Origin of the sequence: Bartonella sp. TS25HLJMH, from assembly GCF_042193505.1 — a bacterium.
Classification (GTDB): domain Bacteria; phylum Pseudomonadota; class Alphaproteobacteria; order Rhizobiales; family Rhizobiaceae; genus Bartonella; species Bartonella grahamii.
Genome location: NZ_JBHILV010000012.1, coordinates 1 through 56,973 on the forward strand (window position 1 = coordinate 1; position 56,973 = coordinate 56,973).

Consider the following 56,973-nt stretch of genomic DNA (forward strand, 5'->3'; position numbering starts at 1 on the left):
CCAAAATAAAACCATCGGTTAAGTTGATCTTAATGAGTTTATCGAGGAGTCTATTCGCCGTCAACTCACTCTGCATGTTTGAAAATTTGAGAAAATACTCTGCATGATCAGAAAGGAATAAATGCATTGCGTATTTATTTTTGTATTCGTTCCATTGTTTTTCCATGATAATGCTTTAAGCCTTTAAAGTCTGGACAATTCTGATGCTTGTGGAAGAGCTTTTGGGGGCAAAGTTATGAGAACGTCAATGTTATGATGATTATGGCTGTTTATTCTTGCTATGGATGGCGCTGATGATCTTTTTTCGTAAAAGATATATTATGATAAGCAAAAAGAAAGAGAGAGTCTTGCTTCATATAAGTGGAGAGGGGGGGGTGGGCTTGTCCGAAATTGTCATCTCGATATCGTTGAGTGATGTGCAATCAATCATGGCATGATGGGGGGTGAAGAGGATAATATGCTTTTTCATCAACTTACCTTTTTGCTGAATTTTTGAGTGTGAGGAGAGAGAGGAGGGCGGTACTCAGAGAGGCAATACTCAAGATCTGCCAAACCGATAATCCAAAAAATTCTTGGTTGTAGAAGAGGGAGCCAAGATAACTTCCTGCCATGCCTCCGAAAGCACTGGACAAGCTCATGATTCCAAATGTGCTAGCGATTAAGCGTTCATCTATATTTGTGGCCTCATAATCGAGGCGTATGTAGATCACGATTTCAGCAAAGGAAAAGAGGATGATCGCGAAGAAGAGGTAAAAATAAGAATGCTCAAGAGCGTGGAGGAGGAGGAATGAGATTCCAAACAAAACAAAGGATAATACTTTGGGCGTTTTGGAGTTTTCTTTACATGCCCATTTGGAAACAGACATTTGGAAAAAGATCACGATGAGAGCATTCAAGACAAAAATAAAAGAAGTAGCACTTCCTCCAAAAACCTGATCACTGAACACAGGTATGGTGCTTTCGAGTTGGATATAAAAAAAGGTAAACAAGAATATAAAAAGCGAAACGCCAAGCATGGTCTTGTTGGTGAGCAACGTTCTAAAATCAGAAAAATTTATTTTGTCCAATTTGTTAGTATTAGAGCTTTCTTTTAAGGTGCAGTTCAGAAGAAATAATAAAAAAAAGATCAATCCAACGAAACTAAATAATAAGGAGGGGAGCATTTTAAAAATCAACATTCCAAACAAGGGGCCGATAGAAACCCCTATATTAACAAAGACTGATCTTGTTGCTAAGGCATCCACTTTTTCAGTTCTCGAAACATTTCTTACTAAAAAAGATTTCGCAGCAGGAGTGTATAGATTGCTTCCTAAACCAATGAAGGCGCAAGAGAGGAGGAGGATATAAAAATTATGCGTAAAACCAATGATGAGATAGCCAGGGATTCGTGTTGCTAGACCTAAAAGCATTGTTTTTTTACATGGACATAATCGGAGAGCACCCCTCCTAAGAGAGAGCCTGCCTTTTTGCACAAAAAAGCTACTCCGATGATGATTCCAACTTCTGTTGTACTGAGAGAGTTAAGTTTATTTAAGTAAATCGCCAAAAAAGGGACAACCATAAATATCCCAATATTGCTGAGTAAAGTTGTTATGAGGATGAGTTTTATGCTTGCCTTGAAAGTGAAGAATTTACGCACCATTTTATTTTGCCACCACAAGATTTACTTTTTTTGCTTAAGAAAGTGCATTTAACAGAGCCGTTTCTGAACTTGTTCCTGTGGTCAATAAAATGTCAGCGCATGCAGATTGGTCTCTCAAATTCAGAGTTTTTCCCTGTAAGGTGCATGAGTAGAGAATAGTTTGCTTGCTCCTTGCATGTTGCAAGCGCATTTGCTGAAATTTACCTGTTGTTTTGCATAGACAAGTACTTGACCGATAAAGGTTTGGAGATCAGTTCTTATTTGAAATAATTCAGGTTTTCTTCCTAGTGCACATTCTAAAAATCCTTTGTAGATATTGATGTTAAAAGTTTGGCAGAGTGCTTCACTAATTTGCACGCTTCTTAAGCGTGGATTTATTCAACAACTTTAAAGAAGTTCCCTTCAGTGATGATAAATTCCGTATGTGCAAAGCCCCCATGATAGGAAACAGCTGCTAGGATATTTTTAATCCCCTCTTCTATTCCCTGTAATTGTGCAATGTTCTTGTCTAAGGGAAAGCTGTTACAAGTTTCTTAAAGTCAGGCATGTCTGACATGACCATGCTTGAGAGGGCGAGAAGCTTTTTTTTCCCTCGATAGCTAATGGTTTTAGCACTGTAGAGTGTGTCTGTAAAGAAGGTTTCAATGAGATTTTTTTTGAGGGAAGTATGGTTTTTTATAAATTCCATGATTGCGGTAAATTCCGTTTTATTTTCTGCAAACTATACGTTTTTTGAGTCTGTTCTCTGTGGGGCTTTTAGAATGACAGGATAGGAGAGCTCGTGTGTGGCTTGGAAAGCCTCACGTTCAATAACAGTTACTTGTCCTTTTGTGAGACCTTTTTCACAGAGGATTTTTCTTAAACAAGCTTTGTCTCTACAGATATTTATCGCATAGGCATTTTGGGTTTTATATCCCAACTGGGCGGAGATTTCGTTGACACTTGTCGCTCACGTGTCTGTAAGATTGAGAATGCCACTACAGTTTTTTAAATTTTTGTAATAGGTTATCATTTCCGCATGATGAAATGTATCGCGTTCAATAACACTGAGATGCACGCTTTTAATATAATCCAGTTCATAAAAATCGAGATCTTTATTGTGGGTGAGGAGGTGTAAGTGAAGTGCGAGCGTTTCTGCTGCCTCTATAAGTCTAGCCAAGTCAAAGGTTGAGGCTTCCACCAGTACAAAATGCATCTCTATCTTCTCTTCATGGGAATTATTTGGGGAAAAAAACCGCAAAAATCGTTTGTTTATTCCCTTCAAAATGCGATTATGACAAGGACAACTGTTGTTGATGGACGTTGAAAAAAATGAAAAAGCGCGTATGGGGGCAATAACAATCAAGCGCAAGAGCGCTTGTGGGAAGTTGCAATCTTAGCTTATTTAATTTCCACTAAATCACTATCAGGTACTATAGGATATTGCGAAGTTTGAAAAAAGGATTTTATTTGGGGGGGTATTTTTTCAGAGCTTGAGGAGCGAATAAATTGAGATTTCCGCATAAAGCAAATATGGAAAAATTGCGCTTTATTGATACTCTCTTTTATCAAATAAGAGGATGAGAGCGATGATAAAAGAGCGCTTCTTTTAAGGGTGTGCAGGTGAATTAATGAACAATAAAACTCTATCCACCCGTGTTCAAATTTTTTCACGATAATGCGTTGCATGGTCTTTCGCCGAAAGAGTACAACCTTGAAGATTCAAGACATTTGTTAAATCGTGAATAGAAGTTAAAGCGCCCATAATATTATAAAAGGTTGGTGTTCTTCCTTTCAGGTGTAAGGTATGTTCGTGGTGTTCCACAGTTATATGATTGATCCTATGCAATATGAACACTCTCACCTGTGATGTGCTCAAGTAATGAAGCATCATCAGGATAAAAAAGGATACTCTTCATTCATTGTTTTTAGGCATCATTTTCAGGATGTGTTTTCGCTTGAATGTGTCCTATAAGATGTAAACATTACTGTTTATCTAAAAAACATTGGCAATCTTGGAACACTGGAATCCTATTGGACCAGTTTCTTTTGTGGTAAAGCTAAGAGGTTTAATATCTAATTCAGGGATTATGTCTTTTATTTTCGACACAGATTCAGCTTGAAAGGCTTCCCCAAGATAGAATAGGTTTTTTAGAGTTTTTAATTTTTGCTTCCGAGATATTGTAATAAGTTTATCCGCAAAACTTGGCAGGCATATGATGGTATCGATAGAAAATTCTTCGATAGCTGAACTCAAAGTCTCAAGATCAACCATAGAGGCAAATGGATAATATGTTACTTTGAGCAGTCTACAAATTTCATGTGCAAATAAAAATCCCCCCCATAATCCTCCAGCTGTGAGACAATTTGCAACGGCGTTTACAGAGCAATCTTTAAAGACAGTTTCGAGCTTCTTTGCCGCAGAGTGTGTTACAAACTCATAATTGAGCCATTTATGGCGAAGTGTTTTGGGCACCCTTGTTGTGCCCCCAGTAGCAAAAATTATATGTGACATTGAAGTTCCTTATTTTTTTTAGTTTGCATGAGGCAAAGGCAAGAAGCAAAGGCGGAGATACCAACAATCATGCAAAAGGTGAAAGCGATGTGATTGTTGAAATGGCTGATGATCCATCCACTTGTCCATGAGCCGGCAGCTTGGCCAATATTTGAAATAACAAGAATATAACTAAAAAGAACACTGGCAGAGAGGGATGTAGTTGTTTTCCCTGCTTGATAGTATATTTCTGGAACCATGACAGATTCATAGACACTGTAGGCAATTAATGCAGTCACAGCGGTAAAGACGCCACCCATGAGGAAAAATGCAGCGAAACTTCCCATAAGCCATAATAGGTAGAAAGTTGATTTATCAGAAAGGCTGAGATGTTTATTGATTATTCCTTGCCAGATACAAATACTGATGCCAACAATTGAAAAGAAAATTCCACTATAAGGGGCGAGATTTCTGTCAAATTTATTGAGAAGTGTTGTGGTGGTGATGAAAATTCCCATGAGGAATGCACAAAGCAAAGCCGTGACCAGCAAATAAGCAATAGAACGATTATGTATTATTGTTTTTAAAGAAGAAAGAAAAGGATTCTTTATTTTTTTATTCTTTTCAAGAGATAATGTTTTATGGGGGTAGTGATAAACAATTTGAATGGATAGAACACAAAGATACAAACCAATGAGTGCAAAAAAAACCATTAAGAAGGTCGATGCGTTGTATTTTATGGCACTTGTTGCAACAAGAGGGGCGATAACGACAGCAGCATTTTGAAAAAAAGAATAGAGAGTTAATGCGCGCTTAAGAGCACTTCTCTTGAGATGTTCTGATAAAATTTCTCTCAAAAATGGCTTTGAAATTGCTTTCGAAAAAGCCATTAAGGTAAAAAAGATCAACCATGCAGAAGGTGTGAGCGATAGGATAATGCACACAAAAGCGCTACTCCTTAAAATAAAGGCGGTAGCCATTAAGAGTTTACGCGAAAATCTTTCTAATAAACCCGTTGTGGTTACCATGAGAATGCTTTCAAGGATTACTGATCCAGCGAGATAAAAAGCGACATTGGCAGCAGTTATGAGAGAAGAGTTTCCAAGTAAAGGGAGTACAAAGAAAAAGGAAAATTCAGAAAGAAAAACTGCGCTATAGATGAAAAAAGTTATTTTATTTTTGTCCATGGAATTTCCATAGAAGTGCTGTTAAATGATCAAATACATTTTGTTGTATCTCTTGAGGAAGTTTTGTCAGCCCTGTTTCTGCTGTGCACATTTCGTTGAAATAGTATCCTTCTTGATTCACCAGCCAGTCCACTGCAAGAATATTGTTTTTTGTTTTTTCTACGATGTTTTTAGAAATACCGAGCATGATTTGGATTGAGCAACAGCACTGTGCTCTGATGTTCGCACAACAATCGTAAGATCATTGAGACCTTGATCCTATACCTTCTCCTGATGATTTTGACTATTCCCAATCCTTTTGGATAACCAATTGACATCCCGCATCCTTGCTTTTCCATTGTATCCTTTATGAAGAGGATGTACGAACTCCTCCATAGATTGTCAACATATGAATGGGATGAATGATTTTGTAACCTTTTAATGAAATTATATTTTTTTAGTGGAAGGTTATTCATTCTCTTGAAATAGAGAAGAAAAACGATAGCGTTCGCTAATCATTTTTCAATTCTCTTTTAGCGCATGCGTTGATATTTTCCTCCATGGCGTTGTAAAAAACCTCTCTCAACAAGAGTGCGTCGTAATCGGGCAAAGTCTACTGTAAAGAGGTTGCATATCTTTGAGACTTCAGTTTCGCTATAGATTTTTTCCTTCTGAAAGGCTTCACCAATTTTTGATAGCATCTCTTCTGTTTCTAAATGGCGGTCGCTTAAATTTTCCCTATTCCGCCCATGTTTATTTTCTAGCATTTTCCACACTGTTTCTTCGGCTTGAAATCCTTCTGTTGTGTTGTGAATAAGTCCGAGGTTCAAAAGGCGATTGATGGATTTGTGAATGTTTTTCGCATCTGAATCGACATGTTTGAGGACTTCGGAAAGATTTTTCGCACCAAGGATAATGGCGGCATAAACAGCGCGCAGTGTCGGTGAGGTCATGGCAGAGATCAGTGAATTGCGGGTATCGCGTTTGTGAAGTGCTTCTTTTCCCATGGGCAAAAGATCATTTCGAATGGGCAATTCATTGATTTCTCTTAATTCTGCTTGTAGCGATTGTGCGCGTACAATTTGTTCGGCAGGGGTGCGTTTACGGATGATACCAAGACCACTCTGGCGATATTTGTGGTTTTCAGGGAGTGATAAAGCTTCATAGGAGCCATCAAGCCGATAGAGGATTTCTTCCCATATGGGAGTTCTAACGCGTCGAACCCGTTGTTCGCCGTTGAGAGCAATTGTTGTTGTCATTGTTGGTTCATGCAAACAAAGATAACCACCAGGAGTGATTTGTTCCCAAAGGGTTATAACAAATCGTACATCATCTGCGGGAGTACCAGCATCAATCCAAGCAAAATCTATAGGCGCCCAAGATTTAAGTGTGCTTTCATCAAGAGAGAAAAAATTCTCATTGATAAATGTTACAGTGTCTTTTTTAACGCTATCTTTAAGAAGTTCTTGCCATACTTCTTCTGCTGATTGACCTTCGGCTGTAAAATCATCAATTGTAATCAGTCGCGGTTCGTAATTCTCAGGAATTCCTGAAGGGTCAAGCAAAGCTGTGCGCTCTTCCCAGGTGGAGGATTCTAAAAGTTTTTTATCTTGTTGCCATGATAATTTCGCTTTTTGAAGTGCTTTTGCGATAAAGCGCGTACTATCACCAGCACCGATTTCAATGATTGTGCGCGGTCTTGCCATTTGAATAAGCGCATGGATAAGTTGAGCACTCTTTTCTGTTCCCATACCAGGTCTTATCAGCTGCATCTTTTTATCCTTATAATTTTATCAATCGCAGCATTCCTGCTTTTACAAAAAACTTTATTGAATCCTCTAGCGGATATTGAATACGTATTGGTGTGGTGGCTTGCTTCAAGAGATGTTTTGTTTTTTCATGAAGCCGGATTGTACGCCCATTGAGTTGATTAATGGCAAGAGTGTCAAGAGAAGAATTTATGATAATACATGTTGGCTCTCGTAAAAGAGCGGTTGCATCATTTTCTGAAAATGCTTTTTGATCTGTTTTGATGAGACCGTGTCGTAAAAGTGATATCAAAAGACTTCCAGAGGCAAGAAGAGTACCATTGAATTGTATTTCCCTCAGTGATTGGACAAGGCAGCCTTCACGAAGTGCTTCAAATGTGGGAAAGTCGAATCCGCCAAATGCCGCTCCTTTTGTAGAAACAGCCGTGATCGATTGAATTTGGCGTTTTCCAATTAAAGCTGGTTTATTTCTTGTTATCTGTACGTCCTTTGCCCATTGAACGCGTGATAAAGGATTGAGTTCACGTGGGTAGACAGCGAAAGAATTGATGGCTATCGGTGGTGTTGGTTTTTGTAATTCAAGTGTGTGGGAGCTCTCATAATAATTATGTAACATATAGTCTGCCAGTTGCCACACATAGCCGCCTGTTCCATTATAAAAGTTTAAGCCTATAGGGTCTTGTTGCATGATGTTATTGTTTTTTTTGCTTTAAAATATCAAGTTTTGGGGAGGGTTGTTAGTTGCTCTACATTAAAGAGTGGTTTATCAAAGTCCTATTGGGTTGGTATGGGGTTGCATGGGAGATACAACGATTTGATCGGGTGGTGATTGTCATGCCATTTTTGGGGCATTGTTTGCTTGCTGGACAAACAGCCGAGTCCACTAACCATTCTCAAATTCTCTCTGTTCCTTTTTTTGCACGGCACTGTTCAAGATAAAACCTAATATGCCTGCGATCATTGTGGTGATGCCAATGATAAACAGTGTGCTTTGGGTATGATGAACATGGACAAAACCGGCTCCTATAAAGCCAAGGCATACGGATGTTTGTATGATGAAGAGATAAGCGGGCATTTGACTGTTTCGCTTTTCTTTTTGAATGGCTTTCATCATAAAACTTGCCATTAGAGCATTTTGTACGCCGTTTGCACTCCCAAGGATGAAAAATGACAGCATCATCAGCCATATGAGCTGTGTGAGGGAAAAGCAGAAAATTGCAAATCCAATGATTGCCGCAGCCAGTGATGCACCAGCGGCATTGCCAAAGCGATGAAAAAGGCTGGAGAAACAGAGTGGACCAACCACGAGGCCAAGACTTACCATGCTTGTGATTATCCCATAGGTTTCAGCGCTTAAGTTGAGATCGGTACGAATGCGGACAATCGATAAGACGTTGAGAGCAGAGGTGAGGATGATGGTAATAATGAGGGGAGAAAGAGCATAGACAACATTTTTTTTACGCAAGAGACCCGTTAAATCTAGCCCTTTTTTGCTTTTTTTCGTTGTGTTTGTCGTTTGTGTATGAATTTTTAAACTTTTAAAACAGAAGAGAGTGATAAAGGTGGCAAAAAGAACCATGATTGACAGCGCAAACAATCCTCTTTGCCCGTTCGATAGACCATACAACACCCCCCCTAGCAGTGGTCCGGCAATATAGCCAAGATTACGAACTGTTTGGATAATACGGTTTATACGGTCTAGTTGCTGATCATTGTTTGCAAATTCTGGGACGGAAACGAGGATTGCGGACCAAAAGATTGAACCAGCACAACCTAGTGCGAAAGAAAGTGCAATATAAATCCAAAATTGGTTGGCGATTGCAGCTGTGGCTATAAAGAGTGCTTCAAACAATAAAACAATGGGTACTGTTCGCGCTGGTTGGAAGCGATGCAAGAGGCGTGGTGCAATTGGTCCGGCACAAATTGCCCCGATAAGCCCTGCAAACAGCAGCATTGAAATAGATGCTGTGCTTTCTGCTAAGTGGAGAGCAAATGTAACTTGTGCTGTTTCATCGGCAAAGCTGCTAAAGCCCAAAACAAGGAAAAGTCCCATTTGGGCGAAAATCATGGATTTCTTCTTTGTCACAACGCCCCCCAAGACGCTAAAGCTTTTACGGTTTTTAAAATGTCCTTTTGCGCTGCATCATATGGTTTATCATTTAATTTCGCGATGTCAATTTTCTTTCCCGATGAAAGTTGAGACAGGAAATACTCTAGATGAGAGTTATACTCAAAACTGGTGCAATGCCCATTTGCGGCGATGAGCAGTTCTTTTGTTTCTAGTAAGGGCACCCATTGCAGGGTAGCGGATGAGCGAAGAGTGATTTCATTTTCAATTTCAGAAATATCAATAAGGGGGCGACCGACGCATAAACGTGAACTTGTATCGCAAATTAATTGAGAAACCAGCATATGGCGTTTTAAGGTACCATTTGCGATGGCGGAGTTTAGTGCGGAGTGTTGAAAAGCGTTATCAGGGGTTAAATTGGCTCTTCCTGATGCGCGGATATCATGTCGTGTTCGATTATTGAGATGGAGTAAATGCGTGACATAATCCCTATGGTGTTGTGCATCGTGTGCTGTTTCCCAAAAAGCGATATTGATATTTACAGCAACCTTTTCTCCCGTTTCGGCAACATGGAAAGCGTCATGGGGAAAGTAGGCAACACGATCAGTAAGATTTTGCAGCGCAATTGCTGTTGATTTATGCTCCTCGTATTCAGGATATTTGAGCCCTTGAAGGTCTTTTCGTGTGTTGGGCCACGCAAACATTGTTTTACCATCCTGTAGAGTAAAACCAAAATTATGAGCGTGATCTACATGAACTCCAACATGAGTAGAAGAATATCGGCCAATGAAGCAGTCAATATCCACACGTCCACCGGGTCTAAAACCTAAAGAATGTGCTAATTGATCTGCAAATTGTTTTGCCGCATCCCACAGAACAGGGGTTGCAGCGTATAACCCATAATACATGACCGCCCATTCTTGCCCTTTGGCATATTGATCAACGCGGGCAGTATATTCTTCTATAGTCCTATCCGTGTCTAAAACAAGAAAGTTTGGAAGAGGATGTGGACTCCGCACTCCATTAACCACTGTTACTACTTCGGATTTAGGATTAAGAGCCAAGAGTTTATGAGGATGTAGAGCGTATTGTCTTAAAGTATCCAAAACATCCCTTTCATCGAAAGGGATGTGTGAAATTGACAATTCAGCTGCTTGCTTAGCCCAAATTTTTTGAGAAAAGCCCTCTGAAAATAACTGAAACATGCTATTAAACAAGCTTAATTTTTAGAGTTGGATGTATAAGCAGATTTGCATCAACAATACATTACTAAACTTCCAGCGAATCATTCATATCAAGCTCACTTTGATAAACTTGAACATCGCTGCGCTGAGCATATTTAACACCCCCCCTTGTTGGCTGAATTTCCTCAGCAGCCAATTCATTAACATCTTTTACTTCATTAAGTGAAACATTCATATATTTCCCCCCTTATAGTTGATAAAAAAATCACTGATAACCAAAATAAAAAGATTACCATTCATTTCACCTTAGCATGGATTTTATTTTTGTCAAATACAATGTTGATTGCAAAGGGCATTTTAAATAAAAGAGCTGAATTTTAGAGTGATCAAGAAGAATTTACAATAAAAAGCTGCACGGATTGTACAGCTTTTTATTGGCTTTATACTTTATCAAGAACAAGTTTTTAAAACTTGAAAGAGTCTCTACGGCTTCTGTAACCATAATAGCCAAACACACTGGAAATAATGGCACCAATCAGGCTTCCTAAAAAACCCCACCATCCCATATGTGATGCTTTTGTAACAGCTTTATTCGCAGTATGACGGGCATCTTTTATCGATTTATCAAGCTTTTTAGAGAGTTCTTCAGCCTGTTCTTCGAGAGATTTGATGGCGTGTTCGGTTTGTTCCTCTGCTATTTGATAAATATGAAGCGCATTGTTAGCAGTTGTTTGTGCGTCCGCACGGGACATACCATTGTTCATAAGGGCATTGATGATATCACTTCGATCAAATTTTGTCGTGATGGCTTCTATACGATCAGAAAGGCGGTCACTGAGATCTTTCAGATATGTGCGATAGTGAGAAGGGTCCTTCTTAAAAGCTGTTATCGCAGAACCAATATCATTGAGAGCTGCCTGATAGGACTGCTTTAAGCGCTCAGGATTAAGAGCAGGAATGTTACTTTTGTGGAGAAGTGTGTGCAATTCACCGCGTAGTTTATCAAAATCAACAGCATTATCTGTTTTTGTTGTTAAAAACTTTTCAAAGTCTTCGCTGTTTAATTTTGCAAGTATGGGGGAAATATTGGTTTTGAGGCTATCTACGGTTTGTTGGACCATGGAGCTGTTTTCTAGAGCAGTTTTAGCTCCTATCTTTGCTGTACTAGAAACCACGTGGATGGCTTGGAGGGTCATCAGCAATGTTATGAGAGCCCAAGTGAGAAAGCCATGAAGCGTTCCTGACGATTCAGCAAAACGTCCAGCTACAAAACCTCCCAAGGCTAGGCTAATCAGTGTGACGATAACAGAACCCACGCCAAAAGAGAGGAAAGAGCCTTCAAATGGGGTTGAAGAGGTGAAATCCATTTGGCTTAAGCCTAAAGCCGCTACCAGAAAAGAGAGGCAGATTGAGGTGGCAAGAGCTGTCACCAATCCCGCAAAGATTGCGGACCATGAAATGGGTGTGTGAAAAAAGGGATACTTTTCTTCTAATGAGGTTTCTCCTAGAAAATGTGTATCGAATGATGTGTCTCCTGGAATGCGAGTTTCCATGTGTTTATCTCCTTGAATATGCTGGAGATACAATGTCTTTTTGCCAATTATGTTCCAAAAGGGATAAATAGTCGCTAAAAAGGGATAGGAGAGAGATCTAAAGTTAAGATCGAGATCATCATGGTGGGGCATTTTCTTTAAAAACTTATGTTTAAAGCACGTTCATCGAGAGTTTTTGTTGATTATAAAAAAGGGGTGTGAAAACGACAAGGCACGCTATTGGGCTTTATGAGGTCATTCGACAAAATAATATGAACGCTTTTTTTATTTATATTCTTTCATAAATAAAAGCACACTTTGTATAGAGAGCTCTTTCTTTGTGTTTTCAGTATTGTATTCTTTTGACAAATGCTTTTCTTTTTGATTGTATCAAAAAGTTTAAAGACAGCCGTGTTAGGATATAAAATGTTTCGTTCAACTTTTTTTAAAAATCGTGAAATCTATGGACCACTTTGTATTGGCTTTGATCCTAGTCATAAAGTTTTACAATCGTGGAAGCTAAGCTTTGATTATAAAGGTCTAAAAGATTTTTGTGATATTCTCTTAACGGCAGTTATTGGCAAAGTGGGTATCATAAAGCCGCAAGTCGCATTTTTTGAATTATATGGTGTGGAAGGTCTTCAAGCGCTTAAGGAACTCATTGAAAATGCACACGAACAAAGCTTATTGGTTCTGGCAGATGCAAAAAGAGGGGATATTGGCTCTACTGCTGAAGCTTATGGTAAAGCTTGGCTGGGTCCAAGCAGTGCGTTTAAAGCTGATGCCATAACAGTTAATCCTTTTTTGGGGTTTGAAGCTCTTATTCCTCTGATAAAAGTTGCAGAAGAAACAGGAGCAGGGGTTTTTGTGGTTGTTCAGTCTTCGAATCCAGAGGGAAGGCACATTCGCAATGCGCGCATTGGTGATCAAACGGTTTCTGTTCATTTGGCGCAGCGTATTTTTGAATATAATAGCCAATCTTCAAGTCAATATCATCATGTTGGTCCTATTGGGGCAGTGATTGGAGCAACAGTGGGAAATGAAGCAAAAGATACAATCGAACAGTTAGAAAATAACTTATTTCTCGTTCCTGGTATTGGGGCTCAAGGAGGAACAATAACACAATTAACTCAGCAGTTTCCTCAAAGGCTATGGCAGAATCTTATTCCTTCCATTTCAAGATCGATTACAGAGGTTGGTCGAAATAGTGTTGATTTAAAAAATGTTATTCATGATTTTGCCGAGCAATCTAAAAATACGCTTCTATCTTAAAGTTTTTTGCTAAGTTATCAAAGAAAAAAAGCTCTTATAAAAGAAGGGAGCTTATCAAATTTTAAGTCAGATACGAATTTCAAGGAGTGATTTGCTTTATCTAAAGTCAAGAGTTGTTTTTGATCTTTTCAAAAAGTGTTCATATATTTCTTATTTTCTGTTGGGATTGGGAGGATCACATACGGAAAGCAAATGTTTGAAAAAAATGCAGAAATCTTGGGAATATATGAAAAATTGCTTCAAGGAAGACGAGATAAAGGAAGAAAATGCAAGGAATACCTGAACAGTGCTAAAAGATGAGGCATAAGAGAGTTGGAGAGTGTATTCGTTTTTGGAACATTTTAGTTTAAGGGCTATGACTCATCTTACAGGATAAACTCTTTTAGAATATCGCTTTACAAGGATATTGCTTTTGTAAAATAAAAGACTCTAACATGTTATTAAAAGTTTTTAGATTGATAAAGTCATTGCAGCGTTGGTTTCTATGGGATAATGGTTATCTGTAAATACATATTGTTGTTAGAGAAAAACATGTCATCAAAACAAGAAAAAACCAAAGCCCGTTTACCCCGTGGTTTTGTGGATCGTACAAGTGCACAGTTGTATGCAACTGAAACAATGATTGCGCAAATTCGTGAAGTTTATGAACTTTACGGTTTTGAAGCACTGGAAACACCAATTTTTGAATATACAGATGTGCTGGGTAAGTTTTTACCCGATGAAGATCGTCCAAATGCGGGCGTTTTTTCGCTACAAGATGATGATGAGCAATGGATGTCTTTGCGCTATGATCTTACTGCGCCTCTTGCTCGTTATTTTGCAGAGAATTTTGAAGTTTTGCCAAAACCTTATCGTAGTTATCGTCTTGGCTTTGTGTTCCGCAATGAAAAACCCGGACCAGGGCGGTTTCGGCAATTTATGCAGTTTGATGCGGATATTGTTGGAACACCAACGGTAGCAGCAGATGCCGAAATTTGTATGATGGCAGCAGACAGTTTGGAAAAACTAGGGTTTCAGCATCATGAATATGCTATTCGCTTGAATAACCGAAAAATTTTGGATTGCGTTTTAGAGAAAATTGGTTTGGGGGGAAATGAGCAGGCTGAAAAGCGCTTAACTGTCTTAAGAGCAATTGATAAATTAGATAAATTTGGTCCTGAAGGTGTGCGCTTGCTGTTAGGGCGGGGGCGTTTGGATGAAAGTGGTGACTTTACAAAAGGGGCGGAGCTTAAGGATAAAGAGATTGATTGTATTCTTGCCTTAACTGCTGCTGGAGCTGAAACAGCAGAAGAAACGCTTGAGGCTCTTAAAGGAGTGGTTGGTGATCATGTTCAAGGGTGTGCGGGGATTCGTGAGCTTGAGGAAATGCAAGCAATCTTTGTCGCTAATGGTTATCACAATCGCATTAAAATTGACCCTTCGGTGGTTCGTGGATTGGAATATTATACGGGACCTGTTTTTGAGGCGGCATTGCTTTTTGATGTTCTCAATGATGATGGGCAAAAGGTTGTCTTTGGCTCTGTAGGTGGTGGTGGGCGCTATGATGGATTGGTGGCCCGCTTTCGTGGTGAAAATATTCCGGCAACAGGTTTTTCAATTGGGGTCTCACGCTTGATCGCTGCTTTGCAAAATCTTGGAAAGCTGCCTATGAAGGAGACAACAGGGCCGGTTGTGGTGTTGATGATGGATAAAGAACCAGAAGCTGTTGCTGGTTATCAAAAGATGGTGATGCAGTTGCGTGGTGCGGGAATTCGTGCTGAACTCTATTTGGGGGCATCGGGAATTAAAGCGCAGATGAAATATGCAGATCGACGTCAAGCGCCTTGTGTGGTGATCCAAGGGTCACAAGAACGTGAGAGCGGAAAAATTCAGATTAAAGATTTGATTGAAGGGGCGCGTTTGTCCCGCGAAATTAAGGACAATCAAACATGGCGTGAAAGCCGTCCTGCGCAAGTGATGATTGATGAAGAGCAATTGGTTCAAACAGTACAAGATATTTTGGCAGCCCAAAAACGGTAATGATAAAAGTTTTGTGAAAGCGATTGTTGGGAAAAGCTCGAACATTTCCTCTTCAATTTTCAGAATTTGTATTTTACTTGTTTAGATATTCTTAAAATCGCGTTATTTTTTTAAAGTTCCTGCGGCATACAAGCAATTTTTAAAGATAAAAGTGCTTTGTCTTCATTATGAAATGAATGCTTTTGAGCGCGCGAGGTAAGTACCTTCGTGAAGCAAGATACTGGACACTGAAGCATTTGAGGTTCTTGACGCAACTCTGTTTAGAAAAATTGATGATCAATAACAGAAACCCAATAGTTTATAGAAATATTGATCATTCATATGGATTTAATTTTTGAATTCTTATTTGCTGATATCATATTTCTACTGTTTTATTGTCGGCAGTCTACAATCTCACATCTATGAGAGATGAAAGAAATCTCAAGAGTTTTATTTTAGAAGATTTTTTTAGTTTCAAAAGCAACGAATAACTTAAATCAGACAATTTTTTACGGAGAAATGAAAATGGCCCAATATGATTTTACAGTGTTATATGAAAGAAATCCCTTTATTTTGAAAAAACCTGAAGATATTGGAAAATCATTTAAACTTCCTCCTTCAAATTTCGGATTTGAAGATCTTCCGCAAATTACGTTTTCAGGAGCGTCCGATAGCCGGCGTATGATTTTTGGGCTATCATTTAGTGGTATGAAAGCATTTTTTGTGATGTTGTGGCAAGTAGGGAAAATGTCAGATGAAGATGATGTGGATTTATGGTTTGATCAGGTAAGATTAGATGAGGATACTCTCAATGAATTTTTGATTTGTGATCTTTCAATTCAAGAACCAGAATATCTTAATTTTGAAAGTTTTAAAGAAGGTATCAAAGAATTAGAAAAGAATAAAATTCTAGCGAAGGGGACAAAACGATATTGTTATTTTATTAATCCAGATATTTTTGGTCTTCCTGAATGTGATGAAGATTTTGAGCTCGATGAAGAGGAAGAGATAGAAGAGGAAGAAATGAAAACACACTTTATGGTAGAATATCCAAATAAACGCCTTCTTTAACCGTTTCTCTCTTAGAGAAAAATAAAAGCTTAGAATAAATGGCTATGAGAACAGCAATGAGTCTGTTTATGGTATGTGAATTGGAATGTTTACGGGATCTGTTTTTATTTAATATTCTTCATGAACAGTTATTTATGCAGAGCCGTTTTTATGCCATATTTTCTTTCTTGATGCTTTTGTGAACCTTGCAGTAATGATGTTCATAGCTCTAGTATTTTAGAGCGTTTACGAGACGCATTTTTACTCTTTTAATCATTTATTCATATGCCAACCTCACGTGCTAATAAGCAAGAAAATAGTTTTAAGTTCAATATAAGAAGGGATAAAATAACACAATCTTATGATATTCAGGGCCTCTCATTCGACATGAAAAATTATAAATTATCCTTATAAATCAAATTATTGTTTGACACAAAGTTTTTCTCAATAGGAGAAATTTACATTGATCTTGCATATTTCATCGATACGTTAGTCCTTGATGTTTCTGAGAGAGTTTTGTATGAATTTGCGCATTTCGCAATTGCATCCCCATTTTTTGATAGCGTGCAACATTTTTTAGTTTTTTATTCTTTTAGCACTATAATTAGTTTAGATTTTTTACTGGAAATTTTTCAAGTTTTTTCAAAGCAGTTAAAACGTGAAATACCTATTAAAAAATTATTGCTGGAATATTTTCTCACCAAAAACGCACAACCAACTTATAGTGTCTGCTTTGACAAATAGATGTTTCAAAAAATATAAACGACACAAATTTTCTTTACTAAGGAAATTTGTGTCGTTAAATTTTGTTTAAATGGATGATTTGGGGGGCGGAATTAGTTTTTCAAAGCTTTTAAAACATTTTGTGGTGAAGAAACTTCATAAGGATCTGTTGCACAATTATCTGAAAAACCTGCTTCTTCAAACCATTGCTCAACCACACCATCATTAATAACGGCAGCATAGCGCCATGATCGCATGCCGAAACCAACATTGTCTTTTGCAACCAGCATACCCATTTTGCGTGTGAATTCACCAGAACCATCAGGAATTAATTTCACGTTTTTGATATTTTGTGTTTTTCCCCAAGCATTCATGACAAAAGCATCATTGACGGAAAGGCAATAAATTTCATCAATACCCGCTTGTTTAAATTCATCATAGAGTTTTTCAAAGTCAGGCAGCTGAAAAGTTGAGCAAGTAGGGGTAAAAGCTCCAGGAAGAGAAAAAAGAATAACACGCTTTCCTTTAAAGTAAGCATCGCTGTTAACTTCTTGCCACCGATAAGAATTATTTTCACCCACTTCATCTCGGACACGTGTATGGAATGTTACATTGGGAACAGTTTTTTTCATCATAAGGATGCTCCTATATTTTTTACAAAAATTTCGTTTTAAAACAGCCTTTGTTTTTAAAAGCATATCGGAAAGAACGGTTTAAATAAAAGGGATTCTTTAAGAATTCTTATTTCTAACGAGTGTGCAAATATTTCACACTTCCGTCAAGTAGAATTAATGGTCGACTTTGGATACTCTTCACCTTAAAATTAAAGGAAAGAATATGAAGGTATTTACATGATCATAAAAACAGTTTTGACTAAGGCTTTTGAGGGGCAAAAACTGGGAACGTCTGGTTTGCGAAAAAAAGTATCTGTTTTTCAACAACCTCATTATGTAGAAAACTTTATACAGTCTCTTTTTGATAACATTGGGCCTCTTGAAGGAAAAATGTTGATTCTTGGGGGGGATGGGCGCACTTTTAATCGTACTCTCCTTCAGATTGTGTTGAAGATGGCAGCGGCGCATGGTGTTTCTTGTGTTAAAATGGGAAGGGGCGGTATTCTTTCTACACCTGCTGTTTCGCATCTTATTCGTAAAACTCATGCCCATGGTGGACTTATTCTTTCTGCAAGCCATAATCCTGGTGGTCCAGAGGGAGATTGTGGTATCAAATACAATGTTTCTAATGGTGGACCTGCTCCTAATTCTTTATGTGATGCTATTTTTGCAACATCGCAACGTCTTTCCTTTTATAAAATTCTTGAAGCACCAGATATTGATTTAGATAGGCAAGGTACGATCTTTATGGGAGCCATGCGGATTGATATTATTGATCCTGTCGCTGATTATGTTGCTTTGATGCAGGAGCTTTTTGATTTTGACTGTATTGCCAAGGCCGTTGCTCGAGGTCTTACTTTACGATTTGATGCCATGCATGCGGTAACAGGGCCTTATGCCCATGAAATTTTTGAAAAATGCTTAGGATTTTCTGAAGGAACGGTGGTTAATGGTATTCCTTTGCCAGATTTTGGAGGCGGTCATCCGGATCCCAATTTGGTTTATGCTAAGGCTCTTTATGATTTATTGATGTCAGAGCAAGGACCAGATCTTGGCGCAGCCTCTGATGGTGACGGAGATCGTAACCTCATTATTGGTCGTCAACAATTTGTCTCGCCTTCAGATTCTTTGGCTATTATGGCTGAACATGCACACCTCATTAAAGGATATCGAAAAGGTGTTGTGGGGATAGCACGTTCTATGCCGACGGGGCGTGCTGCTGATCTGGTTGCTGCTAAAAAAGGATTAAACTTTTTTGAAACGCCAACGGGATGGAAGTTTTTTGGAAACCTTTTGGATGCGGGGAAAGTAACCTTTTGTGGTGAAGAAAGCTTTGGAACTGGCTCTCATCACATCCGCGAAAAAGATGGTTTATGGGCTGTCTTATTTTGGTTAAATCTTTTAGCGGTAACAGAAAAAACTGTTGCACAAATTGTTCAACAGCATTGGTACACCTATGGGCGTTTTTACACGTTACGGCATGATTATGAAGAAGTCGAAGCAGATAAAGCTTTGGAACTTATAGAACATTTGCGTACGCACTTACCACATGCAGGAACTGAAATTGTAGGATTTTTCGTCAAAAAAGCAGATGATTTTACATATCATGATCCTGTTGATCAGAGCGTTAGCACGCGGCAAGGTATACGTATCTTTTTCGAGAATGGAGCACGGTTGGTGGTCCGGTTGTCGGGAACAGGGACGCTAGGTGCTACTTTACGACTTTATTTTGAACAGTATGAAAGTGATCCGCGCAAACACAATTTTAATCCGCAAGAAGTTCTCCAACCTTTGCAACAGGTGGCGCTAAAACTGTTAAATATACAACAAGCATTGGGGCGAGATCGCCCTGATCTTATCACCTAAGATCAGTGGAATGTTTTTTGTAAAGGTATGATGATTGATCACATGAGGTATGATTTTAGGGGCGTGATTTTATTGGTCATAAGGCAGATCCTCCATTTTTAAGCTCGCTTTGTTTTTTCCTCCTTTACATATCAATCGGATTCCTAAAACTGCGGGCTTCTTAAAACCAAATGCTGTAGGTAATTATAATCAGGTATAATCGGGGAATTTATGTCCAATGGTTTCTGATGGTTTGATGGAAATGTTTGTTTAATAGGGGAGATGTTCCTCATGAAAAACAAAATACTATCATTGTTGCACATTTCATATGTTTGTCTTAAAGAAGCGTCTCTCTCAAAACACTAAAAACGCATCTTATGCGTGTCACTTTTGAAAGGGATAACCGGCCATCCATTGAGCAGCACCGTTTTTATGCTTATGAGAGAGTAAGACCAGCATCATCATTCACTTTGCTCGTTTTCAATGTTGGCTCTTATATTTGAAAATATTTAGTATTTTGAATAATCGTTTTACATGGCTCTTCCTACTTGTAACCTGCAAGCAAAAGACTTTGGTTGATTCAATGTAAAAGGGGGTGAGAGAATCTCAGCTTATTTATTGGCTCTCATTCAATATACAAAACCATTAACTATGATCATAAATCAGTCAGTTCTCTAACATTATGACTGTTATCTTTACTTAAATAAAAGGTCAAGTTGAGGACATCATTTTCTTGTTTCTTAGTTTTTAGCTCTTTGAGAGCGTTTTATGCAGAGAGGTTCCTTTTCTAATTGTTTTTTATCCATTCGTTAATTGCATTGGTGATGTATAAGAAAATGATTTTGATTAATTTATTAGAGAGAATGAAGTGAGTAAATTTTATGATATGCAGGCGGCTCATTTAAGTTATATAATGATCAATCATTTTTATAAACTCATGTATGGTATGTGATAATAGCATTCATGAACACGGTTGGCAGATGAGGTTGAAACAAAGGGAAATGTTTTTCTAAAATAATGGACAATAAGCACTTCTTGCTTTATGACCAGTCATAATGAATGATTTTTCTTTTAAAAGGGGAATTTATGACCCAATATCCAAAATGTCCTCGTTGTGATTGTCTTTATACTTATGAAGATGGTGAAAATTTTGTGTGTCCTGAATGCGCACATGAATGGCCACAAAAAAACGATGATACTGTTCTTTCCGATACTGTTTATGATGCTAATGGTCAGATTTTAACAAACGGAGATACCGTTATGGTGATAAAAGATCTGAAAGTAAAAGGCGCTTCATCTGTTTTAAAAGGTGGTACTAAGGTAAAGAATATTCGCTTGGTGGATGGGGATCATAACATTGATTGCAAAATTCCTGGGATTGGTCAGATGAGTTTAAAGTCGGAGTTTGTGAAAAAAGTTTAGGCATTTATCCCCTTGCAATTGTTTTTGCATTTCGTTGGTTTTTTATTTTTACATTCTTCTCGAATGGGCTTCTTTTCTTGTTTGATAGATTACACCAATCAGATAGAGGCAATATATTTTCCTTTATTGCAAAGCCATGTATCGCAGAGGAATAGTGACTCTGTCTTTTCTTTTAATATGCGGTTATAGGTGAAGTTGGATGTTGCCTTACATGCAACAGTAAAAGTATGTGCTTTATGAGAACAACAACGCGGTAAAGCAGACAAACTTATTCCTGCTGAATTGAAGGAATATTCTCATTATTTTATCAGATAATTTCTCAAACAACCATAATAGATCTAGCTTCAATGTATTTATTTTTTACAGGTAGTTACACCGTTTGCGTCATATTTATGGAAATGAGATTGAAAATGATAGAGGGGGAATTCTTGATTTTAAGAATGGAAAAAGGACGGTATGATCTTGATAAGGTCGTACGGTTATGCATTTTCCAGCTCTTAGTAGTTGCAACAGTCCCTTAGTAAAAAGTGTGCATAAGAGCTATTAAAAATAGTTTTTGTTATTATCCAGTTTGTGCTGTGTAAGCGGACGATTTTGATTGATGTAATAAAAACAGAATTGAAATAAGAAGAATGTCAGAATTCTCATTGCAAGTTGCAAAATGTGATCTTTGTCGATTGGCTGCTACAAGAAGTATTTTGCGTGATTTATTGTGGGGAGAACTGAGAAAGATGGAGCAAATGGGCACTCTATCTTACAATGTTTTCTTTTTGGATTTTCTTTTTTTGTAACGGGTCGTGTTTTCTTGGTTAAAATTGTATGACAAGATTATGAAACAAAATAAATTTAAAGTACATGCCCATGCCTTGTACTTCTGCGGACGTCATTATTGGTTTGTTGAAACAACTTATGCTTCTTAAAAGGGGCTTTGAAACCTTTTTAAGGCATATGTGGAGGTGAAAGATGAGTGAAGGTATCATTATTAGACAGATTTTTTAACAGTACTATATTTTTATGGCTGCATAGCTTACTTTTAAAGTTTCAGGAATAAAATGACGTAAGATTTTTGCACTCCATGTTTGAGCGCTGTTGAAGAGGGGCAATTGGTGTGGTTATTTTATCTATTGAGGTCAATATTTATTGTGGCATGGCTTCAACGCCTAAGACCTCAGGGATAAAATGGCGTAAAAGATTCTCAATACCATGTTTGAGGGTTGCCGTTGAAGAGGGACATCCAGCGCAGGAGCCCCGCATATTGAGATAAACAATACCATTTTCAAATCCGCGAAAAGTAATGTCTCCACCATCATTGGCAACTGCTGGGCGGATACGCGTTTCAAGCAGCTCTTTAATGGTTAAGACAATATCAGCATCTTTTTCGTCATAAAATTCTTCGTTAAGGGCATGGATTTGTGCTTGTGTTGTAGCGTTGGTGGTGATCACTGGCTCGTTGGATAGAAAATGTTCCATGATTGTGCCTAAAATGACGGGCTTGAGATGTTGCCATTCCCCTTCTTTTTTACTTACGGTGATAAAATCATAGCCTAAAAAAACACCATTGATATTGGGAATATTAAACAGCTTAGCCGCCAAAGGTGAGTTTTTAGCTGCTTCTTCAGGGTCACGAAATTCTAATACGCCCTCAGAAAGAACCACGCGTCCTGGCAGGAATTTAAGTGTTGCAGGGTTTGGGGTGGTTTCAGTTTGAATAAACATAAACTCTCCTTTTATAATGAAGGATTGGGAAGATCTTCCATTGTAGAATATTATATTTTTTAGGCAATAGATCTAATATCTTCATCGGCAAGATTGCTAGGAATAACAATGACAGGGATTGAAAAAGCTGTCCCTTTATTTCCGATTAATTGAACAAGGGGTCCTGGTCCTTCTGTATGTCCACTGGCTGCTAAAACAATGAGTGCAATCCTTTTATCTTCGTCGATCAGTTTGGAAATCTCATCAATTTTTTTTCCTTCACGCACCACTATTTCTGTTTCAAGCGCATGGGTGGTGCGGACTTCACTGGCAATGTCTCCTAGTATTTTATGAGCACTTTGCGTTGATTCTGTGCGCATAACATTGTTTACACCCAGAAAATGTTGAAATTCTACACTATCAACGACACAAAGTAATACCAATGTTCTACTGGTATTTTGGGCATGCTGTGCAGCAAACGCAACGGCACGCCGACACTCTGGTGTTTCATCGATAATGACTAAGTTTTTTTTCTTGGGTTCTTTTTTCGGATTTTTGGGTTTGGAAATCATGCACTTTCTCTAATTTTGTACAAACGATTTTTTGCTCTCTACAGTTTTTAGTTTTATTATCTTTATGTGTCGTGCAAAAATCCAATAATTTCACGAATTTTTTTCATATTTTCTTCTGCGAGCATACTAGCACGTTCTGCGCCATCATGCAAAACAGAGTCAATATAATCACTTTCTTGATGCAGTCGACGTAATTCTTCTGTTATAGGGGCAAGCTTATGGACAACAAGGTCGGCTAGAGCTGTTTTAAAATGCGAAAATTGTTGACCAGAAAATTCTAAGAGAAGCTTTTCTTTGCTAACTTTGGAAAAGGCGGCATAAATACCAAGCAGGTTGTCCACTTCTGGTCGTTCTTTTAAAGCGGTAAGGGTATCGGGAAGAGGGGCCGAATCCGTTTTGGCTTTGCGTATTTTTTTTGCGATAAGATCAGCATCATCGGTCAAATTAATGCGTGAAAAATCTGAAGGATCCGATTTTGACATTTTTTTCGTCCCATCGCGTAAAGACATAACGCGTGTGGCTGTTGTTCCAATAAGCGCCTCTGGGAGGGGAAAGAAGCCTTGTCTTTTTTCTTCATCCGTTTTCATCGAGATACCAAAATTTAATTCGGCAATACGCTGTGCATAGTCGTTGTTAAATTTTTGTGCAATATCGCGTGTGAGTTCAACATGCTGTTTTTGATCTTCGCCTACTGGAACATGCGTTGCACGATAGACTAAAATATCAGCAGCCATCAAAGTGGGATAGGCAAAAAGCCCGATGGATGCTTTTTCACGATCTTTGCCTGCTTTATCTTTAAATTGTGTCATGCGTTGAAGCCAGCCGATACGGGCAACACAATTAAAAATCCAGGCGAGTTCAGCATGTTGAAAAACACGTGATTGGTTAAAAATAATGTGTTTTTGAGGATCAATACCGCAAGCTAAAAAGGCTGCTGTCACTGTTCTGGTGGATTCGCGTAAAGTAAGGGGATCTGGGTTGATTGTGAGCGCATGCATATCCACAACACAATAGAGGCAGTGATGAGAGTTTTGCAGTTCAACCCAACGCTGAATGGCTCCAAGATAATTGCCAAGATGTAAATGACCACTCGGTTGTACGCCGGAAAAGACAAGTGGTGTGAAGGTATCCATAGGAGTGCTCTTTCTTCAATTAAGGTTATTTGTTTTATTGTTTTTGACAAAGTATAGATATTATGAGCGTTTTTTCAAATTTTTAAGCGTGTGAAAAAAGGAATGGGTGTTGAATAAAAAATAGGCACAAAAATAGATCAAGAATATGCCAAGCATGATCCCAGCTAAGGTGCTGGCGCGCAAGAAAAAGGATGCTTGTGAAGATAAAGGAAAAGATAAAAAACCAAACACATTCAATCCGTAATAGAGGGCTAGTGCACTCAAAAGGGTTGCTATCATGAGACATAATATTCGCTTTATCAGTTGGAAGTCGTATTTCCAATAACCGCGTTTGATAAGGACACCCCAAAGCAACAGGGCGTTGACCCATCCAGAGGTAATTTCAGCAATAACAATGCCTCGTGCAGATAGAATAGGAAATAATGTTAAGGCGAGACTGATATTGATGAAAACGCAAATACCTGTAAAAATCATCGGTGTTTTGGTATCTTCATGGGCAAAAAAATTAGGAATAAAGACCTTAATGAGAACAAAAGCTGGAAGTCCTAGTCCATAAAGTTCCAGTAATTGTGCAACATGGTGTGTTGATTGACTGGTAAATTGTCCTCGCTCAAAGAGCAAACTGACAATAGGAGTGGAGAGCAGCAAAAAAGCGATGGATGCTGGAAGTGTTAACAATAGCGTTAATTCAATAGAGCGGTTTTGTAAATGGTGGGTTTCTTTGTGTTTTTTTCTTCGCAAAGCGCGTGTTAATTCTGGTAAAAGAACGGTTGCAACGGCAATGGCGATTACGCCTAGAGGCAATTGATAAAGACGATCAGCGTACATCAAAGAAGAGACAGCACCCGATTGACTAGAAGCAATGTTAGTATTAATGAGCAAATTGATTTGTGTGATGCCACCCGTGATGGCTGCTGGGAATGCTAAAGTTAATAGCTTGCGAACATTAGGACTTAAGTGGGGCTGTCGGAAGGAAACTTTCATTCCACTTTGACGCAAAGCAAGGGCAATTAAGGTGAGTTGAAGAAGCCCTGCTGCCAATACACCCCAAGAGAGATTTAAGCCGATATGCCAAGCGTCAAGTTTATAGATCCAAGCATAGGCAAGCACACTAATCAGAATAATGTTTAAAAATAATGGGGCAATGGCGGCAATAAAATAGCGTCGCAGAGCATTAAGCATGCCTCCCATCATGGCAGCAAGCGACATGCAGGTTAAATAGGGAAACATGATCGCAGTAAAGTGAATTGTAGCGTTAAATTTTGTTGCATCTTCGGTAAAACCTGGGGCAATAATGGTTCGTACCAAAAAAGGCATACTCAGTTCCATCGCAATCGTTAACAGTAAGAGCATCGAAAAGAGAACGCCAAAGACTTCTTCTGCAAATTTGCATGCTGTTTCTTGACCATCTTCAGTGATTTTTTTTGCAAAAAGAGGAATGAAAGCAGCGTTAAAGGCACCTTCAGCAAAAAAACGACGAAATGTGTTGGGAAAACGAAAAGCAGCGTTAAAGGCATCAGAAACAGGGCCAGTTCCTAGGGCTGCTGCCATAAGCATTTCGCGTACGAAGCCAAAAATACGGCTCATGAGGGTTCCGGAAGCAACTGTTGCAATTTTTTTAATCAATGTCATAAAGATATATCGGGTTCGTTGTAAAAGAGAAGCGATGATAGGAGAAATAAACCGTTTTAAATCGTAAAAATCTGATCTGTATCCCAATCAAGGATACTTTTTGTAAGCGTTTTACGACGGTGTTTATCTTTCTGTCAACAATGGTGCTTGAAGACTTTTTTATGCTCCTTGTTTACTGTTGCATTACACTTTTTATTGTTGCCATAAAATAATTAAAATTTCTTTTTCAAACTGAAATATGGGAGCGACATCATAACAGTTTGAAGGGACATATAGGGATATATAATGTTAATTTCTCTTTATGGTGTGATGTCGTGAATAGTGCACCCCCCAAAATACCCGTTCTGTTTTATGTAAGGGGCATGACCCTATTAAGGAACGCAAATAAAATAAAAGCGTGAAGCAATGTACAATCTCCATTATTTAAAGACAGTGCTTTAGATGTTTTTTAAAGTTGTAAGGCTAAGCTAAAAGGTGATGGCAAAGCTCGTGATTGGTTTTTACCTTTACGGCTTTATATTCTCTCAAAATTAGGCTGCCTTCCCATTTTAGAGATTACATAAACAAAAGAATAGGAAGACGTGATCTTTCAACAGCATTTTGTCTGTTTTTAGCACTATAGGTAATGAAAGTGATTAATTATCATTTTCAAAAATGATTGATCCTTTCATTTTGCTTGTTCAGGTTTCTTTTCACAGTTAATGAGGATAAAATCTGAGGAAATAAGATAAATTTGTTCTTTCATGGTTTCCATTCCCGTTGAGGTGCGATTGATTTGCCAATGAAAGCAGGCGGGTAAAGACTATCATTTTTACCAGAGATGCAAAAAAGTTAAAGTTTATGGACCCTTTAGATATTCATTGTCATTGCTTTTGCGTGCTCTGTTTGGTGAGGTTGAATATTTTCTTGTCTTTTAGGACTCTGATTGACGTTTTCTGTCATTTTTTGCACTTTAATTGCTTCTTTATCAAGAGTGTTGGAATATTTTTTTTCATTGTCTTTCTTTATAGATTAATGCTGGATAGATTGATATTGGTTTGGTGCTAAGCGCTCATCGAATTTATGGTTATAAAAATACATGGGTTGTATATGCTGTTCTATCTCTTTTATTTGCTTGATTATGTCCATAATCTCTTTTGCTTTAACGGTTGATGTGCCAAGACTCTTCGCAAGTCTTTCAGGATTATTTTCCTTTATAGCCTCATGCTCGTTCGAGGATAAGCGCTCATTGATTTTTTTGATATAAGTCCTTATCTCTCCCCTTAATTCAGGAGAGTTTGATAAAGTTTCTTGCTGTTGTGCTTTTGACAAGGAAAAGAGATTTTTCATCCAAGCTTCAGGAATTTTTACCGACTGTTCACACCGCCTTTGTTTTATATGATGGGTATGGAGAATATCTCTTTCTGTTTGTTTAAAAATATTGATATAACAATCAATGGCTCTACAGAGGGACAAAATATTTGCTTCAGCATGGGCGCGCGCGTTGTTTTTTATGCCAAATACATTGCTACCAGAAAGCTTAGAAATAGATTGGGGAGAGGTGGCAATTTGATAGGTGAGCTGTTCTCCTTCAGTATGATTTTCATGGATCATCTCAATTCTTTCCTGCAAAATATGACGATTGCCATAAATGATTTGGCACAAAGTTTCGATTTCTTTTCTTCTTGCTTGAATGGATGTGTTGTTTTTTATCCTTGTGGCAATTTCATTATTGGTAAGGGGGGCTATTGTTTCTGTGGGGATAAGCACTTCTTGCTGGTTTTGAACTTTTGGTGCTGTAAAGGAGAGGGCGTCACCGATTTTTAATGTCTGTATTTGCTCTGGGGTGAGATCCTTTTTATTTCCCAAGATGAAAATCCCGTTGGCATCAAGCATGAAGCCATTGGGACCACTGCCTCTGTAGAAGCCTTTATAGGTATGACCTTCTTTCGCTGTTGTAATAAGATGATGATGAATATTTTCAAACCCAATATGTTTCATATTGTCTATGAATTCTTTTAAAATAAGTATTTTTTCTGGATTTGAGATATCCTCAAGCAGATGTTTCATCTCTTCCTTATCGTTATGTTTTAGCGATGCAATACTGGCAAGATTCATGCGTTTTTCTGTTACAAGAGAAAAATCGAGCGTGTGGCCAGCAACTTGCCCAAGTTTTTCAAAAAACATTCGTTGTGTGCGTCCATTACCTTCTCTGAAGGGATGCGTATAGTTGAGCTGTATCAACATTTCAGTGACATGTTCAACAAATGTTTCGCGGGTTAAGCCTTTTAAGCTATTCGTTTCAGCAAGTATTTTATCTAAATTGTCTAGTCCCTCCTGTATCTGTTTTGTTGAGGCAAAAGAAATACCATCTTTTTTCATCATTGGCATATAAGCAACGGTACCATCTTCAAATGTAAATGGTTTTTCGCGTGTTTGTCCTGCCCATTCAAAAGTATTTTTAAATAGGGTGTGATGAATATATTGGAGATATGTGGAGGTTATTTTTTGTGGTGGCGCTTCTTGGCGCAGATGAATGATTGCTTTTGTTGTATCATGGGCACATTGCACTTTTAATTTTCTATAGTCTTTTATTCCATATTTATTTTTTAAGGTGATACTATTGGGGTAAAAGAAATTACGGTATATTGTCTTATTTTCTTCGGTCTCAGGCGGTGAGGATAATTTCTCCTGTAAGATGAGAGGGACGGTGTCCGTTTTTTTTGTACCAGTATCCCAGTATGCCATTGCTTTTTTTTGGGGCTGTTTTTCTATTTCTGGATGATCAGAGCGTGTTTCCTTTGTCATTTTGACAGATATTGGATCATTTGTCGCTGTATTACTGGTCTGTAAAATGTTTTTTTGGAAATCTTTTTGCATTTGCCTCATGGAGGAATCCGATTGAGCAATTGGTTTGGTCATTTGTTCTTGTTCTTGCAAACTTTGTGGCATAACTTCAATGCTGTCATGTAAAGCATGAGGGGCAATCCATGGTGAAAAATGGGATTTTTCCTTTTTTTTTGTTTGAATGGATGTGTTGTCTTTGCTTTTTTCAGTTATTTCATCGTTTTTAAGAGTGGCTCTTTTTTCTTCTGGAAGCAATGTTTTTTGCTGGGTTTTTTCTGGGTTTTGAACTTTTGGTGCTGTAAAGGAGAGGGGGGCACCGATTTTTAATGTCTGTATTTGCTCTGGGGTGAGATCTTTTTTATTTCCCAAGATGAAAATCCCGTTGGCATCAAGCATGAAGCCATTGGGTCCACTGCCTCTGTAGGTACCATGATAGGTTTCTCCTTCTTTTGCGACGATAGCGAGATGATAATTTTTTTCATCCAATCCAAGCTCTCTCATAGAGTTGGTGAATTCTCGTAAGAGGAGCAATTTTTCTGGATTTGAGATATCCTCAAGCAGATGCTTCATAGGCTCTGGATCACTATGTTCCATGGCAGCGGCGCGGACAAAGTCTTTACGTTTTTTGCTCACAAGAGAAAAGTCTAGCTCATGTCCTGCTGCTTGAGAGAGTTTTTCAACAAACAGTCTCTTTGTGCGCCTATTGCCCTCTCTGAAAGGATGCAAGTGGTGCAAATCTATCATTATACCAGCTGCTTGTTCAACGAATTCTTCGCGAGTTAAGCCTTGTAAATTATTCTTTTCAGCAAGCGTTTTATCTAACTTTTCTAGTCCCTCCTGTATTTTTCTGCCAATCGCAAAAGGTTTTGTAAATTCTTTTCTTTTCAAAATGGGCATAGAAGCAACAGTGCCATCTTCAAATGTAAAAGGCTCTTCGCGTGTTTGTCCGGCCCATTCAAATGCACGGGAAAAGAGGCGTTGATGAAGGTATTTTAGATAAGAGGCATTAAACTGCTCTGGTAGAGGTTCTTGGTGCAGTTTTATCATTTCTTTTTTTACATCATTAAAACAGCGTTCTTTTAATATTTCTTGCTCTTTGATGCGGTATTTATTTTTAAGCACTTTGCTATTGGGGTAGAAAAAATTTTGCGCTTCTTCATTGATTTGCTTTGAAATGGCTGCATTAATTGCAGAGTGTTGCTCTTGCAATTCTTCCTGTGTGGAAGAGGCACAATATTTAGTGTTTTCTTTCATGTATATTTCCTTTCAAAGGTTAACATTATTTTTTGAAAGCTTTTTTTACATTTTTTGCCTTTAATTATTTTCGTAGCGTTTTCTTCAAAGAAGAATGCCTATTTGAATGATTGAAAAAATTGACCTTATTCGCATGGAACCAAGTTAATCATGGAAAAAAGTTAAAGTGTGTAATTTTTATGAAGTATTATCGTGAAATTTTATCAATGAATTCTGTAAAATAATGGGGTGTCTTATTCAAAATTTTCTGTATTTCATACACCGTCTTTGGTGCAATCTTGGCAAGATAATTGCACCAAAGTTTTGGATAAAAAGCCAACAATTAGGAGATTTATCACGACAAAGCTATTGCCTTTGATGTTTCGGCTCTGCGCGGTCGAACATGCGGCTGGTCTTCTTGTCTAGAAGTTTCTGCAACTTCTTGATGCCGCTTTGCTGTTGAGCGTTCAGGCAGCTTTGGGGGCTGCGATAAGCTTTGCTGCTTTTGTAATTTTTTATCGAGATCGGTAGGTGGTTGATAACGTTGTTGTTGTTCTGCCTGATGGTTTTGCACAATGGTTTCTCTTAACTGTTTTACAGTTTCAGCATAATCCTTAATGACGGTACACAGGGTAGGAAGATTTTCTTCAGCGGCTTTGCGTGCTCCATTTTTTATGCCAAGGACTTGCCTACCAGCAAGCGGAGCAAAAGATCTAGAAGGGTTTTCAATTTGAAATACAAGCTCTTCTCCTATATCCGGAATTTTTTGCATATCTTCTATGTTATATTGCAAAATAAATGGATCATTATAAACAATTTGGCACCAATATTCGATCTCTCTTTGACCATATCGAACCGATGGATCTTGTTGAACTCTGCGGGCAATTTCCTCATTTGAGAGAGGCTTTATTTTCTTTTCTGAATTGAGCGGATTTTGTAAATGTTGATTTGTTAGCTCTTCCTCGTGTGTTTGTCGCTGATGTTGTTGTTCCGTGTGAGAACCTTGTAAAATATTTTCACTTTTTGTATATTTTGAAGTATACACATAACCGTTAATGGCAGCACATAGGGTGGGAAGAGTTTCTTCAGCTTTTCTGCGCGCATGATTTTTTATGCCAAGAACTTTTCTACCAGCAAGCTTAGAAATAGACTTAGGCTGTTCTGTAACATCCCATAAGAGCTGTTCTCCCATATCGGGGTTTTCTTTGATTGCTTCTATTCTTTCACTTAAAATAAGCCGGTCGCCATAAACTTTTTCGCACAAAAATCGTATTTCTTCTTGATATGCTACGAGCAATAGCTCTCTTTCCATTGTATTAATAGATGGTTTTTGTCCGTGAGACGATTTTGGTTGTTCAATTGCTGTGTGTGGAGAGGAAGGTTTTTGGACGACAGTATCGCTTTGTTTTCTGTTTTCCATACGGTGCGGTTTTCTTGAAGGCGGGACGGCATATGTTCCACTGTCTTGTGATGATGAACTGCTTTGCTGCCTGACTTTCATATGTAATGGTGTTTTGGGTCTAACACTTGGTTCATGTGTTTCAGGATTTTGGATTTTTGTGCCGTTTTGCACTCTGTCTCTCATGCGTGGAGGAGGGGGCGGAGCTACTTTTGTCTGTAGGAAGGGGGACTCTTGAACTGTTGTTTTGTTTTGTTGCCTATCTTTTTCGCGTGGAGGTCTTTGTGGCGCTGCTTTTGTGTGCGGAGAGGAGTTCTCTTGGATTTTTGTGCTGGGGATTTTTGTGCCGGTTTGTGTTTTTTCTCTCATGCGTGGAGGAGGGGGCGGAGCCACTTTTGTCTGTAGGGAGGGGGACTCTTGAACTGTTGGTTTATGTTGTTGTCTCTCTTTTGCACGCGGAGGTTTTGGCGGAGCCACTTTTTTTTGTGGGGGAGGCGTCTCTTGGTTTTTGGCGTTAGGAGGCATTGTGCTGGTTTGCACTCGGTTTTTCATGTGTGTGGGGGGCGGTGGAGCAACCTTTGGGTGGTGTGATAAATTTTCTGGGCGTTTTTGTACAGTTGGTTTTGGCAAACTTTGAGAAACTTGCGGAGGGCGGGGGCTGGTGGGGGATTGTTCAGTCTGTTGTTGAAATTTTTCCATCATTTCGGTGATAAAAGGGGAAGGATTTCTTTTTTTCATATATGTTCCTTTCAAACTCTTCAAATATTGTTTTTAAATACTATTTAAAAATATGCGTTGGTGTTTATTCTATTTTATGCTTTTTTACTCGGTCTTTACGAGAGCAGATATGAAACTGAATTGTTTCACAAGATTGGGCTTTCTTGGCGCAAACACCCCTGTTCTGTGTTGCGCCAAGATGTTGGATTTAATGTGAAAACTTATGTCTGTTTAGCTGGCAAAAGCCATCGCTTTTGGGGCGGCAGTTTTGCGAGGACGAATATCTATTTCTCTTTGTTGTCCAAGGAGTGTTGTTCCTTCATGCGTTACTGTTGAAGGCTCAGTGCGTTGAGCAGACGGTGAGACGCTTTGTTGTTGATGCAAATCTTGCGCCCGTTTATAAGATGGTTCATGGCGCTTTTGTTTTGCCTGCTCGGTTTGCAAAATGCTCTCTCTTACTTGTGTTACAGCCGTTGCATAATTATCAGTGGCGTCAATGAGGTGGGAAAGACCAGCTTCAGCATGTCTGCGTGCTTGATTTTTAAAGCCACAAAGATTGATACCAGCGTACTTGTGAAAAGATTGAGGATTTCCGACAAGTTGCTGTCCGAGTGCTTCTATCGTTTCAGGGTTTTGGAAAAGCGCTTCTATTTGTGATTGTAAAATATTTTCGTTTCCAAAAACAACAGTGCACCAATATTTGATTTGGGCATGGTGTCTTTTGACTTTTGAATGTTGGTGAATTTGGGTGGAAATTTCTGCCTTTGAAAGAGTTTCTTTTTCACAATGATCTGGTTTTTGTAGAAGTTCAGCGACGGCTTCCTTCCCCATTAAACGTTCATAGTTTTTGAGTTCTTGCTCTGGAGATTGTAAGAGGTTCTCTCTTGCCTGTTTTACAGCTTTTGTATAACAATCAATGGTGAGACTGAGAGCGGAATAACTCTCTTCCGCTTGTCTACGTGCTCGATTTTTGAAGCCCAACGCGCTGGTGCCTGAAAGTTTAGCGATACTTTCAGGATATGCTGCCATGCGCCATGAGAGCTCCTCTCCTGCAGCGGGATTTCTTTGAATTTCTTGCATTTTTTCTTGCAAAATGTTTGGGTTACCATAGGCACTTGCGGATAAACGTTGGATTTCCTTTCGATATGTTTGAACCAATGAATGATGTGGAAGCAATTGAATGATTTCTTCCTCTGAGAGAACTCTTGTTGCCCTTTTTAGAGAAACTTGTGAAGTAACTGTTGAGTGTGTCGTTTCATGTTTTTGCTGCCTTTTGGTAGAGTTGCCTCTTGTTAGAAGCGTTGTTGGATTTGTTGATGCATATACAGCTTCTTCTTTTAAAAGAGATTGTCTTTCCTCATCTTTTTCTGGTATGGATGACAACCTTTTGCTTTGTGAAGGAGCTTCTTTATAGAGGCTTTCTGGGTTTGTAACCTCTGCCGCCGCTTTTTCATAGAGCGCTATAAGTTCTTGTATTGAAGGGGATGGAAAAGGGTGAGGGTGATATTTTTTCATGCATGTTTCCTTTCAATAATTGTTTTAGAAAACCTCTTTGGTGCACACTCTCGCCCTTTATATTTTTATGGTTTTTATAAGAAGATATCAAAATTGAGTGATCTCCAAAGACCGACGCTATTTATCACCATCGTAATGGGAATTTGTGTCTTTTATACAGTTTTTTTGTGAAATTTTATCAATAAGTTTATAGTCAATTACTGAATCCATTTTTAGGACTATTTTCTGTTACAAGATAAAACAATTCTTGGCGCAATCGCAATGAAACGATTTACGCCAAGAGATTAGATTACATGAAAAACAAAAGTTTATGTGTTTTTACGTTTATGCCTTACACGGCATAAGCCACTCCTTTTTCGGTTGCATGTTTTCGTTGTTGTGAATTGTGCTCCGGATTAGCGTGTTCTCTTCCTTTTGCGTGATGATGGCGATGATGGTGGTGGTGATGTCTGTGCTCTGAGTCTCTTTCTGGACTTTCGTGTCTTTGACCTCTTTCTCTTTCCTGCTCCCGTGTAAACTGTTTATGGAGCTTTTGTGTAGTATGGATATGTCTCTCAAGAGCTGAGCAAAGGGGAGAAAAACCATCTTCAGCTTCTTTGCGTGCTTGACTTTTTATGCCAAGTGCTTTTCTACCAGCAAGCTTAGCAGGGCTTTCAGGATTTTCTGCAAGGTCCCGTAAGACTTTTTCTGCATTCTTGGGATCGTCAAGAATCTTAGAAAGTTGTTCATTCAAAGCATGTTCGTTACCATAAACAACTTTGCTCCACTCTTGGACTTCTCTTACACCATATTGGAAGTTTGTGTTTTGTAAAAGCTTTCTAGTAACTTCATCTTTCGGAGACCTAGGAGGGGTTGGTGTCCTTTCTGCGCTAGCTCCTGTATGGGCAGCTTGGCTTGTTTGCTGTTGGTGGTTTCCTCTGCCTCCTCTTGTGTTAACCTCTGCGTAGATAGTTTCACTTGGGTGCTGTTGGTGGTTTCCTCTGCTTCCTCTTGTGTTAACCTCTGCGTAGACAGTTTCACCTGGGTGCTGTTGGTGGTTTCCTGTGCTAACATCGGCGTAGATGACTTCCTCTGTGGAGGGGGTGTGAGGCGTTCTGGATGGTTTATTAACCTTTGCGTATAAGGGGTCTGGGTTAGGTTGATTTTTCTTCATGCGAGTTTCCTTTCAATATTTTAGAAAACCTCTTTGGCGCACTCTCCACCTTTACGCTTTAATAGCGTTGTTACAAAGGAGGATGTTCATTTGAATGACTTCCAAAGATCCTCCGCTATTTGCAATTATCGTAATCGATATTTATGACTTTTATACAGCTTTTTTATGAAATTTTATCAATAAGTTACATTAAAATTACGGGGAGCTATTTTGAAGGATGTTTTTCGTAATATTGCATAAAAAACCTAGCGCACTTCATACAAAACGACTTGCACTAGGAGATTAGGTAAAAGGCAAAATTTATGCATGCTCACAGTGCAAAAGCCACTCCTTTTTGGCTTTGTTGCCTGCGTGATTGCACATCATGCTGTGGAGGATTTTGGCGTTGTTCTCTTGCGTGATGATGGTGATGATGATGTGTTCTTTGTGTAGCTCTTCTTTCTGGACTTTCTCCTCTCTCAAGATCTTTTTGTTTTTCTTGGCTCTTTGTAAGGCTCTTGTATTGTGTTTCTACAGTTTCCGCATGCCTTTTAAGAACTCTAGATAGGGATTTTACGCCTTCTTCAGCGTGTTTGCGTTGTGGGGATTTTATACCCAGTACTTTTCTACCGGCAAGTTTACCAACGCTTTCAGGATCTGCTGCAACATCTTGTGCGATTTGTCGTCCTTGTTCAGGATTTTCAAGAATCTTGGTAAGTTGCTCCTGCAAAGCATTCGGGTTTCCAAAAACAATTCGGGACCAATGGCAGACTTCGTCTGCACCGTATTGGACACGTAAGTCTTCTTGAAGATTTTTAGTTACTTGTTTTTTTGTCAGAGGTGTTGTTCTGTTTGGTGTAGGACCTTCTGCAGAGGCATTTTCTGTGGGTCCTTGGGGTGTGTGTCCTCCATTTTTCACCGTGTCAATTCCTTCGTAGAGGGGATTTTCTCGGACTTCATATTCACCTAGATCCCGCAGATCAGTTACTGCATAGGGGTCTACTAGTTTTCGGGGATTTTGCCCACCACGCGGTGCCGCATAGGCAGATTCTGGTGGGTTTTGGGGTGCATAGATAGTTTCTGTTGGTTGTTGGGGGTTCTGGCTATTTTCCACCATGCTAGATGTTTGGTAGAGGGGATTTTCTAGGCGTTGATAGTCTGGCCCCCCATTTCCTCCCACATTAACCTCTTCGTAGATGTGTTCTTCTAATTGTGGATGAGGGGGCTGTCCATTTTGCACCATGCTAGATGTTTGGTAGAGGGGATTTTCTAGGCGTTGATAGTCTGGCTCCCCATTTCCTCCCACCTCAACCTCTTCGTAGATGTGTTCTTCTAATTGTGGCTCTTGGGAGTGCCCTCCATTTTGCACTATGCCAGATCCTTCGTAGAGGGGATTTTTTAGGCTGTAATATCCTGACCCCCCACCTAGATTCTGCAGATCAGTTATTGCATAGGGGTCTACTCGTTTTTGGGGATCTGGCCCACCACGCGGTGTTGCATAGGCAGATTCTGGTGGGTTTTGGGGGGCATAGATAGTTCCTAGTGGGGTTTGGGGGGCATAGATAGTTGACTGTTTGGGTTGTTTCCCTCTGGGCTTATTCACCTTTGCATAGATGGGTTCTGGATTAGATCCTTGGTTAGTTTGTTCAAAGCGTTGTCTTAATCCTTGTATCGAAGGCTTTTTAGAAGGGGATTGTAGATTTATTTTCATGCCTGTTTCCTTTCACGATCTGTTTTTAGAAAACCTTTTTGGCGCACTCTCCACCTTTATGCTTTAATAGCTTTACTACAAAGGAGGATGTCCATTTGAAGGGTCTTCAAAAATCCTCCGCTATTTGCGACTACCGTAATCGATGTTTATGACTTTTATACAGCTTTTTTATGAAATTTTATCAATAAGTTATAGTAAATTACAGGATTCATTTTTAGGACTATTTTTTGTAACATTCTAAAACAACTGGTGAGCGCAATGGAGATAAAATGATTTACGCCAAGAGTTAGTTGGAAGGCAAAAGTTCACGCGTTTTTAGCCGGTAAGAGCAAGTGATGAAGAGCGATTAACTTTTAGGGTGGAAGCTTGACATTGTGCTTCTTTGGTGTTCCTTACAGTATTCGCAATTTCTTTTGCTCTGCTTTCCGATGTCCCAAGTAGGCAAGCTAGTCTGGTGTAATCTTTTTCTTGTACGGCTTTACGATCTTCTGAGGATAGACGATTGTGTAGTTGGCGCGAAAAGTGATGGAGTTCTTGTCGCAGTGAACGAGAATGCAATAAAGCTTCTCTTTGTTGTTCTCTTGGTAAGGCAAATAGGTTTTGTAAATTTTTTTCAGGTGTTTTGACAGTGTGGCTCAGGCGTTTTTGTTCTCTTTGATGTTGCTCTAAAATTTCTTCTTTTGTTTGTTCTGTTATTGTGGCATAGCTCTTAAGGGTTTGGCTGAGTTGTGGAGCAGTTTGTTCCGCCTTTCTACGATTTGGACTTTTCATGCCAAGTATTTTTCTTCCTGCAAGTTTAGAAATTGATTGAGGGTTTTGTAAAATTTCATTGGCAAACTGATCTCCTAAGCTTGGATCTGCCGTTAAGATATCTGTTTTTGTCTTTAATGCGTGGGCTTTACCATAAACAATCTTTGATAAATTTTCGATTTCTTTTCGGCATGCTTCAACATAAGCGTCATTTGAAATTCTTGTGAATAACTCTTCATGTGTAAGAGGTGCTAATGTTTCTTTTGGGATCAGTGTTTCTTGTAAGCTTTGAACGTTGGTTTTTTGAAAGCAGAGGCGGGCACCGTTGAGTAATGTTTTGACGAGTTCTGGGGGGAGATCATCTTTGTGGCCGACGACGAAAGCACCTTCTATTTCCATGACAAAACCTTCTGCTGAAAAACCTCTAAAAATGCCTTTATAGGGGATCCCTTCTTTTGCGGCAACAACAATACGATTGTTAATTTCATCCAGTCCAGCATTTCTCATTTGGAAGATGAATTCTTTTAAAACAAGGGATTTTTGCGGATGCGTGATATCTTCAAAAAGATCTTTCATCGGTTGGGGATTGCCATATTGCATGGCTTCAATACAAGCTGCTGTCATGCGTCCTTTTGTGATGAAAGAAAAGTCAATGGTATATCCTGCTGCTTGTCCAAGTTTTTCCATAAACATTCGATTTACGCGCCCATTTCCTTTTCGGAAAGGATGTGCGTGCTCGAGTACCATAAAAACTTCAGCGGCATTTTCAGCAAATTCTTGGCGCGATAAACCTTTTAAATTGTTCTTCTCATTAAGTGTTTTTTCGAGTTGTTTTAGTTTTTTTTGAATCTGCGGTCCGACAGCAAAAGGGACTTCATAACCTTTGGGACGCATCGCCGGCATATGGGCAGAGGTTCCATCTTCAAATGTAAAGGATACATCGCGGGTTTTTCCAGCCCATTCAAAAGTTTTGTGGAAGAGGCTCCAGTGAATTAATTTTAAATAAGTGGAATCAAATTTTTGTGGAAGTGGTTCATAGCGAAAATTGACCGCTTCTCTGGCGGTATCATGGGCACAGCGTTCATACAGTTTTTTGGGGTCTTTTATGCCATATTTATTTTTGAGTGTTAGGGTACCTTTATATAAATAATTTTTCTCTAACATATAATCTCTCCTAGGTAGGGTGGTGGTTGATAAGCGTCTTAAACGCTGCATGTGAAAAATTCCCCTTCGCGTATTCTTTTGAGATTTTTGGTGTTATGAGAGGGAGTGCTTTTTCCTCAAGTGTATGGATGGTTGTATCGATCGTTTTGTGATACTTGCGAAAGGTTTTTGGTGTGAGAAATGCCAAATGTTCTATTGTGATTGTTTTCATGTATATTTTCTTTTTTCATTTATTTTTGGAAATCTTTTCTGATATTTCTTTTTGTTTATTATCCTGTTGTACTGTAAAATACTGGTATTGAGGGCGCTGATATGAAGCCCATGAGTGGTCAGAAAATGGATTGTCTACAAATTGACTCTGGAAAAACCTTCATTCTTTGAGCTGTAAGGAAGGGGTCAAAAAGAAAAATGTTGCTTAAAATTGTTGGTTTTTTGCTTTTAACAAAGTTATTTGCAAGAGCGCTTTGATGAAGATCGTGGATATGGCGGGTGCAATCGCTCTTGGTTTGCGGATGGAGTTGGTACTTTTCATACACAGTACTCAGATTAGTGAATCTAAGGGCAAAAGCAGTCATCAAGAATTTTTCTCCATTATGTTTTTCTTATTGCTTCATACGAACATCTTGTTTGTGTTTTTTTTAAAACAAATTGTTTTTTATTTTGTATTATTGCTCTCATTGTATTGCACTGCTTTAAGATCCATAAGAGAGGAAACCCTTTCTTTGGTTGGGGAGAAAAGCCTTTTTCAGCGCTTTATCATTAAAATAGAACACTTTATGATATCGTAAAGGGGGAAAAGCTTGTATAAGAATGATTTATTCATTTTGATGTATATCTTAAATATTTTTTGGGAAAAAATCGATGTTCTTGAGTGTAGGTGTTTTGAGAGTTCTTATCTCAAAGATCAAATTTTGGGTTGTTTGTAGGGGATAAATTATAAACAAAAAGCTTTGTAGGAATGTATTTGCAGGACGTTCTCAAGTGGAAATGTTGGTTTGGTTATAGGTGATTTGAGGGGGGTGGACTTTCTTGTAAAGACGATGGGTACTGGTAAAACGATACACAAAATACAAAAAGGAAAAAACACGGATTTTTTATCATGTTTTCCTTATGTGTGAAGAAGCGGTCAAAAACTTTTTGTTAACGGGTTTTTAAAAAATAGAAATGTATGTTGTTTTTGTGGTTGATCTTTTCATAGTCAAGATCTCATAATAGGAAGTTAGTTTTTCTTTTGTGGAGCAAAGCGGTTTTTTGCAGCTGCGGCTAACATTTCTTTTCTTCTGAAATAGATGGCGCGTCCACATCGCAAAGGGGGTTGTCCTTGCATAAGAATAATTTGTTCATCTTGACGCATTTCTTGAATTACCTCATGGGGTAAAATCAGGGCTCTTTGTTGGTAATTGACGTTGTATGAACTCTTTCCTAAAGATAAGCCTCTTGATTTGTTCGTTCCGGTTACTTCAACAGTCATTTGGCCACAGCGTTCTGAAATATCTTTGGCAGTTTGGAAGTCTTTAATGGCAGCATAGCTGACAAAGGAACAACTTTCAAACCATGAACGTGCTCCTGCTTCTCCAAAGTGGTTGACCAACTGACCAGAGGATTGATAGAAGAGCATCAAGGATGTACCGTATTTACGTCCACGATCGCGCGCTTCTTCTAAAATATTCATATAGCCTAGAAGATCAACTTCATCTAAGACGAATAAAACACGCTTTTTATAGTTACCGTCTGCTGTAACCATGGCATTGAGAAAGGCGCCAATAATCACGCGTCCAATAGCTGGATAACTGTTTAAAATGCTTGCGGGGAGATTGAGAAAAACATCTGTATTGCCATTTGCAATATCTGAGGAAAAAAAATCATCTCCGCAGACAAGATCTGCGTAATTGGACAAAGAAAGCCATTGAGTGTCTTTTGATGCGGTTGTATAGACTCCTGAAAAGGTTTGCTCTGCCATTTCTGTAAAAATACCAACCATTTCGCGAATAAAAGGAGAAGGTGTTGTTTCTTGAATCATACGTAGTTGATTGACAACAGCTGTTTCTGATTGAGAGAGAATTCCACGCAATGTTTTTAAATTGCGCTCGGTGTCGTTATATTCATCAGAAAATATAACATGAGCAAGAAGAGCTGTTAAAAGGTTATGAGCTTGTGTCGAGAAATATTCCGCTGAAGAATTTTCTGATTTTTTATCTGTAAGAAGCAACTTAGCAAAGCTTACAATATTTGCTTCGCGTTGTGTGCGTGGTACGCTGTCGTCTAAAAGCCAATCGATGACATTAAAATTTTTTGTTAAAAATGAATTTGGATCGAGAACAATGACATTTCTATTCCCCATCTTTTGACGCGCAAATTTGACCATTGGGGCAACTTCTGTTGAAGGATCAAGACAAATAATAGACCCTGGATAGGTTAAACACGTGGGAACCACTGTACTTGTTGTTTTATAGCCACCAGAACCAGCAAAAAAGATCATATGAGTTGAACCAAAATCAAGGTTAAAGGTTAGCAAAGGGGCTGTCCCACCCTTTCCCCATGTTGTTTTATTGCCAGGTGCAAAGGGAATTTTGCACACATTATCTTGATCAACACGGTATCTTTCACCCACAACAATTTGCCCATTGGCAGGAAAAATTTTCGCTGCCTCTCTTAAATTCATCCATGCGGATTCACCAAACACACCTTTTTTTGCACGTTTGACCTTATTTTTAGGTGGAGAGGTTGTTATAAATTGGATTGCTAAAAGAAAAAGGCCAATGATGACGCCAAAGACAACCATGGGGTCCATGAATTGAAGCGCATAGTTCCACGTTATTCCTTGTTGGCCTACATAGGGACCTAAACGTTTTATTTCTCCACCAATATAGTAAAGAGCTGTGGTTCCAAAAAAGATAAGGGAAACGAAAGTAATTCCTTTACGTAAGTGCAGTTTTTGCGAGAGACTATAAAACAATGACACAGCAGCTGTTAGTGCTAGGACTAGTAAAGGTTCTGAACGAAGAGTCCAATAAATTTGATTGCTCTTTAGTCCATTTATTATAAACAACAAAAAATGAGGAACAAGGAATATCGTTAAAGAACCTAAAGCAATAGGTGTTAAAATGAGTATCATTTGTGTCTTGGTATATTTCATCATGTCTTACTTTCGGTTTTAGTAGGCGGTTTTGGCGGTCGGTTTTATCGGGATATACTGTAAAATGGTATTTTAAAAATCGGTGATATGGCGCTTAACGCTCCCACTTTTATGGAAAAGAGAGTGTCAAAGCACTCCTTTGCCATGCGTATTCAAAGGAAGATGCAAATTTTCACAGCTTTTTAGCTTGCTATAGCGAGCACATTTGAGCGATTTAGTCTGCGTATGTGGACTTGCTCATGTGCTTCTTTGGCCTTCTGAACAATGTTGGTAATTTCTTGTGCTTTCTGTTCTGATACACCAATACTTTTCGCGAGTGTTTCATAATCATGGTTTCTGATCGCATTATATTCGTTTGATGAGAGACGATGCTCTAAATTGCGTACAAGAGTGCGGAGTTCTTGGTACAAGTGAGGAGATTGAGACAAGACTTCTTTTTGTAATTCCGGTGATAAGGAAAGGAGATTTTGCAAGTCTTTACTTGGCTTCTCGACCGCTTTTCCGCAACGGTCTTGTTCGATTTTATGTTCTTGAGTGATTGCATGACGCATATATTTTACAGCAGTCGCATAATTCGTCACTGCGGTACAGAGCAGATTAACATGATCTTCAGCATTTTGGCGCATTTGACTTTTAAAGCTAAAAATATTGACACCTGCAAGATGAGAAATAGAATGAGGAGAGCGCTCAATCTGATTAGCAAGCTTTTGGCCTGAGTCTGGATTTTTAAAAACTTCTTCCATCCGTTCTTCTAATGCTGCTGAGTTGCCATAAACAATTTTTGACAAATGTTGAATTTGATCTCGAGCTGTGTAGACACGGTTACTATCCGCAACCCTTCTGATAAATTCACTGTTTGTTAGAGGTGCTAATGTCTCTTTGGGGATAAGCGTGTTTTCAAGCTCTTCGGCTTTGGGGGTTGTAAAGACAATTGTACCACCGGGTTTTAATGTTTTTATTTGCTCTGGTGTGAGAGAATCTTTATTGCCAAGGATGTAAGTACCTTGCGCATAGACTACAAAGCTATTCAAACCAACACTTTTATAGGTGCCCATGTAAGTTTCGCCTTCTTTTGCAACCACAACAAGACGATCATTAACATCGCACCCAACTTCTTTCATGTTGTTCATGAATTCTTTTAAAATACATATTTTTTTTGGATTGGAGATATCTTCAAAAAGATCTTGCATCGCTTGTGTATTGCCATATTGTGCTGCTTCGGTATAGGCAGCCATCATGCGTTCTTTTGTGGCAAGCGAAAAATCAAGTTGATGTTCTGCTGCTTTGGCGAGATTTTCAAAAAAGAATTCTGTTGCGTGTTCATTGCCATCTATGAATGGGTGTATATTTTTGAAAGAGATAAACAATTTTACTGCTTCAGAGTTGAATTCTTCGCGCGTTAAGCCCTGCAAATTTTCTTTTTCGGCAAGCATTCTCTCTAATTTTTGTAATTTTTCGAGAATTTCCCCATCGCTTGCAAAAGCATTGCCCAATTCTGCTCTTTTCATTTCTGGCATGGCGGCAACGCTACCGTCTGCAAATGTGAAGGGAACAGTGCGTATCTTTCCAGCCCATTCAAATGTATTTTTAAACAATTGATGATGGATATAGCATAGATAATCAGCATCAAAATATTCTGGTAGGGGTTCTTGACGCAGAACCTTTAATGCCTGTTCTGTGTCATGCGAACATTTTTCCAGAAAGAGTTTTAAATCTTTTTCTCCATATTTATTTTTGAGTATTTGGGTACCAGGATAGACATAATGATGGGGTGAGGGGATTCCTTTTGTTTTCGACTTCGCTTTTGGCATAATAACCTCCTTATAATGTCAATATGATTCATAGGGGTATTAAATTTTTGTGTGAAGTGTTCCTTTTCGCCTGTTCTTCCTATTCTCCTCTTAAATGAAGCTCTTTTCTTTCAAGTGTGTAGATGCTGATTGCTCTGTATTAGATTCTTCTTCGTGATATTTTTATAATTCTTCTAACGTTAAAGTAACCATCGCTGTATCTTACCTTTAATTCTTTTAGTATGGACCATAGTGTGGACCTAAAATGACGGAATAGAGCGTGAAATACTTCCTCCTTTATTGACGGATATGGCATTCTTTTTTTCTCATAAGGGAGAGAGTGTTAAAACATCTTCCAACTTATGGGATGTTTAAATGAATTAGAAACCACTCAAAGTGTTTAGCTAGCCATAGCGAGCACTTTTGAGCGGCTGACTGTACGCAATTGCAATTGTTGGTGTACTTCTTTGGCTTGCTTAGTGATTTCGGCAATTTCCTGTGCTTTGTGTTCTGAAACACCAAGACTTTTCGCGAGTGTTTCATGATCATTGTTCTTCAGCGCTCTCTGTTCGCTTAGTGAGAGACGGCTATTAATGTTTTTTACAAAGTCGGTAAGCTCTTTTTGAAGTAAAGGATTTTTTACTAAAGCTTCTTGCTGTAATTCTTTTGGCAAGGTGAAGAGCTCTTGTAAGCTTTTGCTTGGCATTTTTACTATTTTTGCACGATCATTTCGTTCTGTTGCATGTTCTTGAGTAATTTCCTTCTCCGCATGTTTTACAGCATGGGCGAAATTTGCAACGGCAGTACAGAGCATCTCAAGATGATTTTTAGCGTTTGCACGTGCTTGATTTTGTAGTCCACATAAACTGAAACCTGCAAGATGAGAAACAGAGTGCGGTGCTCTTTCAATTTGGTTGGCGAGCTGTTGGCCTAAGCTTGGATTTTTGATGATCTCTATCATCTGTTTGTCTAATATTTTTTCGTTACTATAAACAATTTTTGCCAATTTTTTGACCTGTTTTAGGCTTGCGTGGACACAGGCATCTTGTGCAATCATTTCGGACATTTCATTTTTCGCCAAAGGAGCTAATTTCTCTTCTGGGATGAGAATGCTTTCAAGCTCTTTTGTTTTTGGGACTGTAAAGGTAAATTTGTCACCGGGTTTTAATGTTTTGAGTTGTTCTGGTGTGAGATGCTCTTTATTGCCGATGATGTAAGCACCTTTGACGTTGAGCGCAAAGCCTTCAAGACCAGCACCTCTATACATCCCTGTGTAAGTTTTACCTTCGTTTGCAACCATAACGGGACGATCATTAACATTGCGCCCAAGTTCTTTCATGTTGTTCATGAATTCTTTTAAAAGAAGTATTTTTTCTGGATTAGAGATATCCTCAAATAGATGTTGCATTGGTTCTAGATCACCATTTTCTGCTACAGCAACACTGGCGAGCATCATACGTTCTTTTGTAACAAGTGAAAAATCAAGCTGATGGCCTGCTGCTTGAGCGAGCTTTTCAAAAAAGATCCGTTGTGTACGTCCGTTGCCTTCTCTAAAAGGATGGAGTTGATTAAGGAAGTTAAATAAGCTTATTCCTTCAGAGTTAAATTTCTCACGCGTTAAGCCTTGCAAATTATCTTTTTCGGCAAGTGTTTGATCTAATTTTTGTAAACCTTCAGGGATTTCATCACCGAGTGCAAAAGGATTTTCCCATCCTGTTCTTTTCATTTCGGGCATAGCGGCTGTGGTACCATCTTCAAATGTAAAGGGAAGATGGCGAAGATGACCAGCCCATTCAAAGGTATTTTTAAACAACTGATAATGAATAGAGCATAGATAGGAAGTATCAAATTTTTCTGGTAGGGGGGCTTCACGCAGATTAACCATCGCTTTTGCTGTATCATGCGAGCATTTCTCCAGAAAGGATTTAAAGTCTTTTATTCCATATTTATTTTTGAGTGTTGTGGTGTTCGGGTAGACATAATGATGGGGAGAAACTGTTTGGATATTTTTTGTTTTTTCTTTTGCTTTTGGCATCGTAGCTTCCTTATAATGTTACGTTGTCCATGAGAGTATTAAATTCCTCGAGTGAAATATTTCCCCTTGCATATTCTTCTAAAATTTTTAGCGTTTTGGAATGTAGCGCTATTCCCTCTATTGCATGGGTGCTGATGGCTGCTTCAACCGCTTCACGGCGTTGTTTTAATTCTTCCACTGTCATCGATAAAAGATTTTCGCTGTTTTCTGTTGCTTTGGTTTTCATGCATTTTTCCTTTTATGTGCAATCGTCGCTTTAAAAGAGCCTTTAGCAGCCGATGAGATCTTCTTTTAGTCTCCTCCAAAGATGTTTCGTTGTTTGAAGGGATCATAATAAATTTCTGTGACCTTAAATTTTCCTTCAACCCGTTTGCATTGGATGATGATATCAATCATTGAAATCAACAGTCCTCGAATATCATCACGCTCTAAATCACCTCCCCCGTCACTTTCTTTGACCAAAAGGGTCATTTGCTCAAAGGCAGCAAGGGCTGTTGAGGCATGAACCGTTGTAATGGAACCTGGATGACCTGAATTGACATTGCGGATATAATAAAAGGCTGTCCCATCTCGAAGTTCTTGCAAAAGAATACGATCAGGACGCATCCGTAAAGATGATTCAAGCAATTCTTTGGGTCCAACAGAGGCTAAGCCTTGTCCATCTTTTGAATAGAACATCGAGACATGATTAGGGTGCGGTATCACCAATTCTTGTGTATCTTCAATGGTGATAATACGCTCTTCTTGAGGGATTTTGGCGATTAATGCTTTTGATAATGTTGTTTTACCTGAACCAGTTTTTCCTGCAATTAAAATATTTTTCTGGCATTTTACAGCTTGATTTAAAAAGGAGACAAAGTCTTTATTGCAGTAGGCATGAGCTAAGTTATGCTCGATGATTTTGAGTTCGTTAAAACGAGAAAGATAATCATTCAATGGCGTGAAAGATATCTGTTCACAGAGCGAAAAAAGACCTTTATTCGCTAGCTCCTCGAGAGAAAAACTCTTCGATGATGGTTTGCGAATTGTCATACTAATCGTGTTTTTTTCGACAGCTGGCGGAATAACAACTTGAATGCGCTCATTACCTGGCAGAGTAGCCGATAATATTGGATTCTTGGCTGATATGTTTTGCTTGGAATAGGACGCGACAACTTTCGCAATCCCCATAAGCTCATTAAAAGAGAGAGCCGGTGCCTCTATTGTTTTCCATCCATCAATACCTTCCGTCATTACTTGATAGGGACGATTGATAACAATTTCAAAAAGACTTTCATCTTTCAAAAAAACACGGATGGGTTCAAGTTTTGTGAGAACAATCGCGATGGTTTCATCGCTCATGGTATGTAAGTTTGAGTTCATTTTAAAGGTATCGCAGAATTTTTATAAAAGTTTCTTGAAATCGCCCGATTGACAATTTGTTTTTTATTTTCAATCACTTTCAATTTATAAACGCTGGAAAAATCTAAATCGCGAGCAACAAAGATATTCACCATTTCCCCTTGGTTTTTGGATAATGTTGGAGGAATATTAGCGTAATTTTCGACGACAATATTTGCAATATTTTGTCCTGAAGAGAGTGTTTCAGTTTCTTCTTTTTCTTGTTTTTTTGCTAAACGTTTATTGGCATAGTTTGTCACATCTTTTATCAGGGAGACAAGAAGCGCAGATCCAATCCTCTCTAACCAATGGTTATCAATATCTCCATCTATACCAGAACGCCCTAAACTGTCTGTTGCAGGTGAAGCTAAGGATATAATGATACCATTAGGGGTTTTTGCTCTATTCCATAGCACAAAGAGACGTGTTTGGCCTTTTTTCAATCCGGCGCGATATTCGCCAACAATTTGGGTACCTTTATCGAGAAGGACAACACGACCATTGTCTGATAAGATATCTCTGGAGACAATACAACTGGCAAAACCTTGTTGATCACTGTTGATGGCTGTTTCTAAAATACAAGGGATAGAAGTTCCCATCGCGATGATGTAGTTTCGATTGCCAAGGGTTGAAGCACGAATACCTTCAAGCACTGTGGGTTTGAGAAGATGATTAAAACGTTGTGTCGTTTCATCAGGTTTACTTTCAAGTTGGTGAGGCAAAACACCATTATTTGTTTGTGAATCTATTTTGCTTTGTTGTGGATTTGCATAAGCTAATACAGGAGCACGTTGTGCTGCTTCCAGAAGTGAGTCATCAGAATTTAATTGATTGATGTTTGGTATTGGTAGCTCGACTTTTGGCAATAGAGCGTTATTTCGTCGAGGCTGTTCAAGGGGGTAAGGGGTAGGCTTTGCAGGGCGAAAAAGCTCTGTTTGTTTTATAACTTTTCCTTCTTTTGAAGATTCAATTGGTTGTTTTTTTTCTGTAACAAGTGTTGAATAGGCTAAGTAAAGACAGACACTGAAAAGAACAATAAGAGTAATAGCTTTCCCTATATTGTTCTGTTGACTTTTTCCTTGAGCATTTTTAATTGTATCGCGATCATTAATGCTTTTTTCATCCACGGTGTTATTCATGGCTGCTTCCTAGGTTCACTTTACGTTGTACAGATGGTGATGTCGTACCTGTTTCGGGGTTAATTCCTTCTGGTACGAACCTTTTATTAAAGATGCACAATACTTCATTCCCACGCCGTAGCGTGAATTGTGCAGCTGTTGCATGAACAATAACCTTGTTGCCTTTAATCGATTTGGGAATAAGCGCTTCTTGCCCATCAGGCGATACAATGTAAATGGCAGGGATTTCAATGTTGCCTAAAAAGGTAAAGGTTGTTGTTTTCCCATTATCATAGACAGAAGCAGGTTCAATGAGGGATGAGCCTTGGGCTTCATAAGCCCAATTACGTGGTCCAAAATCTTCATGGATATTTAAAACATCATTGACAAAGTTTTCTTCACGTTGTTTTGCTTTTTCTGCTTCGGCTAATTTCTTACGCAAGGCTTCATCTTCTGGATAACGAAACTTTACCAAGAAATACGTCTCATTACCGGCTGAAACATCCCCTTCACGGATTTGCAGCTCGAATTGATAAGATCGTTGTATTCCATCTTGGCGGCTTGTGACAATTTGTAAATTGGTCACAGGTTGGACTTCACGCGGTTTGAGAAAAACAAAGTGACCAGCCGGTGCAACTTGCCAAGCAACAGAATTTCCAATTCCTACATAGGTTACTTCTTCATCATCGGCAAATTCCAGCTGAACTGAAGAGCGAATGGAGCCAATGATTTGTACAACATTGTAGGGGTCATAATTGACAAATCTGATGCGGTTATCTTTACGTGCACTGACAGGCGCTGTTTCTGCAAGTGAGAAGACTGTGTGAAAGCTGAGAGTGATCGTAAAAATTAAAAAGATTGTTTTTAAAAGTCTGATCATTTTATCACCTCTGGATCAGATCTATATTCTGATACTTGAAAACCAAGAGGGTTGATGAGACGATCAGACGTTGAAATGTGTGCGTTCACGTAGGAAAAATTTAAGATTGAAATCCAATGGGAAACATTTTCTTTTTCATTAAAGTCTCTGACCGTTTTATAGTAACGAACTTGGATAAGATCTTTGCTTATAAAAGAGATTGATTTGATTGTGACGGTAGCAATCATGTTATGATAAATATTTTGCGGACTTTCTGGATTATTGCCCGCGTACCATTTTGCAAAACGGTTTTGTTCTTTTGAAGAAGATAAAAGAGAAACTAAACGAAAATTGTTTTCTGCTTCTGATGCTTGAAAACCTTCACGGGCACGAACATATTGGCTGGCAAAATAACGCGTTATCGCTTCATCATAGTCGTTAGGGGATTCTTTGAGGGCGCTTACAGTATCAATAATGCCTGTTGAGTTATCAACGCGGATAACAAAAGGCTCTACCGTTTTTAAAGGCGTCAAAGCTGCGACAGCTAAAGCCAGTGCAATCGTCATCAATCCAAAAAGCACTGTTAAAGCCATGGAAATTTTCATTCGAACGCGCATGCTATGCATGCGATCAATGTCAAATGAGCGCGCTTCTTTTATATATTCTTCAAGGGCATCACTTTTCACGCGTAACCTCCACAGTTTTATCAGATCGTGCTTCATGAATAACCGGCTTTAATAAGGCTGAATTGACTGTTGCTTTTTCACTTTCCAAAGTATTGAGAATGATGGGAGTGGTAACAGGCTTTAGGCTCTTTTCTGGGTAGACAACGTTTTGATTGTCCCAATTCCACTTATCTTTATTTAAAGCACGTGTATGTTTGCCATTACAGCGTGGTGGTTTTTTGGGGCCACTCAAAGAGGCGCAACCAGTAAGAGCTATTGTTAGGACCATAACAAAAGTTATTTTTCGTTTCATTTTTTGAACTCACAAATATCTTGGAATACAATGCATGAGAGCCTTTATTCTGGACACTTTTACAAGTCTATGTGATGCAAGAATTTGATTGGTTTTGTTGTAAGACCCAAGATGTTAGGTCTTATCTGGAACAGGATCATGGCGCGTGCGCCAAAGGGTGCACGCAAGGCAAAAACAAAAATTCTTACTCTTTTAAAGAGGTGCTTTATCTTAAAACCGACCACGACCACCTCCAGATCTTCCTGCTTTTGCTGCCGCGCTTGCCACACCTTTAGTAGCGTTACCGGCAGCACCTGAGATTTGTAAAGCGGCATTTTTTACTGCATTAGCACTTGTTCTTGCACCATTGGCAAGCATTGTGAAAACCTGTGTTCCTGAAGAGACACCTGTGTTAAAGTATGGTCCGCCAGAGGCCAGCGCTGTTGCAATACCGGGAAGTGCACGGAAGATAATAACCCCTATGAGCGAAATGACGATGACAGGGGGAAAAAGAACATAGATTGATTCATATGAAGTTTTGAGAACCTGTAGGATAACTTGACATATAATTGTTCCAAGCATGATCACGAGAACCTGTAAAATGGTAAAATTAACCAAAGTTGTAATCCATGCATCGGTGTATTTTCGCGTTGCATTGAACAAATACAAACTAATGAATAGAGGTCCAAGACCTATAATTAGTACGAGTGCAACTTGTGCAAACATTTGGACAATAAAGCCACCTATACAAAAAAGAATAACGGCTAAAAGCATGATAGAACCAAGAAGCCCCACAACGATCTTTTCAAAAAACCAAGCATTGTATAAAACTTCTTGATAGCGAGCATTTGCCTTTAACAAAATATAATCAAAAACATTGGAGCTTGCAGGATTGCTGTTAAGCGCATTTCCAATAGCGTTGGATAAATCATTGAAGAAAATATCCTTGACATAAGTATTAAATGTATCTGCATTCGTTGCCATTGTTGTCACAACAACGATTTTAACAACGTTATTGAGAAGACTATGCATGGAAAGCGCAACGCGACCTGTCATAACATTATAGCCATAAAGAAAGATAAAAATGATTGCGGCGAGATTTAAGGGCGCTGAAATAGCAGAAGATAACCCACTCACCGTTGAGTCCATCACATTATCGAGGGGGGATAAAATATACCCAGAAATGCTTTCAAATGGAGAAAAACTAAAGTCTGACATTTGTATTCATACTTTCAAGTTTTTCTTTTAATTGTTTTTCTTTTTCTTTTAATTGCGCCTCAAGATATTTATGCTTTTGTTGTTCCTTTTCTTCACGCATTTCGTCTTTTGTTTTCGTATCTCTTGCTTGAATCATATCAAGAGACTGAAGTTTTAAAGAAGCCACTTGAAGATCGGCTTGAAGAAGAGAAAGTTTTACTTGAAGCTCTTGTTGAAGAGCTTGAAGCTTCTGCAATTCTTCAAGGCTAGGTTTTTTTACAGCTTCTGTTGTTGTTGTATCTGTTTGTGACTTAAGTTGTTCAAGTTGATGACTTATTGCTTTAATTTTTTTTGCAGTTTCAGTTGCAGTTTTATATATGCTTTCAGCTGTTTCTGATTTTGCAGCATCTAATTTTTGTGTGTTCTCGAGTGCTTGTTTATAATATTCATCTGCATCGGGTGTCGTTTGTGATATTGCATGAGAAATAAAAGAAAAAGATAACAGTGTAACTAAGCCATATTTTTTCATTGATTTTTTCTCCTTTGATAAAATATGGGCAGCCATTTGTCAGGGGCAGCTCCATATTCGTTGATAATTTCATTCATGAGTTCAATGTTTTTTGTTGTGCCGCTTAAAACGGCGATCTCATCATTCATTCCACGTAAGTTAAGTTCTGCAACGACGGAACTTTGTCCTTGTTTGACGAGAAAACGGCGAGATTCTCTGCTTAATTCTGATTGTATCAGTTCAAATTCACGCTCAGTAAGTTTGAAAGCTTCGACATAATCATTGTAATTTGCTTTTTGATTTGGAAAAAATATTTGGGTGGGGCATTGCTCAATAATTGTGTGCGCGATTGTTGAGTTCAAAGCATCTTTAGGGCTTTGTGTTGCAAAGAGCATCATGCCATTTTGTTTACGGATTGTTTTTAGCCGATCTTGCGCAAAAGCTTTGAATGAATCATCTTCTAAAGCTTTCCAGAATTCATCAACGACAATAATGATGCGCCGCCCATCAATCAAATCAAGAATGCGGTGAAAGAGATACATCATTAAGGGGCGTCGAATTTCTTCATTGTCTAAGAAATCGGTCATGTCATATCCAATGAACTGTGCATTTAAATTGAGATCATCTTGATCATTATCAAAAACCCACCCTAAATCATTGCCTCTAATCCAGCGTTGTAGTCGTATTGCAATACCTTCTTTTGATGTGTTGTCAAAAAACAGTTGAAGTGCACCAAGAGAGCGTTGTGTTGGGGGTAAGTTTTCCAAAGAATCGATGGCTTTGGCGATATCTTGTCGCTCTTCTTCTGTTACGATTTGCCCTTCAGCGGTCACCAACTTTAAGATCCAATTACGAAGAAAGATTTTATTTTTTTCAGTGTATTCCATGCCCTTTAATGGAGAAATCCCTGTGGGCTGCCCATTTTTTAGAGGTTTATATTTCCCTCCTCCAGCTCGTACAAAAATCTCTGCTCCTTGATCTTTGTCAAAAAAAACCATTGTTGGATTGTGTTTTTGTAATTGTGCAAGAAGAAAATTAACAATCACTGTTTTACCAGATCCCGATGGACCACAAACAAACGTGTTTCCAAGATCGCCATAATGAAAATTAAAATAGTAAGGTGAACCAGCCTGTGTTTTTAGCAATGCGACAGCAGCTCCCCAAACATTATCGTTCAGTTTGCCAACAGGGAAAGAATGGAAGGGTGATAAAGCGGCAAAGTTTCTGCTGGTAATGGCACCTGAACGCGCACGATAGCTAAAGTTTCCAGGAAGCTGTGCCCACCATGCTGCTTCCAATCCTAAATCTTCTCTGGCAATTACGGCTCCCCCATTGGTTAAATGGGCTCGCGCTTTTGATAAGTTTTCAGTCAATATTTTGGGATGATCAGCAAAAACAGCTAAAGAAATGTGATGCTCGCCCAAAACAAAACGATTTGATTCTAAATCATCTAGCGCTTCATCGAGTGCATCAATTTGTGAACTAGCACGGTCAGCTGCATTGATCATTTGATTTTGCTTGCGGCTCATAATCGCACTGGCGGCCGCCTTACTTTTAAAGACAAAGGATTGTGTTAAAATGAATTCAAATGGTACCGTAAGCAAACCATCGGTCATACCAGGGCGTGTTTTAGAAGGGTATTCTTTCCATCCAAACATGCCAACAAAGCGTTCATTACTTTCATGGCGAATTTCGATAATTTCTTTGCCAAAAATAACACGATCCGAGTAAATCGTTGAAGCTATAGTTCCAAATGTGAGAGGAATACGCTCACGTCTTCCCCCTACCAGCTGGTGGAGAAATTCACTTTGTTCAGAAAATAAAATACCTTCATGTTCATAGATTGATAGCAGACGGACTTCATACTCTTCTAAACCTTGCATAAGGTCTTGACTTAACTCTTCGAGTTTACGAATAGCTTCTTCATCGGGTTCAGATTGTGTTTTCTTCGCTTTACTCAAGCGCTGAAAAAATGAAACCAGTTGTTCTGTTTTATCTACTGCGGGATTCCAAAGCAGTGAAATAAACAGATCATTTCTATACAGTTCTTGCGAAACCATTTTCTTTTTATATTTTTCATCTAATGCTGTTGCAAAAGATGAAAGAAAATGACCTTCTGGGTAGATCGTTTCACGGCGGCGGATGATGTGAGAATATAAAGCAACCCGTTCATCTGCGATATTTTTTAAAAGGGTGTTTAATTGGTTGTGTAAAGAATTTAATTGATCAATATCCGCAGTGTCAAAATTTACGCCCTCAACAGCCATCACAACCATTAAACAGCGTGAATTTAAAGCAACGACATGTTGGTTGATATAGCGTATATAGGGAATATATTCTTCAGGCAAAGTTTCCCGTTTCATTATTGACATCTGTTTCACCGGCTTGGCTCCTTCAGCGTAGTTCCTTATAAGTGCGGATAAGACTCAAGGGGGAGGTAGAACCTCCTCCCCATCGGTTGAGGTTTTTTTGTTTTCCTCGGGTATTGAGCCAAGCAAATAATACGCGAAATTGGTTGTGATCATGCTTTGTCACTTCACGCAAAATAAAGTGCATCCCAATACCAAAACCAATCACGGTAAAACCACTCGTCAAAATAAAAAGAACGGATGTAGCCATGACATTGAGCGCCATCGCTTCCATTGTGACACCGGCAAACATCGCTGGTCGTGTACAGGCAAGGAAAAGAGTATCTTCGTTCATTTATGCCGTGCTCGCTAATTTACTTACAAGAGTAGGGGCACCGAAAACAATAGCAATACCAAGAACACAGTAAGCTGCTTTGCGTAAATCAATAAAGCCGTACATCCAGCCAATACCTACAGCAGCAACACATATAATTGCAATAAGCTTTGCCGTTGGACCCGTCATCATTGTGACAATGTTACCTAAAACACCATCAAGATTTCCCAGACCACCTCCACTATCAGCAGCAGCATAAGAAAGATCCGATACAAAAACTGCCGTAAAAAGCAGCATGGTCACGATAAAAATGATGTTTAGTAATCTATTATCTGTCATTTTACCTCTCTTTAACAAATAATATTTGTTCATATGTCGACATTCCATTGCCTCTAACAAACTGGAGAGTGCTGTCATTTGATGACATCTTAATTCTCCTCGTTTTTTTTGTTTTAAAAGCCTTGGTAGTGGATCTGTTCACTCTCAAGCTCTTCTTCGTAAAGAGACAGAAGTCTTTTCAAATTGAGATTGTGTTACATGAAAATGGCAATTTTAAGTTGTACTTATTTGTAAAGACAACAATATTAAAACAATGAAAGAAGGAATATTATTCTTTACAAAGTGTAGTTAATATGAAACATAGATATTTGAATTTTTTCTTTAAAAACAAGGGGATTGCTGATAAATAATGTGAAAGGATAGAAAAATAATGAATTTTTTGAGCGCGCGTGTTAGGAAATGCTATTTAAATTGATTGTTATTATTTACATTATGGGTTCCATAGTGTGGGGATTAAGCCAGTATAAAGATAAAATAGATTTCAGTATTCTTAAAACATTTGAGATGCAAGATATACAAGATATTCTCAATTTTTATCGAGAAGAAAAAAAGTTGGTTAAATCTATCACCAAACAGCAATTAGAAAAAAATGAACCAGTTCTCGATTTGCAGAAGAGTGTTTCATCAAACGATGTTGCAAATAATGCTGTTGTTTTTCATGGTAAGGCCTCTGTTACAAGTGGGGTTACATTTAAATTACTGACGCCTGCTGCACAATCTTGGCGCTCATATATCACCCGTGATATTCATCTTTATGGTGTAGACACGTGCGCACCACGCCAAAAAGCACGATTAAATGATCAAGAATGGCCCTGTGGTGCGGTTACAACGGCTTGGCTTGTCACCAAAACACTTGGGCAGGATTTATCCTGTAAACAGGCTTTGATGCACAATGGTGTTTATTATGCGCAATGTTTTGTTCAAGGGGTTGATTTAGCTGAGGCAGGTCTTACAGAAGGTATGTTGGTACTCTCAAAAGAGGGAAAAGATCCTATTCCAGCCCAGTATCATCATGCGGAAGACAAAGCACGTGGCAACAAGATTGGTCTTTGGTCAAGTGATTTCACTGAACCTTTAAAATGGCGACGAGATAATGGATCCTACAACCCCTTTGCTAGTCCATGATTGGTTTTAACGGACATATTTGCTAAAATCTTTATAGAGAAAGCTTTATCAATAAAATTGTACCAAATCATAGGGCAAATTTGAATAAATGGTGAGATTATTTTTGTTTATGAAGTAAATGGATGATACTTCTCTTTTCAAGGTAGGTTTGCTCTCAAAAGCGCTCTTCTATTTTTACTTATGTGTTTTATAAAAGCAGGAAAATTTCATTGTTGGTGGCAAAGCATTTTTGAGTATTTGTGTTTGAAGGAGAAAATGAGACGATAAAAAAACGCTCAAGAAACGGATTTCTAGAGCGGAGTTGATAAAAGTAAAAAATAAACAGACCTCCAAATGGTGTAACGTTTGATATAACGGATAGAATATTTCACAATGTCTTAAAAAAATTTATAGCAAAAGTTTTTTTCATCAGAATTTTGTCTTCAGGATTGGATCACATTTTTTACTTCTTTAAAAGTGGTCAATCGGTTTCATTCCTTGAAAAGCTTTCATAATTATCTGCTTCTAAATTCAGACTTCTAAAAGATGGATTTCAAACAGACTCTACACAAAGAAATCTTCGTAAAAATGATTTGCATTGTTGATTGTTTTCTATATAGCACAAGACGTTTTTATTTAAGCATTCGATGGGGGAAACAATAATCAACATACAAATAGGTGAAAAGAGCTCATACTTTTTTGTAATGGCTTTGTAGTCTATTGATCGTGATACTTAAGTATTATAATGCTCATAGGCTTTCTATAGGGCGAGGGGCGCGGTTCCTATCGCAATGTCACTATTGAAATCAGTTGGACAAAAACATTAGTGCGCCTTCTAATTTCGTCATTTTACTCAGTTTGGGCTTTTTTCTTCTCATTATATTTTATGACAAACTCATACGATGGCTGTCGTGAGCTCTTCTTTACGTTATTTTACTCAGAGTGTCCACTTTGAAAGCAAGCAAGTGATAGTAAGGCTGTATTCTCGTACAGTATGAAAATTTAAAATCCATTTGGGGGATGATGTTAACAGATAAGGTATTTAAAGAGGGGTAAAATGAAAAAAATTATTTTATTATGCATGGCTCTATTATTCGCTGTGGGGTGTGAAAAAACTTATAGCATAGAGGATTTTAAGAAAGATGCAAAATTAAGGGAAGAATGGGGAAAGAAGTGTTTTCTTTCAGGACAAGCTGTTAAGGAATCTAAAAATTGTCAAAATGTTTTACAAGCAGATACTGAAATGTTTTTCTCGCCAAAGCTTAATTCTACAGATCGTGGTCATTCATTTTAACGGTTATGCATCTCAACAGTAAAGTGTGATATAAAAATTTTAAAATAAAGAAGTTATGGTTCAACGAATAGTTGCTTCTTTAATTTTTATAGCGGAAAATTTATCATTTTTCATCTTTCAGATGAGCTCCCCAAATCATATTTGCAATCCTATTGTTTGTTTCATCTTTGTTAGATTGAAGATTATGATCATGAGAAAACAGGATAGCATTGTCTTATAGAAACATCTCTTAAGGCACCCAATCCTATTTCATGGTGGTGTCCGTGAATGGTATAACGGTAAAGCCCCTATGAAGTATACAATTTACAGAGCACCACTATCTTTACGCTTCATAAAG

Annotated in this window: 42 protein-coding genes and 2 pseudogenes; 8 read left to right on the forward strand and 36 right to left on the reverse strand. The window is 38.5% G+C overall.

All coding sequences use genetic code 11. The features are described from left to right. Positions 1-473 precede the first annotated feature (473 nt). The 10 genes from ACFINF_RS06350 to ACFINF_RS06395 form a co-directional block, all read right to left on the reverse strand. Positions 474-1,409 (reverse strand): MFS transporter, encoded by a 936-nt coding sequence (locus ACFINF_RS06350; RefSeq protein ID WP_375620140.1) that lies wholly within the window; start codon positions 1,407-1,409, stop codon positions 474-476. A 1,182-nt stretch (positions 1,410-2,591) separates the two neighbouring features. After that, positions 2,592-2,837, reverse strand: coding sequence for a hypothetical protein (locus ACFINF_RS06355; protein ID WP_375620141.1), 246 nt, complete (start codon positions 2,835-2,837; stop codon positions 2,592-2,594). Between the two features lie 780 nt (positions 2,838-3,617). Next, entirely contained in the window at positions 3,618-4,136 is a 519-nt protein-coding gene (locus tag ACFINF_RS06360; RefSeq protein WP_375620142.1) for a hypothetical protein, read from the reverse strand. After that, positions 4,124-5,302 (reverse strand): MFS transporter, encoded by a 1,179-nt coding sequence (locus ACFINF_RS06365; RefSeq protein ID WP_375620143.1) that lies wholly within the window; start codon positions 5,300-5,302, stop codon positions 4,124-4,126. Before ACFINF_RS06365 ends, ACFINF_RS06360 begins: the two co-directional genes overlap by 13 nt. Before the next feature lie 512 nt (positions 5,303-5,814). Further along, a complete protein-coding gene (locus tag ACFINF_RS06370; protein WP_375620144.1) occupies positions 5,815-7,053 on the reverse strand; it encodes a DUF2087 domain-containing protein in 1,239 nt (412 codons plus the stop codon). 10 nt (positions 7,054-7,063) lie between these two features. Next, positions 7,064-7,738, reverse strand: a complete 675-nt coding sequence (locus tag ACFINF_RS06375) for a hypothetical protein (protein WP_375620145.1) — start codon at positions 7,736-7,738, stop codon at positions 7,064-7,066. 195 nt (positions 7,739-7,933) lie between these two features. Then, positions 7,934-9,136 carry an MFS transporter gene (locus tag ACFINF_RS06380; protein ID WP_375620146.1) on the reverse strand — a complete coding sequence of 401 codons (1,203 nt, stop codon included), beginning with the start codon at positions 9,134-9,136 and terminating at the stop codon, positions 7,934-7,936. After that, entirely contained in the window at positions 9,133-10,323 is a 1,191-nt protein-coding gene (locus tag ACFINF_RS06385; RefSeq protein WP_375620147.1) for a hypothetical protein, read from the reverse strand. Before ACFINF_RS06385 ends, ACFINF_RS06380 begins: the two co-directional genes overlap by 4 nt. Positions 10,324-10,387: 64 nt before the next feature. Then, positions 10,388-10,537, reverse strand: a complete 150-nt coding sequence (locus tag ACFINF_RS06390; protein WP_375620148.1) for a hypothetical protein — start codon at positions 10,535-10,537, stop codon at positions 10,388-10,390. A gap of 229 nt (positions 10,538-10,766) precedes the next feature. Then, positions 10,767-11,855 (reverse strand): DUF3792 domain-containing protein, encoded by a 1,089-nt coding sequence (locus tag ACFINF_RS06395; RefSeq protein WP_375620149.1) that lies wholly within the window; start codon positions 11,853-11,855, stop codon positions 10,767-10,769. A gap of 405 nt (positions 11,856-12,260) precedes the next feature. On the opposite strand from ACFINF_RS06395, the gene pyrF reads away from it, so the two are divergent. The 3 genes from pyrF (at position 12,261) to ACFINF_RS06410 (ending at position 16,175) form a co-directional block, all read left to right on the forward strand. Continuing rightward, positions 12,261-13,106 (forward strand): orotidine-5'-phosphate decarboxylase, encoded by an 846-nt coding sequence (pyrF, locus tag ACFINF_RS06400; protein WP_375620150.1) that lies wholly within the window; start codon positions 12,261-12,263, stop codon positions 13,104-13,106. 531 nt (positions 13,107-13,637) lie between these two features. Then, positions 13,638-15,125, forward strand: coding sequence for a histidine--tRNA ligase (gene hisS / locus ACFINF_RS06405; protein ID WP_375620151.1), 1,488 nt, complete (start codon positions 13,638-13,640; stop codon positions 15,123-15,125). A 504-nt stretch (positions 15,126-15,629) separates the two neighbouring features. Further along, a complete protein-coding gene (locus ACFINF_RS06410; protein WP_375620152.1) occupies positions 15,630-16,175 on the forward strand; it encodes a replication protein in 546 nt (181 codons plus the stop codon). A gap of 815 nt (positions 16,176-16,990) precedes the next feature. On the opposite strand, the gene ACFINF_RS06415 is transcribed toward ACFINF_RS06410, so the two are convergent. Continuing rightward, positions 16,991-17,512 (reverse strand): peroxiredoxin, encoded by a 522-nt coding sequence (locus tag ACFINF_RS06415; RefSeq protein ID WP_375620153.1) that lies wholly within the window; start codon positions 17,510-17,512, stop codon positions 16,991-16,993. 216 nt (positions 17,513-17,728) lie between these two features. Between ACFINF_RS06415 and ACFINF_RS06420 the strand changes: the two genes are divergently transcribed. Both ACFINF_RS06420 and ACFINF_RS06425 read left to right on the forward strand, forming a co-directional pair. After that, on the forward strand, positions 17,729-19,357 hold the full coding sequence (locus ACFINF_RS06420) for an alpha-D-glucose phosphate-specific phosphoglucomutase (protein ID WP_375620154.1): 1,629 nt from the start codon (positions 17,729-17,731) through the stop codon (positions 19,355-19,357). Positions 19,358-20,422: 1,065 nt separating this feature from the next. Next, positions 20,423-20,758 carry a zinc ribbon domain-containing protein YjdM gene (locus tag ACFINF_RS06425; RefSeq protein ID WP_015856728.1) on the forward strand — a complete coding sequence of 112 codons (336 nt, stop codon included), beginning with the start codon at positions 20,423-20,425 and terminating at the stop codon, positions 20,756-20,758. Between the two features lie 1,137 nt (positions 20,759-21,895). Here the strand turns inward: ACFINF_RS06425 and ACFINF_RS06430 are convergent. The 4 genes from ACFINF_RS06430 to murJ form a co-directional block, all read right to left on the reverse strand. After that, positions 21,896-22,474, reverse strand: a complete 579-nt coding sequence (locus ACFINF_RS06430; RefSeq protein WP_375620155.1) for a NifU family protein — start codon at positions 22,472-22,474, stop codon at positions 21,896-21,898. Positions 22,475-22,533: 59 nt separating this feature from the next. Then, the gene (locus ACFINF_RS06435; RefSeq protein ID WP_273788325.1) at positions 22,534-23,025 is read right to left on the reverse strand and encodes a universal stress protein; all 492 of its coding nucleotides are present in this window, start codon (positions 23,023-23,025) and stop codon (positions 22,534-22,536) included. A gap of 62 nt (positions 23,026-23,087) precedes the next feature. After that, on the reverse strand, positions 23,088-24,158 hold the full coding sequence (gene trpS / locus ACFINF_RS06440; RefSeq protein ID WP_375620156.1) for a tryptophan--tRNA ligase: 1,071 nt from the start codon (positions 24,156-24,158) through the stop codon (positions 23,088-23,090). A gap of 60 nt (positions 24,159-24,218) precedes the next feature. Then, positions 24,219-25,790: a murein biosynthesis integral membrane protein MurJ gene (murJ, locus tag ACFINF_RS06445; RefSeq protein WP_375620177.1), complete on the reverse strand. Its 1,572-nt coding sequence runs from the start codon at positions 25,788-25,790 to the stop codon at positions 24,219-24,221. A gap of 340 nt (positions 25,791-26,130) precedes the next feature. Between murJ and ACFINF_RS06450 the strand changes: the two are divergent. Further along, positions 26,131-26,350, forward strand: a pseudogene (locus ACFINF_RS06450) (integrase); the annotation flags it as partial. 289 nt (positions 26,351-26,639) lie between these two features. Here ACFINF_RS06450 and ACFINF_RS06455 read toward each other — a convergent pair. The 21 genes and pseudogenes from ACFINF_RS06455 to ACFINF_RS06555 all read right to left on the reverse strand — a co-directional run bounded on the left by ACFINF_RS06455 (position 26,640) and on the right by ACFINF_RS06555 (position 54,238). After that, positions 26,640-29,870 (reverse strand): annotated as a pseudogene (locus ACFINF_RS06455) (BID domain-containing T4SS effector). A 334-nt stretch (positions 29,871-30,204) separates the two neighbouring features. Beyond that, positions 30,205-31,986 (reverse strand): BID domain-containing T4SS effector, encoded by a 1,782-nt coding sequence (locus ACFINF_RS06460; protein ID WP_375620157.1) that lies wholly within the window; start codon positions 31,984-31,986, stop codon positions 30,205-30,207. A 210-nt stretch (positions 31,987-32,196) separates the two neighbouring features. After that, positions 32,197-33,480, reverse strand: coding sequence for a BID domain-containing T4SS effector (locus ACFINF_RS06465; protein WP_375620158.1), 1,284 nt, complete (start codon positions 33,478-33,480; stop codon positions 32,197-32,199). A gap of 331 nt (positions 33,481-33,811) precedes the next feature. Continuing rightward, on the reverse strand, positions 33,812-34,633 hold the full coding sequence (locus ACFINF_RS06470) for a BID domain-containing T4SS effector (protein WP_375620159.1): 822 nt from the start codon (positions 34,631-34,633) through the stop codon (positions 33,812-33,814). Positions 34,634-34,943: 310 nt separating this feature from the next. Next, positions 34,944-36,323 (reverse strand): BID domain-containing T4SS effector, encoded by a 1,380-nt coding sequence (locus ACFINF_RS06475; protein WP_375620160.1) that lies wholly within the window; start codon positions 36,321-36,323, stop codon positions 34,944-34,946. Positions 36,324-36,638: 315 nt separating this feature from the next. Then, positions 36,639-38,237, reverse strand: a complete 1,599-nt coding sequence (locus tag ACFINF_RS06480; RefSeq protein ID WP_375620161.1) for a BID domain-containing T4SS effector — start codon at positions 38,235-38,237, stop codon at positions 36,639-36,641. Between the two features lie 10 nt (positions 38,238-38,247). Continuing rightward, positions 38,248-38,448, reverse strand: coding sequence for a hypothetical protein (locus tag ACFINF_RS06485; RefSeq protein ID WP_375620162.1), 201 nt, complete (start codon positions 38,446-38,448; stop codon positions 38,248-38,250). Positions 38,449-39,456: 1,008 nt separating this feature from the next. Then, positions 39,457-41,373: a Ti-type conjugative transfer system protein TraG gene (gene traG / locus ACFINF_RS06490; RefSeq protein ID WP_375620178.1), complete on the reverse strand. Its 1,917-nt coding sequence runs from the start codon at positions 41,371-41,373 to the stop codon at positions 39,457-39,459. A gap of 182 nt (positions 41,374-41,555) precedes the next feature. After that, positions 41,556-43,184 carry a BID domain-containing T4SS effector gene (locus ACFINF_RS06495; protein ID WP_375620163.1) on the reverse strand — a complete coding sequence of 543 codons (1,629 nt, stop codon included), beginning with the start codon at positions 43,182-43,184 and terminating at the stop codon, positions 41,556-41,558. A 379-nt stretch (positions 43,185-43,563) separates the two neighbouring features. Further along, the gene (locus tag ACFINF_RS06500; RefSeq protein WP_375620164.1) at positions 43,564-45,198 is read right to left on the reverse strand and encodes a BID domain-containing T4SS effector; all 1,635 of its coding nucleotides are present in this window, start codon (positions 45,196-45,198) and stop codon (positions 43,564-43,566) included. A 10-nt stretch (positions 45,199-45,208) separates the two neighbouring features. Beyond that, positions 45,209-45,424, reverse strand: a complete 216-nt coding sequence (locus tag ACFINF_RS06505) for an antitoxin VbhA family protein (protein ID WP_375620165.1) — start codon at positions 45,422-45,424, stop codon at positions 45,209-45,211. Between the two features lie 65 nt (positions 45,425-45,489). Beyond that, the gene (gene virB11 / locus ACFINF_RS06510) at positions 45,490-46,560 is read right to left on the reverse strand and encodes a P-type DNA transfer ATPase VirB11 (protein ID WP_375620166.1); all 1,071 of its coding nucleotides are present in this window, start codon (positions 46,558-46,560) and stop codon (positions 45,490-45,492) included. Next, positions 46,557-47,717 (reverse strand): type IV secretion system protein VirB10, encoded by a 1,161-nt coding sequence (gene virB10 / locus ACFINF_RS06515; protein ID WP_375620167.1) that lies wholly within the window; start codon positions 47,715-47,717, stop codon positions 46,557-46,559. The genes virB11 and virB10 overlap by 4 nt, the downstream gene beginning before the upstream one ends. Further along, complete coding sequence (virB9, locus tag ACFINF_RS06520) at positions 47,710-48,576, reverse strand: P-type conjugative transfer protein VirB9 (protein ID WP_375620168.1); 867 nt, start codon at positions 48,574-48,576, stop codon at positions 47,710-47,712. Before virB9 ends, virB10 begins: the two co-directional genes overlap by 8 nt. Further along, complete coding sequence (locus ACFINF_RS06525) at positions 48,573-49,277, reverse strand: virB8 family protein (RefSeq protein WP_375620169.1); 705 nt, start codon at positions 49,275-49,277, stop codon at positions 48,573-48,575. Before ACFINF_RS06525 ends, virB9 begins: the two co-directional genes overlap by 4 nt. Continuing rightward, positions 49,231-49,533, reverse strand: coding sequence for a type IV secretion system protein VirB7 (locus ACFINF_RS06530; RefSeq protein WP_375620170.1), 303 nt, complete (start codon positions 49,531-49,533; stop codon positions 49,231-49,233). The genes ACFINF_RS06525 and ACFINF_RS06530 overlap by 47 nt, the downstream gene beginning before the upstream one ends. 210 nt (positions 49,534-49,743) lie before the next feature. Further along, positions 49,744-50,730 carry a type IV secretion system protein gene (locus ACFINF_RS06535; RefSeq protein ID WP_375620171.1) on the reverse strand — a complete coding sequence of 329 codons (987 nt, stop codon included), beginning with the start codon at positions 50,728-50,730 and terminating at the stop codon, positions 49,744-49,746. Continuing rightward, positions 50,717-51,238: a type IV secretion system protein VirB5 gene (locus tag ACFINF_RS06540; RefSeq protein WP_375620172.1), complete on the reverse strand. Its 522-nt coding sequence runs from the start codon at positions 51,236-51,238 to the stop codon at positions 50,717-50,719. Before ACFINF_RS06540 ends, ACFINF_RS06535 begins: the two co-directional genes overlap by 14 nt. Continuing rightward, positions 51,235-53,589 carry a VirB4 family type IV secretion/conjugal transfer ATPase gene (locus tag ACFINF_RS06545; protein WP_375620179.1) on the reverse strand — a complete coding sequence of 785 codons (2,355 nt, stop codon included), beginning with the start codon at positions 53,587-53,589 and terminating at the stop codon, positions 51,235-51,237. Before ACFINF_RS06545 ends, ACFINF_RS06540 begins: the two co-directional genes overlap by 4 nt. Before the next feature lie 22 nt (positions 53,590-53,611). Beyond that, entirely contained in the window at positions 53,612-53,920 is a 309-nt protein-coding gene (locus ACFINF_RS06550) for a type IV secretion system protein VirB3 (protein ID WP_375620173.1), read from the reverse strand. Beyond that, positions 53,921-54,238, reverse strand: a complete 318-nt coding sequence (locus tag ACFINF_RS06555) for a TrbC/VirB2 family protein (RefSeq protein WP_375620174.1) — start codon at positions 54,236-54,238, stop codon at positions 53,921-53,923. Between the two features lie 399 nt (positions 54,239-54,637). On the opposite strand from ACFINF_RS06555, the gene ACFINF_RS06560 reads away from it, so the two are divergent. Both ACFINF_RS06560 and ACFINF_RS06565 read left to right on the forward strand, forming a co-directional pair. Beyond that, positions 54,638-55,363, forward strand: a complete 726-nt coding sequence (locus ACFINF_RS06560) for a hypothetical protein (protein ID WP_375620175.1) — start codon at positions 54,638-54,640, stop codon at positions 55,361-55,363. A 1,036-nt stretch (positions 55,364-56,399) separates the two neighbouring features. Next, positions 56,400-56,636 carry an EexN family lipoprotein gene (locus ACFINF_RS06565; protein WP_375620176.1) on the forward strand — a complete coding sequence of 79 codons (237 nt, stop codon included), beginning with the start codon at positions 56,400-56,402 and terminating at the stop codon, positions 56,634-56,636. The last annotated feature ends 337 nt before the right edge of the window (positions 56,637-56,973 follow it).

Coding starts and splice junctions, on each gene's coding strand:
- traG (WP_375620178.1), bottom strand. CDS start 41,373: ATGAAATATACCAAGACACAAATGATACTCATTTTAACACCTATTGCT.
- ACFINF_RS06500 (WP_375620164.1), bottom strand. CDS start 45,198: ATGCCAAAAGCAAAAGAAAAAACAAAAAATATCCAAACAGTTTCTCCC.
- ACFINF_RS06390 (WP_375620148.1), bottom strand. CDS start 10,537: ATGAATGTTTCACTTAATGAAGTAAAAGATGTTAATGAATTGGCTGCT.
- ACFINF_RS06365 (WP_375620143.1), bottom strand. CDS start 5,302: ATGGACAAAAATAAAATAACTTTTTTCATCTATAGCGCAGTTTTTCTT.
- ACFINF_RS06425 (WP_015856728.1), top strand. CDS start 20,423: ATGACCCAATATCCAAAATGTCCTCGTTGTGATTGTCTTTATACTTAT.
- ACFINF_RS06560 (WP_375620175.1), top strand. CDS start 54,638: ATGCTATTTAAATTGATTGTTATTATTTACATTATGGGTTCCATAGTG.
- ACFINF_RS06505 (WP_375620165.1), bottom strand. CDS start 45,424: ATGAAAACCAAAGCAACAGAAAACAGCGAAAATCTTTTATCGATGACA.
- ACFINF_RS06355 (WP_375620141.1), bottom strand. CDS start 2,837: ATGCATTTTGTACTGGTGGAAGCCTCAACCTTTGACTTGGCTAGACTT.
- ACFINF_RS06420 (WP_375620154.1), top strand. CDS start 17,729: ATGATCATAAAAACAGTTTTGACTAAGGCTTTTGAGGGGCAAAAACTG.
- ACFINF_RS06370 (WP_375620144.1), bottom strand. CDS start 7,053: ATGCAGCTGATAAGACCTGGTATGGGAACAGAAAAGAGTGCTCAACTT.
- ACFINF_RS06475 (WP_375620160.1), bottom strand. CDS start 36,323: ATGAAAATAAATCTACAATCCCCTTCTAAAAAGCCTTCGATACAAGGA.
- ACFINF_RS06550 (WP_375620173.1), bottom strand. CDS start 53,920: ATGAACGAAGATACTCTTTTCCTTGCCTGTACACGACCAGCGATGTTT.
- ACFINF_RS06555 (WP_375620174.1), bottom strand. CDS start 54,238: ATGACAGATAATAGATTACTAAACATCATTTTTATCGTGACCATGCTG.
- ACFINF_RS06385 (WP_375620147.1), bottom strand. CDS start 10,323: ATGTTTCAGTTATTTTCAGAGGGCTTTTCTCAAAAAATTTGGGCTAAG.
- ACFINF_RS06435 (WP_273788325.1), bottom strand. CDS start 23,025: ATGATTTCCAAACCCAAAAATCCGAAAAAAGAACCCAAGAAAAAAAAC.
- virB9 (WP_375620168.1), bottom strand. CDS start 48,576: ATGATCAGACTTTTAAAAACAATCTTTTTAATTTTTACGATCACTCTC.
- virB10 (WP_375620167.1), bottom strand. CDS start 47,717: ATGAATAACACCGTGGATGAAAAAAGCATTAATGATCGCGATACAATT.
- ACFINF_RS06545 (WP_375620179.1), bottom strand. CDS start 53,589: ATGTCAATAATGAAACGGGAAACTTTGCCTGAAGAATATATTCCCTAT.
- ACFINF_RS06360 (WP_375620142.1), bottom strand. CDS start 4,136: ATGTCACATATAATTTTTGCTACTGGGGGCACAACAAGGGTGCCCAAA.
- ACFINF_RS06465 (WP_375620158.1), bottom strand. CDS start 33,480: ATGAAAAAATATCACCCTCACCCTTTTCCATCCCCTTCAATACAAGAA.
- ACFINF_RS06540 (WP_375620172.1), bottom strand. CDS start 51,238: ATGAAAAAATATGGCTTAGTTACACTGTTATCTTTTTCTTTTATTTCT.
- ACFINF_RS06430 (WP_375620155.1), bottom strand. CDS start 22,474: ATGTTTATTCAAACTGAAACCACCCCAAACCCTGCAACACTTAAATTC.
- ACFINF_RS06410 (WP_375620152.1), top strand. CDS start 15,630: ATGGCCCAATATGATTTTACAGTGTTATATGAAAGAAATCCCTTTATT.
- murJ (WP_375620177.1), bottom strand. CDS start 25,790: ATGACATTGATTAAAAAAATTGCAACAGTTGCTTCCGGAACCCTCATG.
- trpS (WP_375620156.1), bottom strand. CDS start 24,158: ATGGATACCTTCACACCACTTGTCTTTTCCGGCGTACAACCGAGTGGT.
- ACFINF_RS06535 (WP_375620171.1), bottom strand. CDS start 50,730: ATGTCAGACTTTAGTTTTTCTCCATTTGAAAGCATTTCTGGGTATATT.
- hisS (WP_375620151.1), top strand. CDS start 13,638: ATGTCATCAAAACAAGAAAAAACCAAAGCCCGTTTACCCCGTGGTTTT.
- ACFINF_RS06375 (WP_375620145.1), bottom strand. CDS start 7,738: ATGCAACAAGACCCTATAGGCTTAAACTTTTATAATGGAACAGGCGGC.
- pyrF (WP_375620150.1), top strand. CDS start 12,261: ATGTTTCGTTCAACTTTTTTTAAAAATCGTGAAATCTATGGACCACTT.
- ACFINF_RS06525 (WP_375620169.1), bottom strand. CDS start 49,277: ATGAAGCACGATCTGATAAAACTGTGGAGGTTACGCGTGAAAAGTGAT.
- ACFINF_RS06495 (WP_375620163.1), bottom strand. CDS start 43,184: ATGCCAAAAGCGAAGTCGAAAACAAAAGGAATCCCCTCACCCCATCAT.
- ACFINF_RS06565 (WP_375620176.1), top strand. CDS start 56,400: ATGAAAAAAATTATTTTATTATGCATGGCTCTATTATTCGCTGTGGGG.
- ACFINF_RS06530 (WP_375620170.1), bottom strand. CDS start 49,533: ATGAAACGAAAAATAACTTTTGTTATGGTCCTAACAATAGCTCTTACT.
- virB11 (WP_375620166.1), bottom strand. CDS start 46,560: ATGAACTCAAACTTACATACCATGAGCGATGAAACCATCGCGATTGTT.
- ACFINF_RS06415 (WP_375620153.1), bottom strand. CDS start 17,512: ATGATGAAAAAAACTGTTCCCAATGTAACATTCCATACACGTGTCCGA.
- ACFINF_RS06350 (WP_375620140.1), bottom strand. CDS start 1,409: ATGCTTTTAGGTCTAGCAACACGAATCCCTGGCTATCTCATCATTGGT.
- ACFINF_RS06395 (WP_375620149.1), bottom strand. CDS start 11,855: ATGGAAACTCGCATTCCAGGAGACACATCATTCGATACACATTTTCTA.
- ACFINF_RS06480 (WP_375620161.1), bottom strand. CDS start 38,237: ATGTTAGAGAAAAATTATTTATATAAAGGTACCCTAACACTCAAAAAT.
- ACFINF_RS06485 (WP_375620162.1), bottom strand. CDS start 38,448: ATGAAAACAATCACAATAGAACATTTGGCATTTCTCACACCAAAAACC.
- ACFINF_RS06460 (WP_375620157.1), bottom strand. CDS start 31,986: ATGAAAAAAAGAAATCCTTCCCCTTTTATCACCGAAATGATGGAAAAA.
- ACFINF_RS06470 (WP_375620159.1), bottom strand. CDS start 34,633: ATGAAGAAAAATCAACCTAACCCAGACCCCTTATACGCAAAGGTTAAT.